Source organism: Amycolatopsis jiangsuensis, assembly GCF_014204865.1.
In the GTDB taxonomy this organism is placed as follows: Bacteria; Actinomycetota; Actinomycetes; order Mycobacteriales; family Pseudonocardiaceae; genus Amycolatopsis; species Amycolatopsis jiangsuensis.
Genome location: NZ_JACHMG010000001.1, coordinates 344046 through 401716, shown reverse-complemented (window position 1 = coordinate 401716; position 57671 = coordinate 344046). Strand labels below are relative to the sequence as shown.

Annotated in this window: 46 protein-coding genes and 2 pseudogenes (2 of these 48 cut by a window edge); 21 read left to right on the top strand and 27 right to left on the bottom strand. The window is 71.7% G+C overall.

The window, feature by feature from the left end; translation table 11 throughout:
* Window positions 1-720, bottom strand: the 5' portion of a protein-coding gene (locus BJY18_RS01705; protein ID WP_184777058.1) for a discoidin domain-containing protein. Its footprint begins 2400 nt before the window's first position; only the first 720 of its 3120 coding nucleotides appear in the window; the start codon lies at window positions 718-720; the stop codon falls past the left edge of the window.
* 33 nt (window positions 721-753) lie between these two features.
* Window positions 754-2676, bottom strand: a complete 1923-nt coding sequence (locus tag BJY18_RS01700) for a hypothetical protein (RefSeq protein WP_184777057.1) — start codon at window positions 2674-2676, stop codon at window positions 754-756.
* Between the two features lie 291 nt (window positions 2677-2967).
* Between BJY18_RS01700 and BJY18_RS01695 the strand changes: the two genes are divergently transcribed.
* Window positions 2968-4116, top strand: a complete 1149-nt coding sequence (locus tag BJY18_RS01695) for a glycoside hydrolase family 88/105 protein (protein WP_184777055.1) — start codon at window positions 2968-2970, stop codon at window positions 4114-4116.
* On the opposite strand, the gene BJY18_RS01690 is transcribed toward BJY18_RS01695, so the two are convergent.
* The 7 genes from BJY18_RS01690 to BJY18_RS01660 all read right to left on the bottom strand — a co-directional run bounded on the left by BJY18_RS01690 (window position 4094) and on the right by BJY18_RS01660 (window position 13603).
* On the bottom strand, window positions 4094-5365 hold the full coding sequence (locus BJY18_RS01690) for a TRAP transporter large permease (RefSeq protein WP_184777053.1): 1272 nt from the start codon (window positions 5363-5365) through the stop codon (window positions 4094-4096). The genes BJY18_RS01695 and BJY18_RS01690 overlap by 23 nt on opposite strands.
* Window positions 5366-5368: 3 nt before the next feature.
* Complete coding sequence (locus tag BJY18_RS01685; RefSeq protein WP_184777052.1) at window positions 5369-5881, bottom strand: hypothetical protein; 513 nt, start codon at window positions 5879-5881, stop codon at window positions 5369-5371.
* The gene (locus BJY18_RS01680; RefSeq protein WP_184777049.1) at window positions 5878-8016 is read right to left on the bottom strand and encodes a hydantoinase/oxoprolinase family protein; all 2139 of its coding nucleotides are present in this window, start codon (window positions 8014-8016) and stop codon (window positions 5878-5880) included. The genes BJY18_RS01685 and BJY18_RS01680 overlap by 4 nt, the downstream gene beginning before the upstream one ends.
* Window positions 8017-8044: 28 nt before the next feature.
* Window positions 8045-9667, bottom strand: a complete 1623-nt coding sequence (locus tag BJY18_RS01675; protein ID WP_184777048.1) for an FAD-dependent oxidoreductase — start codon at window positions 9665-9667, stop codon at window positions 8045-8047.
* 8 nt (window positions 9668-9675) lie between these two features.
* Window positions 9676-10677: a LacI family DNA-binding transcriptional regulator gene (locus BJY18_RS01670; RefSeq protein WP_246458736.1), complete on the bottom strand. Its 1002-nt coding sequence runs from the start codon at window positions 10675-10677 to the stop codon at window positions 9676-9678.
* Window positions 10678-10780: 103 nt separating this feature from the next.
* Window positions 10781-12007, bottom strand: a complete 1227-nt coding sequence (locus tag BJY18_RS01665) for an FAD-dependent oxidoreductase (protein WP_246458734.1) — start codon at window positions 12005-12007, stop codon at window positions 10781-10783.
* 132 nt (window positions 12008-12139) lie between these two features.
* A complete protein-coding gene (locus BJY18_RS01660; RefSeq protein WP_184777046.1) occupies window positions 12140-13603 on the bottom strand; it encodes an alpha/beta hydrolase in 1464 nt (487 codons plus the stop codon).
* Between the two features lie 183 nt (window positions 13604-13786).
* On the opposite strand from BJY18_RS01660, the gene BJY18_RS01655 reads away from it, so the two are divergent.
* Complete coding sequence (locus BJY18_RS01655) at window positions 13787-14800, top strand: LLM class flavin-dependent oxidoreductase (RefSeq protein WP_312873700.1); 1014 nt, start codon at window positions 13787-13789, stop codon at window positions 14798-14800.
* Here BJY18_RS01655 and BJY18_RS01650 read toward each other — a convergent pair.
* Window positions 14749-15720 (bottom strand): LysR family transcriptional regulator, encoded by a 972-nt coding sequence (locus BJY18_RS01650; protein WP_184777044.1) that lies wholly within the window; start codon window positions 15718-15720, stop codon window positions 14749-14751. The two genes, BJY18_RS01655 and BJY18_RS01650, sit on opposite strands and share 52 nt — an antisense overlap.
* An 85-nt stretch (window positions 15721-15805) precedes the next feature.
* On the opposite strand from BJY18_RS01650, the gene BJY18_RS01645 reads away from it, so the two are divergent.
* Window positions 15806-17116 carry an aspartate aminotransferase family protein gene (locus tag BJY18_RS01645; RefSeq protein ID WP_184777043.1) on the top strand — a complete coding sequence of 437 codons (1311 nt, stop codon included), beginning with the start codon at window positions 15806-15808 and terminating at the stop codon, window positions 17114-17116.
* A 42-nt stretch (window positions 17117-17158) separates the two neighbouring features.
* Here BJY18_RS01645 and BJY18_RS01640 read toward each other — a convergent pair whose 3' ends face one another.
* Window positions 17159-18082, bottom strand: a complete 924-nt coding sequence (locus BJY18_RS01640) for a GH25 family lysozyme (protein WP_221457493.1) — start codon at window positions 18080-18082, stop codon at window positions 17159-17161.
* Window positions 18083-18309: 227 nt separating this feature from the next.
* Here BJY18_RS01640 and BJY18_RS01635 point away from each other — a divergent pair, with 227 nt between their 5' ends.
* Window positions 18310-19251 carry a DUF5829 family protein gene (locus BJY18_RS01635; protein WP_221457485.1) on the top strand — a complete coding sequence of 314 codons (942 nt, stop codon included), beginning with the start codon at window positions 18310-18312 and terminating at the stop codon, window positions 19249-19251.
* A gap of 264 nt (window positions 19252-19515) precedes the next feature.
* Here BJY18_RS01635 and BJY18_RS01630 read toward each other — a convergent pair whose 3' ends face one another.
* The 3 genes from BJY18_RS01630 to BJY18_RS01620 form a co-directional block, all read right to left on the bottom strand.
* Window positions 19516-20730, bottom strand: a complete 1215-nt coding sequence (locus tag BJY18_RS01630; protein WP_184777042.1) for a CaiB/BaiF CoA transferase family protein — start codon at window positions 20728-20730, stop codon at window positions 19516-19518.
* Window positions 20731-20827: 97 nt separating this feature from the next.
* Window positions 20828-22666, bottom strand: coding sequence for an FUSC family protein (locus tag BJY18_RS01625; RefSeq protein ID WP_184777041.1), 1839 nt, complete (start codon window positions 22664-22666; stop codon window positions 20828-20830).
* A 75-nt stretch (window positions 22667-22741) separates the two neighbouring features.
* Window positions 22742-23923, bottom strand: coding sequence for an FAD-dependent monooxygenase (locus tag BJY18_RS01620; RefSeq protein WP_184777040.1), 1182 nt, complete (start codon window positions 23921-23923; stop codon window positions 22742-22744).
* 140 nt (window positions 23924-24063) lie between these two features.
* Between BJY18_RS01620 and BJY18_RS01615 the strand changes: the two genes are divergently transcribed.
* The 3 genes from BJY18_RS01615 (at window position 24064) to BJY18_RS01605 (ending at window position 26758) form a co-directional block, all read left to right on the top strand.
* Entirely contained in the window at window positions 24064-24543 is a 480-nt protein-coding gene (locus BJY18_RS01615) for a MarR family winged helix-turn-helix transcriptional regulator (protein WP_184777039.1), read from the top strand.
* 173 nt (window positions 24544-24716) lie between these two features.
* Entirely contained in the window at window positions 24717-25775 is a 1059-nt protein-coding gene (locus BJY18_RS01610; RefSeq protein WP_184777038.1) for a peptidase dimerization domain-containing protein, read from the top strand.
* 17 nt (window positions 25776-25792) lie between these two features.
* Entirely contained in the window at window positions 25793-26758 is a 966-nt protein-coding gene (locus tag BJY18_RS01605; RefSeq protein ID WP_184777036.1) for a pirin family protein, read from the top strand.
* Here BJY18_RS01605 and BJY18_RS01600 read toward each other — a convergent pair.
* Window positions 26755-27741 carry a phosphatase PAP2 family protein gene (locus BJY18_RS01600; protein ID WP_246458732.1) on the bottom strand — a complete coding sequence of 329 codons (987 nt, stop codon included), beginning with the start codon at window positions 27739-27741 and terminating at the stop codon, window positions 26755-26757. The genes BJY18_RS01605 and BJY18_RS01600 overlap by 4 nt on opposite strands.
* Before the next feature lie 110 nt (window positions 27742-27851).
* Here BJY18_RS01600 and BJY18_RS01595 point away from each other — a divergent pair, with 110 nt between their 5' ends.
* The 3 genes from BJY18_RS01595 (at window position 27852) to BJY18_RS01585 (ending at window position 30453) form a co-directional block, all read left to right on the top strand.
* Entirely contained in the window at window positions 27852-28538 is a 687-nt protein-coding gene (locus tag BJY18_RS01595) for a response regulator (protein ID WP_184777033.1), read from the top strand.
* Between the two features lie 68 nt (window positions 28539-28606).
* Window positions 28607-29962, top strand: coding sequence for an ATP-binding protein (locus BJY18_RS01590; RefSeq protein WP_184784348.1), 1356 nt, complete (start codon window positions 28607-28609; stop codon window positions 29960-29962).
* On the top strand, window positions 29959-30453 hold the full coding sequence (locus BJY18_RS01585; protein WP_184777031.1) for a GerMN domain-containing protein: 495 nt from the start codon (window positions 29959-29961) through the stop codon (window positions 30451-30453). The genes BJY18_RS01590 and BJY18_RS01585 overlap by 4 nt, the downstream gene beginning before the upstream one ends.
* Window positions 30454-30551: 98 nt before the next feature.
* Here BJY18_RS01585 and BJY18_RS01580 read toward each other — a convergent pair whose 3' ends face one another.
* The gene (locus tag BJY18_RS01580) at window positions 30552-31058 is read right to left on the bottom strand and encodes a mycothiol transferase (RefSeq protein WP_184777030.1); all 507 of its coding nucleotides are present in this window, start codon (window positions 31056-31058) and stop codon (window positions 30552-30554) included.
* 184 nt (window positions 31059-31242) lie between these two features.
* Here BJY18_RS01580 and BJY18_RS01575 point away from each other — a divergent pair, with 184 nt between their 5' ends.
* Complete coding sequence (locus BJY18_RS01575; RefSeq protein ID WP_184777028.1) at window positions 31243-31392, top strand: hypothetical protein; 150 nt, start codon at window positions 31243-31245, stop codon at window positions 31390-31392.
* Window positions 31393-31397: 5 nt separating this feature from the next.
* On the opposite strand, the gene BJY18_RS01570 is transcribed toward BJY18_RS01575, so the two are convergent.
* A complete protein-coding gene (locus BJY18_RS01570) occupies window positions 31398-31856 on the bottom strand; it encodes a DUF6314 family protein (protein WP_312873699.1) in 459 nt (152 codons plus the stop codon).
* Window positions 31857-32835: 979 nt separating this feature from the next.
* Between BJY18_RS01570 and recQ the strand changes: the two genes are divergently transcribed.
* Complete coding sequence (gene recQ / locus BJY18_RS01565) at window positions 32836-34677, top strand: DNA helicase RecQ (protein ID WP_184777024.1); 1842 nt, start codon at window positions 32836-32838, stop codon at window positions 34675-34677.
* A gap of 839 nt (window positions 34678-35516) precedes the next feature.
* Here the strand turns inward: recQ and BJY18_RS01560 are convergent.
* A complete protein-coding gene (locus tag BJY18_RS01560) occupies window positions 35517-35723 on the bottom strand; it encodes an antitoxin (RefSeq protein WP_184777022.1) in 207 nt (68 codons plus the stop codon).
* Window positions 35724-35855: 132 nt separating this feature from the next.
* On the opposite strand from BJY18_RS01560, the gene add reads away from it, so the two are divergent.
* Window positions 35856-36839, top strand: a complete 984-nt coding sequence (add, locus tag BJY18_RS01555; RefSeq protein WP_184777020.1) for an adenosine deaminase — start codon at window positions 35856-35858, stop codon at window positions 36837-36839.
* Here add and BJY18_RS01550 read toward each other — a convergent pair.
* Both BJY18_RS01550 and BJY18_RS01545 read right to left on the bottom strand, forming a co-directional pair.
* Window positions 36817-38181 (bottom strand): vWA domain-containing protein, encoded by a 1365-nt coding sequence (locus BJY18_RS01550; protein ID WP_184777019.1) that lies wholly within the window; start codon window positions 38179-38181, stop codon window positions 36817-36819. The two genes, add and BJY18_RS01550, sit on opposite strands and share 23 nt — an antisense overlap.
* Window positions 38178-39059, bottom strand: coding sequence for an AAA family ATPase (locus BJY18_RS01545; RefSeq protein WP_184777017.1), 882 nt, complete (start codon window positions 39057-39059; stop codon window positions 38178-38180). Before BJY18_RS01545 ends, BJY18_RS01550 begins: the two co-directional genes overlap by 4 nt.
* Window positions 39060-39128: 69 nt before the next feature.
* Between BJY18_RS01545 and mgrA the strand changes: the two genes are divergently transcribed.
* Window positions 39129-40157 carry an L-glyceraldehyde 3-phosphate reductase gene (gene mgrA, locus BJY18_RS01540; protein WP_184777015.1) on the top strand — a complete coding sequence of 343 codons (1029 nt, stop codon included), beginning with the start codon at window positions 39129-39131 and terminating at the stop codon, window positions 40155-40157.
* Window positions 40158-40226: 69 nt separating this feature from the next.
* Here the strand turns inward: mgrA and BJY18_RS01535 are convergent, their stop codons facing one another.
* Window positions 40227-40751 (bottom strand): PadR family transcriptional regulator, encoded by a 525-nt coding sequence (locus BJY18_RS01535; RefSeq protein WP_184777013.1) that lies wholly within the window; start codon window positions 40749-40751, stop codon window positions 40227-40229.
* Between the two features lie 90 nt (window positions 40752-40841).
* On the opposite strand from BJY18_RS01535, the gene BJY18_RS01530 reads away from it, so the two are divergent.
* From BJY18_RS01530 to BJY18_RS01510, 5 genes are all read left to right on the top strand, one after another.
* Entirely contained in the window at window positions 40842-41402 is a 561-nt protein-coding gene (locus BJY18_RS01530) for a hypothetical protein (RefSeq protein WP_184777012.1), read from the top strand.
* A 3-nt stretch (window positions 41403-41405) separates the two neighbouring features.
* Window positions 41406-42710 carry a carotenoid oxygenase family protein gene (locus tag BJY18_RS01525; RefSeq protein WP_184777011.1) on the top strand — a complete coding sequence of 435 codons (1305 nt, stop codon included), beginning with the start codon at window positions 41406-41408 and terminating at the stop codon, window positions 42708-42710.
* Window positions 42711-42900: 190 nt separating this feature from the next.
* Entirely contained in the window at window positions 42901-44100 is a 1200-nt protein-coding gene (locus BJY18_RS01520; RefSeq protein ID WP_184784347.1) for an ROK family transcriptional regulator, read from the top strand.
* A gap of 111 nt (window positions 44101-44211) precedes the next feature.
* On the top strand, window positions 44212-44946 hold the full coding sequence (locus BJY18_RS01515; RefSeq protein WP_184777010.1) for an HAD family hydrolase: 735 nt from the start codon (window positions 44212-44214) through the stop codon (window positions 44944-44946).
* Window positions 44943-47321: a glycoside hydrolase family 65 protein gene (locus tag BJY18_RS01510; protein WP_184777009.1), complete on the top strand. Its 2379-nt coding sequence runs from the start codon at window positions 44943-44945 to the stop codon at window positions 47319-47321. The genes BJY18_RS01515 and BJY18_RS01510 overlap by 4 nt, the downstream gene beginning before the upstream one ends.
* 417 nt (window positions 47322-47738) lie before the next feature.
* Here the strand turns inward: BJY18_RS01510 and BJY18_RS01505 are convergent, their stop codons facing one another.
* From BJY18_RS01505 to BJY18_RS01485, 5 genes are all read right to left on the bottom strand, one after another.
* Window positions 47739-47990, bottom strand: a complete 252-nt coding sequence (locus BJY18_RS01505) for a hypothetical protein (RefSeq protein WP_184777008.1) — start codon at window positions 47988-47990, stop codon at window positions 47739-47741.
* Between the two features lie 40 nt (window positions 47991-48030).
* Window positions 48031-48996, bottom strand: coding sequence for a Ppx/GppA phosphatase family protein (locus tag BJY18_RS01500; RefSeq protein WP_184777007.1), 966 nt, complete (start codon window positions 48994-48996; stop codon window positions 48031-48033).
* A gap of 126 nt (window positions 48997-49122) precedes the next feature.
* The gene (locus tag BJY18_RS01495) at window positions 49123-50163 is read right to left on the bottom strand and encodes an LLM class F420-dependent oxidoreductase (RefSeq protein ID WP_184777006.1); all 1041 of its coding nucleotides are present in this window, start codon (window positions 50161-50163) and stop codon (window positions 49123-49125) included.
* A gap of 94 nt (window positions 50164-50257) precedes the next feature.
* Window positions 50258-51475 (bottom strand): fumarylacetoacetase, encoded by a 1218-nt coding sequence (gene fahA, locus BJY18_RS01490; protein ID WP_184777005.1) that lies wholly within the window; start codon window positions 51473-51475, stop codon window positions 50258-50260.
* The gene (locus BJY18_RS01485) at window positions 51472-54801 is read right to left on the bottom strand and encodes a DUF885 domain-containing protein (protein ID WP_184777004.1); all 3330 of its coding nucleotides are present in this window, start codon (window positions 54799-54801) and stop codon (window positions 51472-51474) included. Before BJY18_RS01485 ends, fahA begins: the two co-directional genes overlap by 4 nt.
* A 500-nt stretch (window positions 54802-55301) precedes the next feature.
* On the opposite strand from BJY18_RS01485, the pseudogene BJY18_RS38225 reads away from it, so the two are divergent.
* Window positions 55302-55521 (top strand): annotated as a pseudogene (locus tag BJY18_RS38225) (Lrp/AsnC family transcriptional regulator); the annotation flags it as partial.
* A 338-nt stretch (window positions 55522-55859) separates the two neighbouring features.
* Window positions 55860-56762 (top strand): annotated as a pseudogene (locus tag BJY18_RS36575) (AsnC family protein); the annotation flags it as partial.
* Here BJY18_RS36575 and BJY18_RS01475 read toward each other — a convergent pair.
* On the bottom strand, window positions 56759-57671 hold the 3' portion of the coding sequence (locus BJY18_RS01475; RefSeq protein WP_184777003.1) for an RluA family pseudouridine synthase. It continues 17 nt past the right edge of the window; the window shows 913 of its 930 coding nt (coding positions 18-930); its start codon lies beyond the right edge, outside the window; it ends in the stop codon at window positions 56759-56761. The pseudogene BJY18_RS36575 and the gene BJY18_RS01475 sit on opposite strands and share 4 nt — an antisense overlap.

Below are 57671 nucleotides of genomic sequence, written 5' to 3'. Positions count from 1 at the left end.
GCCGAACCACCCGCGCCACCCGGCGGCGCGCGGGTCCGCCGGCGCCCAGGCCATGCCCGGGGCCAGCGCTTGGGCGTAGACGCCCATCTCCTCCAGCTTCGTGTCCCCGACGTACCCACCGGCAAGCCCGTGCGGTGTCCAGTCGCCGGACATCGGGTCGTTCCCGAAGCCCAGTCCGGTGGTGTAGGCCGCCTGTCCGGTCGCGATCTCGTCCAGGTTCGCCCGGGTGGCCGCGTCCAGGTCCGCCCACAGCAGCCGGCCGGCGAGCTGGAAGTACGACTGGAACGTGGTGTCGAAGAACAGCCTGCGGCCCCATTCACTCCCGCCGGTCACCAGGTTCGACGCGGCGAAGTGCCGGATCGTGTCGACGGTGTGCCGGTGCAGCACGTCACGCCCGACCCCGGCGACCGTCGCGTCGTAACCGTCCCGGGTGAGCAGGACGGCGTTGCCGAGGACGACGGCGAACGTGAAGTCCTGGGCCGGGTAGATTCCGGCGGCCCGGTCGAACTGCTGCTCGGCCCAGCGCGTGTGCTGCAGCAGGACACGCTGATAGGTGGCCGCCACCTCGTCCGGACCCCGGCCGCCCCATTTCCTTCCACCGCCGGGTACCGCGCCCGGTTGCGCGGCCGCAGCCGGCGTCACGAGGTTCGCCGCGGCGAGCGCCAGCCCGCCCGCGCCGAAGGCTTGCAGGACTATCCGGCGCGAGGGCTCGGAACTCATGGACTCCACCTCGGTGACGACGTTTCTCGAAGCTCAGGGCAGGGTGATCGTCGTGGTCAGCGCGCCGCCGTGTGGTACGCGCAGGACGTGCAGCCGTCGGCCGCCTTCACGCAGGATGGTCACCGTGGTGGCCACCATCTCCGCCGGCAACGAGGTGCCCCAGTCGATCCGGATCGTGGCAGCGCCCCGCCGGAGGACGAGCCCGCTCGTGGTCGCCTTCGAGGTCTTCCCGAATTCGGCCGGAGAGCCGTCGGCGAAGGTCACGGTGTCCGTCGGTTTGAGCACGAGCGGGATCTGCTCGGTCAGCGGACCGCTGCCCTTGACCGCACGGGTCACGACGTTCTTCGTGAGGGTGAGCGTGGTGTGGATCCGGCTGTCCAGGTCGTAGTCCACGGTGACCGGCGCCGAACCCGGGACGACCCGGTCGCCGTTCCAGTCCCGGTCACCGACGAGGTAGGTGGCGGTGAGCAGGCCACGCGCGTCCGGGCTGCCGTTGGGAAGCACACTCGCCCAGCACGAAGCGTCGTCCTGCTGGCTCTGCACGATCGTGCCCGCCTCCGGGTGCCACAGCAGTCCACCCGAGCCGCGGACGTACTGGGAAGGCCGCGTACCGAAGAACGCGGCCAGGTACAGCGCGGGCCGCCGGACGTACACATAGGTCTGATCAGTCGCGGTGTCCCTGCGCTGCACCGCGAAATCCTTGCTGCTCAGGTACGGCAGTGCTGCGATCGCGGCCCGCTTGTCCGCAGCCGTGGGGAGTGCCTCACCGTAGGGCGCGTGCGCGAGTATCCGCGGTGAAGTGTCCTGTTTGGCCAGTGGCGGCACGGGCCCCGGATCGGCCCGCCAGGCTTCGCGGGTGGCCGCCCGGTCCTCGGCCGAGGTGAAGAACGGCGCCAGCGCCGGCACCTCCGGCACGAACAACGACGCGAGGTTGGTGCGATCCGGATCGGGGACGACGTCGTCGTAACCGGGCACCGTGGTGCGGGCGGACATGCCGACGTAGGTCAGCGAGCCGGTGCCGTCCGGCTCGCGCACCACGTTGTAGCCGAACCACTCCGCGAACTTGCGCGCCATCGCCAGCACGGTGCGGTCTCCGGTGAGCGCGTGGATCTCCGCGATCTCCGGCAGCAGCACTTCGAAGTTGTAGTTGATGTCCATCCCGGTCGGCTCGTAGAAGAACCCGGCAGGGCTCTGCCCGTGCGCGGCGAGGTAGCCGATCCGGTCGGTGAGGCGGGACCGCAGTGCCGCGTCCGGGTTGAGCTGCAGGGCCAGGGTCGCCCCGGAGAGGCCCGCGGAGTTCTGGTTCGCGTAGTGCACCGGGGACTGCCAGATCGGATTGGCCGGATCCAGGAACCAGGTCATGGCGCTGTGCAGCGCGGTGCCGATCTGCCCCCTGCGGTCCGGCAGCGCGTTCGCCTGCCGCAGGTTCGCCAGGGTCTTGGCGAGATAGCCGATGCCGAACCCGGTGGCCGCCTTGGACTTCTCGGCCACGTCGTACTCGGGCCAGGACCCGTCGGGGTGCTGCAGGCCCAGGTAGTGCGCGACCGCCGCGTCGAGCCGGTTGCGCAGGGGCACGCTACCGGAGTACGGATTCCAGCTGCGCGCGTTCGCGAGGTACCAGCTGAAGGTGAACACGTGCTCCTGCACCCGTGCGTTCGTCGGCACAGAGGGTGTGCGCCACCATCCACCGCCGAGGAACCCCTGCGTGGCCGGATCGTCGACGACGACGTCGTTGACCATTGCCGGCAGGATCTTCAGGTACGGCGCGAACCGCTGTTCCACCGCGGTGAACTCGGTACGCACCGGCGCGCCGTCCGGCAGCGGAGGCAACGGCGGAAACGGCCCGGAAGACAGCCGGACATCCGCGGCCGCGACACCCGGAATGGCCGCACTCAGCCCGGCTGCCGCACCCATTCCGGCCGTTCCGAACAGCATCGCACGCCTCGACAGAACCATTGTCCACCCCTTCGTCACCGATCGCGGCCGACGGTAGGCGCGCATACCGTGCCGGACAAGGGGCTGATACGTATCAGTCCCTTCCGCCAAGGAGAAATGTCCTGCGGTGCGGGCCTCACGGGCAGCACCGCAGAGGTGAATCGGGCAGTCCGGTTTTCTGTCCGGCAGCATTCCCCGAAGGGCGGTTGACCATTCCGCACGACCACGCCGAAGATTCCGGAGTAAATCGGGTGCCAGTCCCCGCCGCCACCGGGCGCCCGCCCACTTCGGTCGGAACAGGAGCTGGTCAAGATGAGAATTCGGACTGTTCCGCGCATCCTGTGCGCGGTCCTCGTCATGCTCGGGCTGATGAGCCCGGCGGTGCCCGCGCTCGCGGCAGAGCGCACCGATCTGTCCCGCGCGGTCGCCGATTCGACAATGGCCGCGCATCCCGCGGAGAAACTCGGCCTCGGTTATCCCGACGCACTGGTCCTGCTCGGCATGTACCGGCTCTACCAGCGCACCGGCGAGCACCGCTATTTGGACTACCTCAAGGCCTGGGGCACCGCGAAGGTGCACACCGACGGCAGCACCGGCGAGGCCTACGACTCGCTGGACAGCATGCTCGTCGGGAACGTCTTCCTCGTGCTGGGGAAGGAAACCGGAGACGAGCGCTACCACCTGGCGGCGCAGCGGATCCACGACCGCCTCGAGAGCTACCCGAAGACCACCGACGGCGGCTTCATCCACAACACCTCGCTCACCGGCCAGCTGTGGGCCGACGGCGTCTTCATGCTCACGCCCTTCCTGGCGAGCTACGCGTCGGCGACCGGCGACCCCGCGTCCGCTACCGAGGCGGCGAAGCAGCTGAACATCTACTTCGGACACCTGCGGAACCCGAATGGCCTGCTCTACCATGCCTACGACGAAAAGCGTGCGCAGAAGTGGGCCGACCCGAAGACCGGGAACTCGCCGGAGGTCTGGTGTCGCGCGGTCGGCTGGTTCGGCGCGGCCACTGTGGACGTACTCGACGCGCTGCCGCAGACCTCGCCGGACCGCGGAAAGCTGATCGACATCGTCCGCTCTCTTTCCGCCGGCTACCGGAAGTGGCAGGACCCGGCGACCGGGCGGTGGTTCCAGCTGCCGACCCGCCCGGACCTGGAAGGCAACTGGACCGAGACCTCGTGTTCGAGCCTGTTCACCTACACCGTCTCGCGGGCGATCCAGCGCGGTTACGTCGGCTCGGACTACCAGCCGATGGTCGACGACGGCTACGCCGGCGTACGCGACCGCGTGTCGGTCGCCGACGACGGCAGCACGCGGATCACCACGATCGGCGTCGGCACCAACGTCGGCGACGCGCCGTTCTACCTCGCCCGTCCCCGCGCCACCAACGATTTCCACGGCATCGGCGCCTTCCTCTACCTCAGCGAACAGGTCACAGGTACGACACCGCGGTGAGCACCATGCCGCCCAGGGCGACCACCCAGGTGTAGGGCAGGGTGGAGACCATCGCCCGCTCCGGGCGTACGCCGGCGTACTGGGCCGCCCACACCGTCTGGGTGCTCGTCGGGTCGGACACGCTGAAGACCTGGTTGTACGAGGCCATCAGCCCGACCACGGCGGGCAGCGGGTAGATCCCGCCGGTCACCAGTACGCCGGCCACCCCGGCGCCGAGGCCGAACACGTTGAGCGGACCGCGGAACAAGCACAGCGGGACGAGCACCACGAAGACCACGACGAACCACAGCCCGCCGGACGGGCTGATCGCCGACACGATCGGCGTCAGCGCGTTCTTCGCCCCGGGCAGCTTCACCGCGGCCAGCAGCATCCCGATCGCCACGAACAGCGCGATCGGCGGTGCCGCCACCTGGAACGCCTTGTACAGCGACCGCAGCGCGCGGCCGTTGAGCTCGCCCCATTTCGTCGTGGTCACCAGCGCGTAGACCACACCGGCCAGCAGGGACGGCACGATCGGCACCGCGAGGCCCAGCGCCAGCACGATCGGCACCAGCGGGGTGATCAGCGCATACCACGGCGCGTCGCCGCGGCGCACGCGTGCCTTGGGGCGCTCCAGCTTCACCGCCCAGGCGTGCCGCGCACCGCGTCGTGTCCGGACGAGCACGTAGGCGATACCGACCACCAGCGCCATCGGGAAGAGCTTGATCATGATCGCCTTGACGTCCGCGACCGGCGCGCCGAGCGCGTCGGAGAGGAACTGCCACACCGGCAGTTCCAGCGGCGAGCCGGCGGAGATGCCCATCAGCACGGTGCCGCCTGCGGCGACCGGGCGGACGCCGACCGCGATCATCGCCGGGATGCCGACCACCCCGGCGAGCATCGCCGCCGGTGCCGAGCCGGTGATGCTGCCGCACAGGATCGACACCGCGAACACGCCGAGGGCCACAATGGACGGACGCTCCCCGCCGAACTCGACGATCTTGCGCACCAGTGTGCCGGCGATGCCGGTCTCGTCCATCAGCGTGCCCAGCCAGGAGCCGAGCAGCACGGCGAGCATGGTGGAGGCCAGCGCCGCGGAACCGGTCTGCAGCACGCCGGTCAGGATGCTGTCGTCGGTGCCGTCGAGCGGCGCCCCGGCCAGCAGGGCGATGCCGATCGCGAGGAACACCAGCGCGAACGCCGTCGGCAGCACCCGGGTGAGCATGAGCACCACGCCCACCGCCATCAGGACCAGAATCGCGATACCCATTGCTCAGTTTCCTCCCGCGAGCGCGGTGGTGATCAGCAGCGGGCTCACGGCGAGGCCGCTGCGGCGGTGGGCGAATCGATGCGCGGCGATCTCTTCGGCACCGGCCACGTGCCCCCGGACACGCACCGGGCCGAACCGCAGCGCGGTGTGGCCGAGCCGGCGGTTGAGCTCGCGCACGTCGAGCAGATGGTGCGCCAGCTCGTGCGCGACGGCGGCGGTCCGCAGCGCCTCCCGGGTCACCGGCCAGCCCTTCGCACGGGCCAGTTCTTCCACCCGGCGCAGGGAATCGGAGTAGACGGTGACGGTCCCCCGGTGATGCTCGGCGAGCAGCAGCTCCCGGGACCCGGCACCACCCTCGCGGTCCACGACCCGGATTTCCCCGTCGTCCTCGATGCCGGCCAGCTCGTCGCCGTAGGCCAGCGCCTTCCCCGCCCACTCGCGGAGCTGGGATTCGGGCCGGTTCTCGTGGGTGGGTGTCGTGCGCAGCAGCCGGACGGCGAGGTCCACATCGGTCATTTCCGGTCCTCCAGGAGCACGACCACCGGTTCGGCGTTCGCCCGCGTCTTCAGTTCCGCTCCGGCCAGCGCGATCAGCTGGTCGCGATCGAGCACCCCGGACAGGTCCGCGATCTTCGGCCCGACCAGCAACCACACGGCGGGGGCACGCGATCCACCGTCGCCGTACCGGGTGTACCGGTCGACGAGATCGGCGACGCGCGCTTGAGCCGAACCGGCGTCGACGCGCTCCACCACAGTTCCCTTACTGTGCAAGCGGACCACACCCTCACCGTCGACCACCCGCACCTGCTCGACCGGTTTGGTGAACCACCCGAACAGACCCGGCCGGGTGCCGCGCGCGGCGAAAACCCGGTGATGCTCGGTCGAGGCGAGCTCACGCACCTCGGACTGAGCGACGCCGATACTCCGCGCCACCGCGGCGCGGATTCCCTCGTCGTCCACAGTGGATGACCGGTCCTTCGTGCGCAGTTCCGTGGCTCCGGTCGCCACCGCGCGGATCAGGTTGCGCTGCGGGTCGACGGTGACTTCCACCTCGACTCCGGCCGGGTCGGCACCTTGGCCGACCACCGCCGTCTCGGCCTCGGTGCGGACCGCGAGGACGTCCGCGTCCGACGGGCTCGGCACGATTCGCTCCACCGACTCCCGCACCAGCGCCAGCGCCGCACCGAGCGGGCTGATCACCTCGGCATGCGCCGCGATCCGCCATTCGTACCCGGATTCCTTGCCCAGGAACGGAGTCACCGAAGCCGCCCCACCCCCGCCACCGACCAGCGCGGGATGATCGAGCCGGTATTCGCGGACCAGTTCGTCGACGACCTCACCGACCGGCTTCACCGCCCGGCCCAGCACCGTCCGCGCGGCGTCGGCGACCGACGTGCCCAGTGCCGAGGCCAGCGGTTCCAGCGCCAGCCGCGCGGACTCGGTTTCCGCACGGGCGTACGCCCCGGCAGGAACGACGCCGAGCGCGTTGGCGGCGCAGGTCAGGGTGAGCGCGTATCGACGACCGTCCACAGTGTCCAATGCCACGTAGTCGGCCGGATCATCCGGTTGCGGCGAGACTGTGACCAGCTTCGCCCCGGCCAACGCGGACGCCGGAGCGAAACACGCATAAGGCAGCCCCGCGATGTGCGCGCTCCGCGGTCCGACCGCCGTCACCTCGCTGCCGGAGAAGCGCACCAGTGAGCCACCACCGATACCGACAGTGCGGACGTCCAGCGCAGGAAGGTAGGTCTCGTGCCCGCCGAGCTGCGCGTGGCGCACCTGGACCCGGCCGCGGCGGACCACGCTGATGTCCGTGGAGGTACCGCCCGTTTCGAGAAAAAGCCCCTCGCTGAGCTTCTCGCCCATCAAGGCGCCCGCCACGCCGGCGGCCGGTCCGGACAACGCGGTCAACAGTGGACGGTGGCGCATCTCCGGCAGCGACATGACACCGCCGTCACCGCGCACCACCATCAGCGGCGCGGTGATCCCCGCGCGCCGGACGCTGGCCTCGACCAGATCGGCGGTCGAGACCATACGCGGCATGATGCCGGCGTTCAGCACCGCTGTGCGGGTCCGCTTGGTCAGCCCGTACAGGCTGGTGATCTCGTGAGTGGCCGTGGCCAGCACACTGCGCGACCTGGCGGCGGAAACCACGGCCAGCTCCCCTTCGGGATCGTCCACACTGAACGGTTCGACCGCGACGACCACGCCGGCCCCCTGCCGGACCAGGGTTTCCACCGCCGATGCGGCCTCGGCGGGCGCACGCACCGACGCGAACCGCACCGGCAGCTTCCGCCCCGGAGCCAGCTCCATCTTCCCGAGCGAGGCCAGCCGCCGGGTCGCGAACGCGTCGAAGCCGGTCCCCACCCCGGCGAGACCGACCGTCGCCACGTCCCCTTCCAGCAGTGCGTTGGTCGCCTGCGTGGTGCCGTGCGCGAGAAACGACACGTCCTGCGCACCGATCCCGGCCTCGGCCTGCAGTTTCTCCAGTGCTTCGAGAATGCCGTGCGCCACCCCGTCCTCGTGGTCGTGGCTGGTCGGCACCTTCGCCTGCCCGAGCAGTTCGAACGACTGCGCGTCGACCGCGACCGCGTCGGTGAACGTGCCCCCGACGTCGATGCCGATGCGCACCGGACTCCGGCGGAACCCCATTGTCCGCACCTCCTGGTGTGAGAACGAGTCAGTAGCCGCGGACCTCGGGCCAGCGCCGTTCGACGCCGGCGCGGTCGAGGACCCGCGCGAAATCGGTGAACCGTGCCGGATCTTCGCGCACCGCCTGCGGTTCGGTCCCTTCGCGAAGCGCGAACCCGGCCAGGTGCCCGGCGACCTCGCCCACGTTCCACTCCACCGGATGCAGCCGGTGGCAGCCGTTGGTGATGTGCGTGGTACCGAGGTTCTTCCCGGCCGGCAGCAGGTTCCGCATCCGCCGCGGCACCAGCGCGCCGAGCGGCAGCTCGAACGGCACGCTCGGCACGTCGACATAGCTGTCGCCCGCGGTCGAGGGGTGCAGGTCGATCCGGTAGCTGCCGACGCCCACGGAGTCCTCGCGGCGTTTGCGGCCGGACGGCCCGAGCAGCTCCAGCGACACGTCCTGCTCGACGATCGTGGTGACCGCCCGGATCCGCCGGGCTTCGCGGACGTAGGCGGACTTGGCCAGCCCGTCGGCGGTGCCGACCACGTCCGGTCGCAGTTTCAGGCCGGGGAAGCCGGTCCCGCCGTCGAGCCGCGGCGCCTCGGTCTGCAGCCAGTACAGCACCGACAGCGACAGCTGTTTGGCTTCTCGGTGCGCCAGCGCAACGTCGTCGGCAGTGCTCACGCCGTCGATCTCGACCGCCGGGCGCAGCCAGTAGTCGTTGAGTGGCCAGTTGACGAGCGTGAGGTCGGAATCGAAGGCACCGGACCGGTGCAGCTTGCGGGCGAGGATCCGGCGGAAACCCCACAGCTCCTTGTCCCCGGCGTCGGCGCTCTGGTCCGCGCTGACCGCGAGCGGATCGTGGTCCGGGTTCGGCTCGAAAGTCCGTGGGACCGGTTCCAGCGACCGCGGGTCCGGCGCCAGGAATCCGAGCAGCGGGCCGGGCCAGAACTCCGGCGTGTAGTCCCGCCAGAACCCGTACATCGACGGCCGGTCGATCGTGTGGTCCTCCCCCGCGTGGTGGGAAAGCGCGAAGCAGTAGGTGATTCCCTGCAGGTTCCCGGAATCCGCCCGCTCGGGGGCGTGCGGTTCGCCGTGTTCGGACTGGGCTTCGGCGCCGATCGCGAACTCGGTCCCGGTGAGCGGCAGCAGGTCGCCGTCCTCGGTCGCGTCGAGGAAATACCGCGCACGCACGGTGATCCGGTCGCCGCCGGGGCCCTCCAGCGTGACTGCGTCGACCTGGTCCCCCGTGATGTCCGCCGAAACCGGACGGTGTCGCAGGAGGACGGTGACGCGGCCGGCCGCGACGTGCGGCGCCAGCATCGCCTCCAGCACGGCGAGTGCGACCCGGGGCTCGTGACACAGCTTGCTGACCCGGCCCGCACCCGGATTGAGCTCGGGCAGCGCGGCCGCCTCCGCGCGCAGCGGGTAGTGCTGCCGGTAGTAGTCGCGCACGCCGGCGCGGAAGCGGCGGTAGCTCGCCGTCGCGCCGAACCGTTCGATCCACGGGTTCTCGTCCGGTGGCACCGCCTGCGCGGTGAACTGGCCGCCGAGCCAGTCGGTCTCTTCGGTCAGCACGACGTGATGTCCCGCCGAGGCGGCGGCCAGCGCGGCGGCGACGCCGCCGGTCCCGCCGCCCGCGACGAGGATCTCGGTGCCGAGTTCGGGCATGGTCGGTCCTATCCGGATCGTGGTGGGCCGACCTGCGAGCCGGCCACCGGTGGGCACCGCAGCAGCTGCTGCGGCGTGCTCGGGGTGCCGGTCACGAGGTCGACCAGCAGCCGTACCGCGCGCCGGCCCATGTCCCGCATGGGCACTTCGAAACCGCTGACGCCGGGCGGGCCACCGAGCACGGCGAGCGAGAGGTCGTCCGGAGTGGACAGTCCGGCCGCGTCGAGCGCGGCGCGCACACTGCGGTAGGCCGCCCCGGTGTCCGTCCCTTCCACCACGACCGCCGTGACTCCTTCGGCCAGCCAGCCGCGCACCGTGGCGACCGGCAGCTCCGCCCCTTCCAGCCGCACGACCTCGGTGCGCGGTGCGGTCCGCAGCACCCCGAGGTGCCGGTCCTCGGAGGACGGTGCTACGTCCGGCTCCCGGACGTAGCGGATCCTGCGGTGGCCGAGTGCGAGCAGCCGCTGCAGCACCTCGGCGGACGCGCTCACGTAGTCCGCCCCGACGAACGGGATCCGGCCGGCGAGCTCGGGCCGGCGTCCGATGTAGACGAGCGGGAAACCGGCGTCCACGAGTCGTGAGACCGGCCCTTCGGGCACGTGCCTGCCGAAGAACAGGCAGCCGTCGGCCATCCGGGTCCGGCGGATCGCCGCCTCCTGCGCGGCCTGCGGCCCGCCGGTGCCGGTGAACAGGATCAGGTCCTGGTGCAGTGCCGTGGCCTCCTCCTCCACACCGGACAGGATCGGGTGGTAGGCGTCCGCCTCGTCGGTCGGGAAAGCGGCGCGGAAGGTGTAGAGGCCCAGCAGGTTCGACCGTGAACGGGCGAGCCGGGTGGCCACCGGATGCGGGACGTAGCCGAGGTCCTCGGCCACCTCCAGCACCCGCCGCCGGGTGGACTCGGCCATCCGCACCGCCCGGTTCCCTGCCAGCACCACGGACACCGTGGCCTGCGACACCCCGGCGATCCGGGCGATGTCGGCCTGCCTCGGCATCCGGCTGCGTGCGGTCATCTCGGCTCCTGCTGCGCTAATGCGGTTCAGCAGAGCATCTGCGTCCCACCGGAGACCGTCAAGGAGGGTGGCCGCTTTCTGTCCGATCCGGCTGAGCGCGGGACTAATACGTATTAGCTGCTTGACAGCCGGTCTCCGGCTCGACGGGGCCAGGATCGGGACCTCGTCGAGCAGGAACCTGGCTTTCCGGTCCGGAGCGGGACAGCGCGGCGAACGCTTCGATCATGAGCTCGGCGGTGTCCTCGCCGTCGGCACCGGACGCGAGCTCCGAGAACTCTGCGGTCCGGGCGGCGACCTGCTCACTGCGCTGGAACATCGCTTCCTCGTAGCCGGCGAGAGCCGCTTCGACGTCGTCCGGGTGCTCGGCGAGTGCCTTGCCGAGTTCGGCGCCGTCCAGCATGGCCAGGTTTGCGCCTTCGCCGTTCGGGGCGGCGAGGTGGGCGGCATCGCCGAGCGCGGTCACGCCCGGGACCCGCCCCCACCGGGTCCCGTCCGGCAGCGCGTAGTGCGGGCGCAGGACCGGCGCGGTGTCGCCGTCGGTGATCAACGCGGTGAGTTCCGGTGCCCAGCCTTCGAACTCCGCGGCGATGGCCGTGGCCGCCGCAACCCGGTCGGTGAAATCGATGGCCGCGAACCAGTCCAGGGGCCGGGTGAGGGTCACGTAGGTGTGCAGGGTGTCGCCGCGCTCCCGGTGCGCCATGATGTCCCCGCCCTGCGCGGGCACGCCCATCGATCCGCCGCCGACCGCCTTCGCGGCGGCGGGGTGGCGGGAGTCCGCGTCGTAGAGGTAGGTCTCGACGAACGCAGTGCCGACGTACTCGGGGACGGCGTCGCTGAGCAGCGGCCGGATCTTCGACCACGCACCGTCCGCGCCGATCAGCAGGCCCGTGGTGACGGTGCCGCCATCGGCGAAGACCACTTGGTGCCGGCCCTCGCCCAGGGCGCGCACCTCGGTGACCTTGCAGCCCCACCGGACGGTGCCCTCCGGAAGCGAGTCGAGCAGCAGCTGCCGCAGCTCGCCGCGCTGCACCTCGGGGCGGCCACCGGTGCCGTCGTCGGGCTGGTCGTACAGCACCGTCCCGTCCCTGCGGAGGATCCGCATCTGCTGGCGGCCCTCCAGGACGAGCCCGCGGAACTCGTCCATCAGACCCGCCGCCGCGACCGCGAGCTGCCCGTTGTAGTCGTGGATGTCCAGCATCCCGCCCTGTGTCCGCGCCAGCGGGGACGGCTCCGCCTCGTAGACCGCGGCCGGGATGCCGTTCAGCCGCAGGACGCGGGCGAGGGTGAGTCCGCCGAGACCGGCGCCGATGATCGTGACAGGGGTGTGCATGAGGCTCCTTCGAGGTCGGGCCGCCCGCTCTTGCTGCGGCACGTCGACCCTGCCCCGGAGTCCTGGCACGGAACGCACACGGCACTGGCATGAGGCTGGTACACCCGTGCCAGTGCCGTGTGCGGAGGAGCCCTACTCGCCCGGCGCGGGCGGCGCGGCGCACTTCACGTCGGCCGCGGGCAGCTGTCCGGTGAGCAGGTACTGGGTCACCGGCTTGTCGACACAGTCGTTCTGGTCGAAGAGGAACTGCCCGTGGTTGCCGCCGTCGGACAGGACCATCCGGGAGCCCTCGAAGGCCCGCTGCATGCGCTGGGCACCCGGGAACGGGGTCGCCGAATCGTCCTTGGCCTGCACCAGCAGCACCGGCGGAACGTCTCCCGAGCCGATCTCCAACGGCGGCGCGGTCGGTGCCTTCCAGAACGCGCAGGGCGCCGAGTACCAGGTGTTCAGCCAGGCGAACAGGGGCGATTCGGTGGCCGCCCGAGTGGTGTCCGCGTGCCATTTCCGCCAGTCGGCGGGCCATTCGTCGTCGGCGCAGTTGTAGGCGAGCTGCGGCCCGTTCACCGCGGAAAGCGCCAGCTGGCCGGCCGCCGAGGTGAGGGCACTGGTCTCGCCGGCCCGGTAGTCGGTCACCGCCCTGGCCAGGGTCGGCCAGGACGCGTCGATGTACATCGTGGACGCCAGCATGTTGTCCAGTTCCGCGCTGCCCACCTTGTTCTCGAGCGGTTCCGCGCCGAGCTTGCCGCGAAGGTCGTTCCAGGTGCCGGCGACCGCGTCACCGGTCGTGCCCAGGTGGTAGGTCGCGTCCTGCTTCGCGGCCCACTCGAAGAACTGCCCTGCCCGGTGCTGCAGGGCCGGATCCTGCTCGAACCCGGACTCGTAGCCGCTCGCGGTGGGGTCAACGACGCTGTCCAGCACCATTTTCCCACTGGTGGCGGGAAACATCGTCGCGTAGGTCGCGCCGAGTTCCGTCCCGTAGGAGTAGCCGAGGTAGTCGAGCTTGTCCTTGCCCAGCGCGGTCCGGATCCGGTCCATGTCCCGCGCGGTGTTCTGCGTGGTGATGTGCGGCAGGAGGTCGCCGGAGTGCTGCGCGCACGCGTCGGCGATGCTCCGGGCGATCCCGACCCGCTGCTGCTCCTGGTCCGCGTCCGCCGGCTCGTTGGGCGGCATCGGCGTGGGCACGAGCCCCGAGGTGTCCCCGCAGTCCACCGGTGAACTGGCGCCGACCCCTCGCGGATCGAAGCTGACCACGAGGTACTTGTCCCGCAGTTCCGGCGACATCGAGGCCACCACCTGCTGCGGCGTGCCGATACCGGACTCCCCCGGACCACCGGGGTTGACCACCAGCACGTCCGGCGCGTCGAGTGAGCCCGCCGCGGCGAGCGTGAGCGTGATCTGCTTGCCCGCGGCGTCGGTGTAGTCGAGGGGCACGGCGAGCTGGGCGCAGCCGGTCCCGCGTGGCGCGCCGAGTTCGGGTGCGCATTCGGCGAACGTGATCCCGGAATCCGCCGCGGCCGCGGCGGGCACCGTGGTCAGGCCCAGCACCGTGACGGCCACCCCGGCCACCCCGGCCAGGCGTGCTGCCCGGACTGTCATCGATCGTTCCCTCCGCGAAGCAGACTGTGCACTTAGGACAGTTCATGGATAGCAGCCCGCGCCGGGGCGAGCCACTCGGCGGGGGCGAACCGGCACCGATCCGGCCCGGAGACACCCGGCCGGGCAACCCGCGGCGGTCCCGGACGTCTAGCGGCCACGGCCCGGGTGGGAAAGGATGGCCCGGTGGCGCAAGCGCAGGAGTCCGACGTGCGGATCTCCGTGCTGGACACGTCGCCGGTCGTCGCGGGGTCGACGGCACGGGAGGCACTGCAGCACACGCTGGACCTCGCCGTGCTGGCCGACGACCTGGGCTACCACCGGTACTGGACGGCGGAGCACCACGGCATGGCCGGGGTGGCGAGCGCGGCCCCCGCCGTCGTCGCGGGGCGCCTCGCGGCCGCGACGCACCGGTTGCGGGTCGGCTCGGGTGGCGTACTGCTGCCGCACCACGCGCCGATCGTGGTGGCCGAGCAGTTCGGCACCCTCACCGCGTTCCACCCCGGGCGGATCGATCTCGGCGTCGGCCGCGCCCCCGGCGGATCCTCGCGCGCCGCGGACGCGGTACGCCCCGAAAGCGAGCGGACCGCCACGGATTTCCCCGGCCGGCTCGAGGAACTGCTCGGCTACCTGGACGGAACCCAGCCGGTACGAGCGATTCCGGCGGACGGGAACACCCCCGCGGTGTGGCTGCTCGGCTCCACCACGACCAGCGCACAGTTGGCCGCGGCACGGGGACTGCCCTACGCGTTCGCCCGCCACCTCAACCCCGGCGACGCGGCGGCGGCGCTCCACCGCTACCGCACGGAGTTCCGGCCCGGCCGCATCCCGGCCCCGGCGAGTCTGGTCAGCGTGGCCGTGATCGCGGCCGAGACCGACGAACACGCCGAATGGCTGGCCGGCCCCACCCGGTTGAAGATTCTGCAACGGCTGCGCGGTGGCAGCATCCGACTGCCGCCACCCGGCGAAGCCGCGAAGTATCCCTGGACCGACGAGGAGCGCGCGGAAATCGCCGTCCGCTCCCGTGGTCTCGTGGTGGGATCCCCGGCGACAGTGCGGGAGCAGCTGCAGGCCGTGCTCGACGAAACGGGCACCGGCGAGCTGATGATCACCACCCGGGTGTTCGACCACGCCGACCGCCGCGCGTCCTACGAACTCGTCTCCTCCGTCGCGAAAGGACTGACCGCCCGGCCGGGATGAGTCGGGTCCCGGTCCGGTGTGGACAGTTCCGGGATCTCGGGATGGTCGCGCAGGGCGGCGACGACCGCGTTCACCGCCGCGCGTTTCGTGCCGCCGCGACGGACCACGATGGTGATGTTGCGATACACCGGAGTGCTCAGCTCCCGCGTCACCACCGCGTGGTCCGGGCCCACCGCCAGTGCGGGCAGCAACGCGATCGAGGCGCCCGATTCCACGTGCCGCAGCTGCATCAGGCAGTTGCCGAACCGGCAGGCGATCCGCGGTTCGAATCCCGCCTCCCGGCACAGCCGTTCGGTCAGCTGCGCCATGTACGACTGCGGCCGGTCGCCCGCCCAGGTCTCGTCCACGCAGGTCGCGAGGCTGACCGCCGGACGGCGCGCGAGCCGGTGGCCCGGCGGCAGCACCAGCACGACCGGATCCGTGCCCAGCGGGATGATCTCCAGGTCCGCACCCCAGGAAAGCCCGGTGTAGTCGGTGGTGGTGACGATGACGTCCACCTCGCCCGCCCGCAACGCCGCCGCACTCTCGTGCGGTTCCGATTCGATCAGCTCGACGTGCAGGTGCGGATGCGTGGTGGCAAGCCGCGTCGCGGCCGGTACCGCGAGGGTGAAGACCGCGCTCTGGAACACCCCGAGCCGCACGGTGCCGATCGGTTCGTCGTTCAGCGCCCGCAGCTCGTCCTCGGCCTCGGCCATCTGGTCGAGGATTTCCCGGCCGCGCCGGGCCAGCAGCAGCCCGGCCGGGGTCAGCCGCACCCGGCGGCCGCTGCGTTCCAGGAGCCGGGAGCGGGTTTCCGTCTCGAGCACGGCGAGCTGCTGCGACACCGTCGACGCGCTCAGGTGCAGGCTCTCGGCGACCGCGCGGACGGTCCCGAGCGTTTCCAGCCTGCTGAGCAGCTGCAACCGCCAGGAACTGAGCATGACGGCGATTGTACGGTTCTGACGAACAGATCGGTCAGGACTGTGCGATGGACGCGTGCAGCGTGCGGTCCTTACCGTCGAAGCCATGGACTTCGCCGCAGCCGAGCACGAACAGCACCTGATCCGCTACTCCGGCCACGCCGGGTTCAGCCCCGAGGTCATCACCCGCGCCGAGGGCACCTCGGTCTTCACCGAGAGCGGCCGGGAGCTGCTCGACTTCACCTCCGGTCAGATGAGCGCCATCCTCGGCCACGGACATCCGGCGATCGTGGCGACCGTGCGCGAGCAGGCCGCGCACCTGGACCACCTGCACAGCAGCATGCTCAGCCGTCCCGTGGTGGACCTGGCCACCCGGCTCGCCGGCACGCTGCCCGCGTCGCTGTCGAAGGCACTGCTGCTGAGCACCGGGGCGGAGTCGAACGAGGCCGCGGTGCGGATGGCGAAGCTCGTCACCGGCAAGTACGAGATCGTGTCGTTCGCCCGGTCCTGGCACGGCATGACGCTGGCCGCCGCGAACGCCACCTACAGTGCCGGGCGGCGCGGCTACGGGCCGTCCGCGCCGGGCAACTTCGCGCTGCCGGTACCGCAGAGCTTCCACCCGGACCTCGTCGACGCGAACGGCGAGCTCGACTGGCGCCGTCAGCTCGATCTCGGCTTCGATTTGATCGACGCGCAGTCGGCCGGCAGCCTCGCCGCGTGCCTGGTGGAGCCGATCCTCAGCTCCGGCGGCGTCATCGAACTGCCCGCGGGCTACCTGGCCGCGCTCGCGCAGAAGTGCCACGAACGGGACATGCTGCTGATCGTCGACGAAGCGCAGACCGGCCTGTGCCGCACCGGCGACTGGTACGCCTTCGAACACGAGGGCGTCGTGCCGGACATCCTCACGCTGTCCAAGACCCTCGGCGCCGGTCTGCCGCTGGCCGCGGTGCTGACCAGTCCGGAGATCGAGGCGCAGGCGCACGAGCGCGGTTTCCTGTTCTTCACCACGCACGTGAACGACCCGCTGCCGGCTGCGGTCGGCAACACCGTGCTCGACGTGCTGATCGGCGAGCGGATGGACGTGCGTGCCCGCGAGCGGGGCCGGTACCTGCGCGGCGAGCTGGACAAGATCGCCGCGCACCAGGAGCTGGTCGGCGACGTCCGCGGCCGTGGACTGTTGCTGGGCATGGAACTCGTCGGCGACGACGTGCTCGGCACGGGCGGCGCGGACCGGCTCGGCGCCGCGGTCACCCAGCGCTGTTACGAACTGGGGCTGCACATGAACATCGTGCAGCTGCCCGGAATGGGCGGCACCTTCCGGATCGCCCCGCCACTGACCGCGACCGAAGAGGAACTGTCCCGCGGCGCGGCAATCCTGGACGAGGCCATCACCGACGCCGCGAGTCGCCTCTCGTGAGTGCTGAGGCCGGTTCTCACCGGCCTCAGCACTCACGGGGTGTCAGCCGTCGGCCAGTGCCTTCAGCCGGTCGGTGCCGGCGCTGAAGTAGTCCTGGTCGAGCGGCGTCGAGGTGTACTGCCAGAAGGTGTAGAAGCCCCAGTTGTAGGGCAGGGTGCCCGCCGAAGAGGCGTAGCGCGCGACCCAGAGCGGGTTCGTGGCGCTGAAGTCACCCTTGTTGCCGGTGCATTCGGTCCACCAGCTCGTCGCGGTGTAGATCACCGGCCAGCGGGTCGTCTTCTTGTGGTACTCGTCGCTGAACGCCTTGATCCACGAGACCATCGCCGCCTGGCTCAGGCCGTAGCAGTCCGAACTGGACCCCCACTCGATGTCCAGCGTGCCCGGCAGCGTCTTGCCGTCCTTGGACCAGCCACCGCCGTGCGCGGCGAAGTAGTCGGCCTGCGCGGCGCCGCCGGACAGGTCGGGGCGCGCGTAGTGGTAGGCCCCGCGGATCATGCCGACGTCGTAGGAACCGGTGTACTGCTGGCTGAAGTCGGGATTCTGGTAGCCGGTGCCCTCGGTCGCCTTGACGTAGGCGAACTTCTTGCCCTGTTTCCAGTATCCCGGCCAGTCGACGGCACCCTGGTAGCTGCTCACGTCGATGCCCGGCGTGGTGGCCTCGGCCGAAGCCGGCGCCGGGGCCGCGGCGCCGGCCGCACCGTCGTGGGCCCGGATGGAGGCGCCCATCTGGTGGTTGTCCGGGCTGTCGCCGGGTGCGGTGCTCCCCGGGTCGGTGGCCTCGGCGCTGGAGGTTCCGATGCCGGGAGTCCCGGTGCCGGCGGCCGAAGTGCCGGCCGTCGCGGTACCGGCAGTCGCGGTACCGGCAGTCGCAGTGCCGGCAGTCGCCGCGGTCGCCACGAGCAGGGTGGCGGACGCGGCGAGCACGGCGCCGGCCAGGCGCCTTCTCCCCCAGTGTGCTGCTGACATGACAGGTCCTTTCTGGTGCCCTCGCGAAGCGCGTCACCCGGACAGGTGACGCGCGGCCCCGATTCTGTTACATCAGCCAGGACACTGTCACTGCTCCAGGTGAACCAATTTCCCGTGTCTGCCTTATCCAGTGGGCGATTCGCGTAATTCGGCGTCCGGCGCGGCCGAACGGGTCGGATTTCGGCGAACCGGCATCTCCGGAAGCCCGTGCGGCCTAGCTTCCCCGCATGTCGATCCAGCGAAGAACCACGAAGTTCGTCCGGGCCCTGACCACCGCCTGCGCCGGCACCCTCGCCGCGGTCGTGGTGGCCACGCTCGCCGGGGCGGGCACCGCACACGCCACCGGGGCACCACCACTGCTGTCCTTCAACCACGCCTACGGGGTGTTCGACCGGGAAACCGCCGACGCCATCGAACACTCCGGCTATCTCCGCACGTTCGCCAACCTGCAGATCCGCACCACGACCGGCTCCGGCGACGAGACCTGGACCGGCCGTTACCTGATGGGCCGGGAAACCTACCTCGAACTGTTCGGCACCGGCGACGTGCCGGGCAAGGACGGGGAACTCGGCGCCGGCGGCATGGGGGTGTCCACCGAGAACGAGGGCGAGCTGCCGACGGTGGTGCAGCGCCTGCGCGAACTGGGGGTCGCGAACCCGGTGCAGCTGCAGCAGACCCGCGACTTCGGCGACGGCGTGCCGGTGCCGTGGTTCGACGCGGTCTTCACCACCGGGGAGTACGACACGTTCGGCGCCTGGGGCATGGAATACCTCCCCGGCTACTTCGCCGATCCGCGCAGCGACACCGAACCGCCGAGCCACCCCGGGGACGTCGGCCGCGAGCGGTACCTGCCCGACGGCTACCGCGACCACCTGATGCGCGACGTGACCGGGGTCCGGCTCGCGATGACCCAGCGGGACCTCGACAGCACCACTCCCCTGTTGCGGGCCGGCGGGATGACCGTGACCGACGTGCCGGGTGGCGTGCTCGCGACCGGCAGCGGCACCGCCATCCGGCTCGAGGCCGTGCCGGTGGACAGGACCGGCATGCGCCAGGCCGACTTCGCGCTGAACCACCCGGTGCACTACCGGCACGTGGAGCGGATCGGTCATTCGACGCTGGTGGTCGGCCCGGGCGCGCAAGCCCGGTGGACCTTCGACGCACGCTGACCCGGGCCCGGCCCACCCTCCGCCTAGGGTGGGCCGGGGGTCTCTCCGGGGCACACTGCCGAGCACCGGCCATCCGACGGTCCCCGCCCGGCCCACCGGACACAACGGCCCGGCGGCACAAGTGCGCGCAAGGCCAGCAGAACAGAGACTCGTATCCCGAACCGGACAAGCCCGGCCGACAACCAGGACCGGAACCGGCCAGAAACCGACCACTGTGGACACAGCCGCACCGGTACCGAAATCACCGGAACGGCGGTACCGGCCTCAGGCCCCGGCCTGCTCGGCGATCCCGCGGCGGAGGAGGTCGTCGGCGTCCGTCCCGGACTCCGCCAGCAGTGCGCGGGTGTGCTCCCCCACCGCCGGGACGTCCCCCATGCGCGCTTCGACATCCGCGAAGGTCACCGGCGGCAGGAGGGCGTCCACCCGGGCGTGCTCGGTGGCGATGGTGCGCCACCGGTCACGGGCACGCAGCTGCGGATGGGACACCACGTCCGCGACGCTTTTCACCTGTGCCGCGGGTATCCCCGCGGCGGACAACCGCGCGTCGAGTTCGGCGTTGGTCCACCGGGAGGTGCGTGCGGCGACCGCGGCGTCGCACTCCGCCCGGTGGCGTACGCGCTCGACGTTGGTGGCGAAGCGCGGATCTTCGGCGAGCTCCGGGCTTTCCAGTACCGAGGTGACGAGCGTGCGCCAGCCGCGATCGTTCTGCACGCCGATGAGCAGCTGCCCGTCCCTTGTCGGATAGGCGTCGTACGGCGCGATCGAGCTGTGGCTCAGGCCCATCCGCGCAGGCTGCTCTCCGGTGTACATCCCGGTGTAGAGCCCGTATCCCATCCACTCCACCGTCGCCTCGAACATCGAGACCTCGACTTCGGCACCCACGCCGGTCCGCCACCGGCGCAGCAGCGCGGCGAGCACGGCCTGCACGCAGTACATGCCGGCGGCGATGTCGGAGGTGGGAATGCCGGTCTTCACCGGTGTTTCCGGCGTGCCGGTGATCGCGATCAGGCCGGCCTCGGCCTGCACCAGCATGTCGTAGGCCTTGCGCTGCTCCATCGGCCCGCCGGAGCCGTAGCCGGACAGATCGACCACGACCAGTTCGGGACGCTGCGCCCGCAGGTCCGCCGCGCCGAGCCCGAGCCGTGCGGCCGCGCCCGGCGCGAGGTTCTGCACGACCACGTCCGCCCGGGTGGCCAGCCGTCGTACGACGTCCCGGCCCTCGCCGGTTTTCAGGTCCACCGCGAGGGATTCCTTGCCGCGGTTGAGCCAGGTGAAGTGCGCGCCGGTGCCGTGCACGACGTGGTCGTAGTCCCGGGCGAAATCGCCGCCGCCGACGCGCTCGACCTTGATCACCCGGGCGCCGAGATCGGCGAGGTGCCGCGTCGCCAGCGGCGCGGCGACCGCCTGTTCGACAGCGACGACGGTGATTCCGTCGAGCGGCCGCCCGGCATCCGGGGAGAGGGGAAGATCGGGACTCATGCCACCACTATGCCCCGGGCCCGCCACCGCAGCCGTGCGGAGCGGACGGCTGCGGTGGCGCGGGCAACGGAACGCCGGTGCGCCACCGGTTTCCGGCTCAAGCCGCCGCGAACGCCCCGGCACCACCGCGCACCCGGCGCAGATCGGCCAGTACGAGATCGGCGAGCAGCCGCTCCTCCTCGTCGGCGGACGGCGGCGGTTCGGGCAGGTCCCCGCCACCGGACAGCGCCCGTGCCGCGCGGTCCGCGAACTCCGCCATCGCCGGGGACTCCGCACCGCGCTGCACGAGCGCGCCCGCGGACGCCGTCAGGCCCCGCAACCCTTCGCCCAGCTCGTCGAGCGCGCTCCGCTGTTCCACACCGGGCTCCCGGCTGCCCGCTTCCGGGTTCAGCAGGTCCTGCACTGTCCGAGCCGCGGCGCGGAACCGCATCCCCACCTCGCGCCGGCCGGCCCCGCCGCGCAGCCGGGACCCGACGGTGCCGAGCAGCTCGCCGGTCGCCTCGACCGCGGTCGACACCCGTTGTGCCACCGATGGTTTCGGCGCCCCGGGCACCGCGGCGAAGCCGAAGAGCAGGCCGATCACCACTGCCAGCAGGACCAGCAGCAGGTACTCCAGGAGCGTGGACACCGCGTCGAGATGCCGGGTGCTCGCGTTCACCCCGACCGCCATCAGCACGATGCACGCGTTGAACACCATCGGTTTCGTCTGCAGGAACGGGAAACCGACGAGCAGCGCGACGATCCCCAGCGGCAGCAGCGCGGACTGCGGGAGCAGCCACAGCGCGAGCGCCAGCACCACCGCGCCGGCCGCCGCACCTGCCCCGCGCTGCCAGGCCTTGGTCAGCGTGTCCCGCCACTCCGGCTGCATGATCGCGAACGTCGTCATGAGGAACGAAACCGTCAGCGGGTCGCCCGGCCGGAACGCGGCGACCACCACCGCGACCAGGATCCCGAGAGCGCACCGCACCGCGTGCCGCAGCTGGGCCGACCGCCAGGACAACGCGCCGCCGGCTTCCTGCCGCAGTACCTCCCGCACGACGTGCCTCGGGAATTCCACTGTGGACTCGTCACGTCCGGTCGCGGCGTCGCGGAGGTCGGTCAGCGCGGCCCACACCTCGTCGAGCAACGCCGCGGTGTCTCCGGGCAGCAGCACGTCCGGATCGACGCGGTCGATCTGGGGCGGCTCTGCCGGTACCTGCTTCACGCGCACCGTTTCGGCGAGTGCGGCCAGCCTCTCGTCCACCACGTCGAGCACCCGCGTGACCGCCTCGGCCTGCTCGGGTTCGAAGGCGCGGAGCCGGTCCCGCAGCACGGCGACCGTGCCGTGGGTCCTGGCGGTCGCCGCGAGCACCCGCGCCTGCCACGCGCGCGGCCGGTCGGCCAGCCACAGCCGCACCGCCTGTTCCGCGCTTTCGCGGGCCGGTCCGGCCATTGCGTCGGCGAGCGCGGCACGGGTCGGTTTGCCCGGATCCGCGATTCCCATCAGCAGCCGCAGCACGATCACGACCCCGACGGCCACCGCGGGCGCGCCGATGATCTGCGCCGGCGTGGCCGATCCACTGAGCTGGAACCCGTAGCCGAACACCGAGGCCATGCCCAGACCGAGGCCCACGGTCACGAACCGCGGGCCGAGCGCCGGCAGCAACGCCGCCACGAACACCGCGACCACCAGCAGCGCGATCGCGGCAACCGGCGAAGCCTCGCCCAGCAGCCGCGGTCCGGCGCCACCCACCACGACCGCGGGAGCGAACGCGGCCAGCAGCCGGAGATCCGACCGCAGCGGCCCGCCGGAGGCGGGGAGGAAGCAGAACATCGCGGTGAGCCCGGCCAGCACCGCCGTACCGCCGAGGCCGAGTGCCGCACCGAGGCCGGCCGTACCGCCGACCACGACCAGGATCACGGCCAGCATCCCGCCGCCGCGTGCCAGAGCGTTCATGCCCACCTTTTCTCGTCCGGGTCCTCCGCGGGGGAAGCCTGGCACGGTTTCCCCCGCGGCACCTGCCGGGGTGCCTCAGACGCCGGCCGGCTCCGGAGGCAGGACCAGCATGGAATTCGCCGCTTCGGCAGTACCGCCGGGCAAGCCCGCCCGGCTTCGCAAAGCCGCGTTGCGGGTCTCGAGTTCCTCGGCCGTGCGCGGCGCGACGAACCTGCCGCCGTCGGTGGCGAGCGCCTGGTTGCTCGCGACGAACTCGCGGGAACCGCTCTCGTAGGCGGCGAACGCGGCCGGGTGATCCAGCTCCGACAGCCCACGTGCCAGCAGGTAGGCGCCCACGATCGCGATACTGGAACCCTGGCCGGAGAAGAACGATGGCGCGTACGCGGCGTCGCCGACCAGCGCGACCCGGCCCTTCGACCACACCGGCAGGTGAATCTGGCTGACCACGTCGAAGAACAGGTCGTCCGCCGCGCGCATCGTCTCGACCATCCGCGGCACTTCCCAGCCGTCTCCGGCGAACGTGGCGGCGACCAGCTCGCGCTGCGCCGCGGGATCGGTGAAGGCGTGGAACGGCGCTTCGGCGCGGCTGAAGTTCAGGAACCCGTGTACCTCGTCGGTTCCGCCCATCGCGTAGATCATCGCGCCGCGGCCGGGCACGTTCCAGCTGAGTGCCTCCTGCGAGACACCGAGGTGGTTCGGCATCGTGAAGCCCGCGAAGCAGTAGCCCAGGTAACGGTGGAACTGCTCCTCCGGCCCGAACGTCAGCGCGCGGGTGCCCGAGTGCAGGCCGTCCGCGCCGATCACGAGATCGAACGTGCGCTGCGTTCCACTGCGGAAGGTCACATCGACGCCGCCGGCGCGGTCGTCCAGCGCGGTGATCGAGTCGGAGAACCGGAACTCGACGCGGTCACGGACGGCGCCGTAGAGCACGCTGGTCAAATCACCGCGGCGGATCTCCACGTCGCGGCCGGTCACCCCGCCGGTCAGCCGCTCGGGCTCGATGGTGGCGATCGACGCTCCGGCGCCGTCGAAGAACGTGAGCCGGCCGGAGCCCACGTGCGCGTCCCGGATCTGCGGCAGCAGGCCCATCCGCTGGATCACTTCGATCGCCGTGCCGCGCACGTCGATCGGATACCCGCCGCCCCGCACCGTGCGTGCCTTCTCCACCACGGTCACGTCGAAGCCGTAGCGATCCAGCCAGTACGCCAGCGTCGGCCCGGCGATGCTCGCCCCCGAGATCAGCACGGACTTGGTCATCAGCACACCCTTCCGATCCCTCGGCCGGCAGCGAATGCCTACCTTAGGTATCCTTTTCTCGGGCGACCGCCACCTCGTCCGGCGATCGCGATGACCCGACTATATACCTAAGTTAGGTAAGTATTCAAGGAGGTGCCCCGATGGAGCCCGATCGCGCACTGCTGATGGAGCTGCTGCCGCGGTTGAACCAGCTCAGCCGCTCGTTCAACCGCGGCAGGCTCTTCGAGCGCGCGATCGAGGCGAGCGGGATCGGCCTCGACCACCCGTCCGTGCAGATCCTGACCACCCTCCAGCTGGCGGGCGAACCGCTGCGGATCGGCGAGATCGCGTCCCGCCTGCAGGTGGTCGGCCCGCACGTGACCCGTCAGGTGCAGGTGCTGGAGAAACGCGGGCTGGTGGAACGCGTCACCGACCCGGCCGACCAGCGGGCGCGGCTGATCGCCCCCACCGCGCCGGGACGGGCCGCGGCGGAGAAGTACTTCGGTGCCGTGCTGGGTTGGTTCACCGACGCACTGGCGGACTGGTCCCCCGAGGATCGCTCCGCGCTCGGCCGGCTGCTCGGCCGCTTCGCCGACGACCTGTCGGCCCGGCTGTCCAGACTGGACACCGAAGCTCCGTGAGCCGGCGCACCGGGCGCAACACGGTGGGCTCGCACGTTGCCGTTCACGCCGATCAGCCTCGCGAAACAACTCGGCAGCACCCGGTGGCTTCCCGCAGTCCTCTCCCCCCGGCTCGGCCGAATTGCCCACCACCGGGCCGGATCAAATCCGATCCGGCTGGGTACCTGTGCGGCATGGAGGCCGACGAGGACCGGCACGACCGGGTCGACCAGGAGATCGGGCAGCTGGCGGACCGGCTCTGGGAACTGGCCCGCGACCGGTCCGTGAGCTCCGGCGAAGCGGACCTGACCGCCGCCGGGTTCACCGTGCGGCCGGGTTTCCCGGCCAGCTGTGGCGAAGGACGGCCGGCGGTGGTCTTCCTGCTGCCGGGCGACACGCGGCCGGACCTGGGGCACAACGTGGCTGCCGCGGCCGTGCTCGGCGCCGCGCTCGCCACCGCGCGGGTCACCGCCGGGGAGCCGCGCGCGGTTCTGGTCGCCGACGCGAACTCGGTTCCCGGCGACGCGGACGCGGTGCTGACCTTCCGTCCCGGCGTGCACACCTGGTCCTGGACGCCGCTCGCCGCCCGCGCCGAGCTACGGGTGACCGTGCACGCGCGGTCCGGCCCCGCGCCCGGCGAGAGCTCCGACGCGCTGGCCGGAGTGGTCCAGACCTTGACGGCGGTCTCCGCGCTGCGGTCCCGGCCGGGCACCGCGGTGCGGGCCATCGTGACCCGCGGCGGCGAATCCACCGACGTGGTGCCCGAGGTCGCGGAGGCCCGGTTCGGCCTCCGCGCCCCGGCCGCCGCGGACCTCGACCGGCTGGTCGCCGACGTGACCGCCTGTGCCGAGGGCGCGGCGCTGGCCACCGGCACGAAAGCAGTGGTCGGCCGGATCGGCCCGGACCACGCGCCGTTGCGGGACAATCCTGTGCTGACCGCCCGGTTCACCAGTCACCTGGCGGCGTGCGGCATGCACGCCGGCCCACCCGAGCCGGGCGCGGTCCCGGAGTGGTCGGAGGTGGGCGACGTGAGCGTCCGCGTCCCCACGCTGCACCCGTCGGTCGCGATCCTCGACCCGGCCCATGCGGTGGGCACCCCGGAGTTCGCCGCCGCGGCCGTGTCCGCGCGCGCCCGTTCGGTGCTGCTCGCGACCGGTGCCGCACTGGCCCGCACCGCGGTCGACCTGCTCGCGCACCCGGCGCTGGTGAGCCAGGCGTGGGACGGATTCACCGCACGGGCACGGGAGGAATGAGCGGCTATCGTGGCGAGATGAGCAACGTCGAGGCCGAGCCGGCTGAACTCACCTGCGGCGGGCCCCCGGGCGGGCCGGTCGAGGTCCTCGAAGCGCGTTCGGTGCCACTCGGCGGACCGCGGGCGATGCCGGTGCGCCGGACGCTGCCGCAGCGCAAGCGGTCCCTCATCGGCGCCTGGTGCTTCGCCGACCACTACGGCCCGGTCGATCCCGCGGTGAGCGGTGGCATGTCGGTCGGCCCGCACCCGCACACCGGGCTGCAGACGGTCAGCTGGCTGTTCGCCGGGGAGATCGAGCACCGCGACAGCCTCGGCACGCACGCGATGGTCCGTCCCGGTGAGCTCAACCTCATGACCGGTGGGCGCGGCATCTGCCATGAAGAGGTTTCGACCCCGGAAACCACCGCGCTGCACGGGGTTCAGCTCTGGGTCGCGTTGCCGGAGGAGCACCGCCACACCGGGCGCGGCTTCCAGCACCACGCACCCCCGGTCACCGCTCTGCCCGGCGCCACCGCCCGCGTCTTCCTGGGCACGCTGGCGGGCGAGACCTCACCGGTGCGCACGTACTCTCCCCTGCTCGGCGCGGAACTGGTCCTCGCCCCGGGCGCGGACCTGACCCTGGAAACGGAAGCCGGGTTCGAGCACGGCCTGCTGGTGGACTCCGGCGAGGTCACCTTCGCCGGCACCCCGCTCGGAAGCACCCAGCTCGGCTACCTCGGCACCGGCCACGCCACTCTCGCCGTGCGCAACCGCGCCGCGGTGCCGGCCCGTGTCCTGCTGCTCGGCGGGCCGCCGTTCGGCGAGGAAATCCTGATGTGGTGGAACTTCGTGGCCCGCAGCCACGAGGAGATCGTGGCCTTCCGCGAAGCGTGGGAAGCCGGCGCGGAGCAGTTCGGCGCGGTCGAACCGCACCCGGGCGGACCGGCGCGGCTGCCCGCCCCGGCGCTCCCGGCAGTGCGCATCAGGCCGCGCCCAAACCACTAGCGCGGCGGCCGGTTCGGCCGCTGGGTCCGTTGATCGACCACCGGTCCCGCGACCCGGGTCCGCACGCCGGACGGGTCGAAGTTCACCGGGCGCAGCGGGCCGGCGGCCAGCAACACCACCGCCGCCACGCCGAGTGCGGCCAGCGTCAGCGCGGCGACGAACCGGGCCGCGCCCGAGGTCGCCGAGGACAGCACCACGAAGCCGCCGAGCACCACGGCGGACGGCCCGGCCAGCGCGATCGCGGTCGTCACCGGCGGGATCCGCCTGCCGTCCGGGCGGCGGGCCGAGACGACCGCCGCGCCGGTGCACACCACCGCGGCCACCAGCAGTGCGCCGCCCACAGTGTCGGACAGGCGATGCCAGCCGAGCGCGACGGTCGCCGCGGCCACCCAGGCGACGCAAGGCACCCCCGCGGCGAGCACCCAGGTGCGCAACCTCGCGGGCAGCACCACGGCCAGCGCGAACAGCACTGCCGCCGCCGCGCTCACGTGCCCACTCGGGAAGCTGTTGTGGCCCGGGGCGCCGGATCCGTCGGTCACGTCCGGGCGCACGAGGACGTAGAGCTTGAGCAGCTGCGCCGCGGCCAGCGGCGCGAGAAGAAGCACCAGCGCGGTCACCCCCAGCGCGAACCTCCTGCGCACCAGCGCCAGCAGCAGCACCACGAGCCCGGTGCCGCCCAGCACCACCACCAGGTCGACCTGCCGCAGCGGCTGCGCCCAGTCCACAGTGGAGCGTCCGGCTGACTGTGCACTGTGGACGACGCCGTCCTCGGCCTGCTGTCCACTGGCTGTCCGCACGAAAAGCACGTAGGCCAGGGCGAACGCGGCCGCGAACCCCGCCGCGGCCGCAGCGAGCACCGCGCTACGCCACGTCCGCGGCGGCGCCAGTGCGTGCCGTGGCACACCGCCGGACGCGGGCGAAGCGGGCACGGGCACCGTCGCGGTGGTCCGGCCGGAGGTCATCCCGGGACTGATCACTGCCATGCCTTCGAGCATGGCCGCCGGATTTCGGCATCCGGTCCGGGCTGTGTCATGGTTGTGCAACAAGATCGCCCCGGTTCGCCGCGGCGCCCGGTTTTCCGAATAATGGCCGGGTGGCAGTGGTGCTGGTGGTGGAGGACGACGCGGCCGTGCGCGAGGGCCTGGAGCTGGCCCTGCGCAGGCAGCAGCACACCGTGCGCACCGCGGCGTCCGGGGAGGACGGGATGGCGCTGCTGCGTGAGCAGGCGCCGGAGATCGTGGTGCTGGATCTGATGCTGCCCGGCATGGACGGGTTCGAGACGTGCCGCCGGATGCGGGCGCTGGGCCAGGTGCCGATCATCATGCTCACCGCACGCAGCGACGATTTCGACGTGGTCGCCGGCCTCGAGGCGGGCGCGGACGACTACGTGGTGAAGCCGGTCGAGCCGCGGGTGCTGGATGCCCGGATCCGCGCGGTGCTGCGCCGGGCGGCCGGTGACCGCGACGCCCGCCCCGGCAGCACCGAACGGCACGGCGACCTGGAGATCGACCGGGCGGGCATGCGGGTGTGCAAGCACGGCGAGCCGGTCGCGCTGACCCCGACCGAGCTGAAGCTGCTGCTGGTGCTTTCGGGATCGCCGGGTCAGGTGCACAGCCGCCGCCAGCTGCTCACCGCGGTCTGGGGACACGACTACCTCGGCGACTCCCGGCTGGTCGACGCGTGCGTGCAGCGGCTGCGGGCGAAGATCGAGGACGTGCCCGCGCGGCCCGGCCACGTGCAGACGGTGCGCGGGTTCGGCTACCGGTTCGGCCGCTCGTGAGCGAGCGGCGTGGCGCCGGGCTGTGGCGGGCCGGGCTGCGTCCGCGGCTGGTCCTGTGGTTCGCGGCGATGACACTGGTCGGCGCGGCGGCCGCGGCGGGGGCGAGTTACGCCTCGGCCCGGACCACGATTCTGGCCGGTGTGCAGGACCCGGCCATGCTGCGGCTGCGCGACCAGGTCAGCGCCTACCTGCCGCAGATGACCCTGCCACCGGACCAGCAGCAGTTGGACAACCTGGTGGACAACCTCAAGGGCAGCACGGTGGCGGTGTACCGCGGGCTGCGCTCGCGGTCCGGCCTCGACCCGGCGGAGCTGCCCCCGGACCTGCGCACCCAGGTCGCCGCGAGCGAGAACATCCAGTTCCAGCGGGTGGTCACGGCCGGTACGCCGCAGCTGCTGATCGGGATGCCGGTGCTGCGGATCACCGGCACCGGCAGGCAGCACACCGGGGTCGAGGTCTACGAACGGGTGTCGCTGGCCGGGCCGCAGGCGTCGATCGAACAGCTGGCGGTGCGGGCCTGGCAGACGGCCGCGCTGGCGTTGCCGATCGCGGTCGCGCTCGCGCTGGTGGCCGCCAGCCAGGTGCTGCGCCCGGTGCGGGCGCTGAACACCGCCGCCCGCAAGCTCGGTCACGGCCAGCTCGACGTGCGGCTGCCGGCGAAGGGCTCGGACGAACTGGCCCAGCTGGTGACCACGTTCAACAGCACCGCCGCGGAGCTGGAACGCACCGTCGGCACGCTGCGGGCGATGGAAGCGGACGCGCGCCGGTTCGTGGCCGACGTCTCGCACGAGCTGCGCACACCGCTGGCCGCGATGAACGCGGTCACCGACGTGCTCGACGAGGACGCCGACCAGCTGCCCGCGGACACCGCGGTCGCCGCACGGCTGGTGTCCGCGGAGACGCGCCGGCTCACCCGGCTCGTGCAGGACCTCGTCGAGATCTCCCGGTTCGACGCCGGCCGCGCCGAGCTGCGGACGGAGGAGGCGGACGTGGCACAGGCGATGCGCGACAGCCTGGCCGCACGGGGCTGGTCGGACGCCGACGGCATCGAGACCGACCTGCCCGAAGGCGTCCTGACCGCCTTCGATCCACGCCGGCTGGACCTCGTCGTGGCCAATCTCGTGGGCAACGCGCTCCGGCACGGCGCCCCACCGGTCGACCTCCGGCTGACCGCCGACGAGGCGACGGTGCTGCTGACGGTCACCGACCACGGCCCGGGTGTCCCGGAAGACGTACTGCCGCACGTGTTCGACCGGTTCACCAAGGCGGACACGGCTCGGGCGCGGTCGGAGGGCAGCGGCCTCGGCCTGGCCATCGCACGCGAGAACGCCCGGCTGCACGGCGGGGAGCTCGAAGCGGCGAACACCGGCACCGGCGCGAGGTTCACGCTCCGGATGCCCCGCACCCCACGGGAGGCCCCATGAAGCGACTCCTGCTCAGTGCGCTCGCCCTGTCCGGCGTGCTCGTCGCGGGCTGCGGGGTGCAGCCGACCGGCGTCGTCCCGGCGGGCCCGGCGCCGGCCGGCTTCGGCAGCGGACGCGACAGCACCCAGCTGACGCTGTACTTCCTCTACGACGGCCGGCTCACGCCGGTCGCCCGGAACCAGGCCGACGAGGTCTCGCCCGACGCCGCGCTGAAAGCGCTGTTCCGCGGCCCGAGCGCGGCGGAATCCGCGAAGGGCTTCTTTTCCCTGCTGCCGTCCGGCAGCCCGGCGGTCTCGGTGGACACCGCCACCAGCCCGGTCACGGTGACCGTGCCGTATTCGGCGGAAACCCTCTATCCCAACGGGATGAACCAGATCGTCTGCACCACGATGGCCGCGCTCTCCGTGTCCGGGCTGGCATCCGGCGCGTACGGCATTTCCGTGCACGCCACGGACGTGCAGCTCGACAACCTCACCTGCGGCACGTTCTGAGCGTTCGGGCCCGGGGCCCGTTCAGTCCACAGTGGACAGTACTGTTGCGCCACTGCCGGTGGCGGGTCGGCGGACTGTGCGGCCGCCGCTGGACGCGGTCAGCCGCCCAGCAGCCCGCGCAGGTAGGCGGCCTGCCCGGCGTGCTGAAGATCGTCGGAGAGCACGCTGACCAGCCGCACCCCGAGCGTCACGGGTGGATCCCAGTTCTCGTCGATCACCCGCCCGAGGTCGGATCCGGAAAGCCCGGAAACCCAGTCGACGGTCTGCTCGTGCACCGCGTCGTGGTAGCCGATCAGGAGGTCGGGGTCGGTGATCCGCACCGCGGCGACGTCCTCGCTGCGGTGCCCGTATCCGATGTCCCCGGCCGGGAAGGGCAGGCCGAAGCGGCCGTGCCAGTCCTGGCCGGTCCAGACCTGCTCGAGGCCCGCCACCCCCGCGACGTGGTCGTCCTGCACCCGGGTGAGGTGCCAGACCAGCCAGGAGATCGAGTTGGCCTTTGGCCCGGGCCGGGCGACGAGCAGGTCGGCGGAGAGCCCGCCGACCGCGTCGTGCACGACCTCCCGGATCCGGCCGAAGCCGTCCACGAGCAGTTCGGCCACGTTCATCCGTGTTCCTCCTGAGGATCGTCCTCCGTCGATCATGGCCTACCCGCTGCCGCGCGCGGCAAACCGGTTCCCGCACTGCCCGCCTTCCGTTCCGGGCCGTGCCGTGCCGTGCCGCGGATCCTGCGGTCCGGCCGCGGGATCGGGTACCGTCGGCAGCGCACGCCCGGCGAAGGGAGCGACCCTCGTGGCGACCGGCACACCCCGCCTGCTGCCCGGATTCGGCACCCTCGCGGGCATCCCGATCCCGGGCTGGGCGGGCACGCTGCTCGCGGTGGTGTGCGCGGTGTCGGCGATCGTGGTGCTACTGCTGATCATCCGCAACCGGCGTCGCTGAGCGCTTCACCCGCTACTGGCGTCGCCGGGCGCGGCGTCCTCCCGGGTGAAGTGGCTGGTGATCACGTGGTCCTTGGCCGGTCCGCGCACCGTCCACTCCTGCCGCCAGCTCCGCCGGTCGAGCACGAGGTAGCCGCCGCGGTAGAAGTCCGCGCGGCAGGGATGCCCGGCCACCCACTCCCCGGTCGTCAGGTCGAGGTCGTGGAAGAACCCGCCGTGGTCGAAGTGCACCGCGGCCAGCCCGGCCCCGGTGATCCGGTAGTGCAGCGTGCGGCTGAACGGCCCGGTGTGCGTCCCGAGGTCCAGCTGCCCGGCCTCGTGGTAGACGAGCACCTCGTCCTCGAGCGTGAACGTCGCCTGTCCGCTCGCGCGCCCCAGGCCGGTCCCGTCGACCCCCGCGATGTCCCGCGCCAACCTCCACGTCCCGGCGAAGTACCCGGCGAGATCACTGAGGGGGAAGGCCACACCCCCATTGTGCGCCATCACCGGGCAAGGCAGGCAAGTCGGTGCGGACAGGCTCACAGCATCCCGCGGAAGTACGGACACCGACCGCGGACGGCTGCCGCTGGGACAGGCAGTCCACCGAGACTTGGTCCTCACCGCGCATTTCCACCCCCGGCACAGCCCGTCGAGAACCCGAACTCCCCCGGGCGCCCCTACCCACCGGCGCAGCCAGTCAGCAACCCCCGATCCCACCGCGAACCACCACCCACCGATGCAGCCCGTCAACAACCCCACGGCGATCCGCGAACAACCACCCACCGACACGCCCCGTCAACGACCCCCACCCGACCGCAAACCACTCACCGGCGCACAACCCCATTGCGCACCACAACCCACCAATGCAGCCCATCAACAATCCCACGGCCATCCGCGAACAACCACCCACCGACACGCCCCGTCAACGACCCCCACCCGACCGCAAACCACTCACCGGCGCACAACCCCATTGCGCACCACAACCCACCAATGCAGCCCATCAACAATCCCACGGCCATCCGCGAACAACCACCCACCGACACGCCCCGTCAACGCCCCCCCCGGCACAACCTCAACCCACTGCAAACCACCACCCACCGGCACAACCCGTCCCCCCGCCCCGGACACCACCCGCCGACAAACTCACGGCGATCCGCGAAGACGGCTGCCCGTCACGGGCTTCACCCCCGCCGCGAACCTGACTTCACCCGTCCTCGCCGCACCCCACCCGATCCACCCGATCACGCGCCGGCCCCCTTGCACCGCGACCCGGAGTGAACGGGACCTTCACTCCACCGGTCACCCCTTCGCCACCGCCGCCAGGGCGCCGGCAGGCCGCAGCGTGGTCACGCTCGGCGACCACGGCGGGGTTCGTCGCGGTTCGGGTGCGGTGTGACCGGGACGTTCGCGGCGACCTGGGCGGGGCGGGCCGCACCTGTCGGTCCTCCGGCCTAGAATCGGCCGGGTGGCGCACCCCGACCAGGCCGCACCGGCCACCCGTTCCCCCGCCCTCGAGACCCTGCAGCGCGTCTTCGGGTACGAGACGTTCCGCGGCGAGCAGGAGGAGATCGTCGAGCACGTCGTCTCCGGCGGCGACGCGCTCGTGCTCATGCCCACCGGCGGCGGAAAGTCGCTGTGCTACCAAATTCCCTCGCTCGTGCGCCCCGGGACCGGCGTGGTCGTGTCCCCGCTGATCGCGCTCATGCAGGACCAGGTCGACGCGCTGCGCAACCTCGGGGTGCGCGCCGGATTCCTCAACTCCACCCAGGATTTCGCACAGCGGCAGGAGGTGGAGGAGGCGTTCGTCGCCGGCGAGCTGGACCTGCTCTACCTCGCGCCGGAGCGGCTGTCGGTCGAGGCCACCGTGCGGCTGCTCGACCGCGGGAAGGTCGCGCTGTTCGCGATCGACGAGGCGCACTGCGTTTCCCAGTGGGGCCACGATTTCCGGCCCGACTACCTCATGCTCTCAGCACTGCACGAGCGCTGGCCCGACGTACCGCGGATCGCGCTCACCGCCACCGCCACCGAGGCCACGCACCAGGAGATCTCGACCCGGCTGGACCTCGGCGGCGCGCGGCATTTCGTCGCGAGCTTCGACCGGCCGAACATCCAGTACCGGATCGTGCCGAAGAACTCGCCGCAGAAGCAGCTGCTGGACCTGCTGCGCACCGAGCACCAGGGCGACGCGGGGATCGTGTACTGCCTGTCCCGAGCTTCGGTCGAGAAGACCGCGGATTTCCTGGTGCAGAACGGAATCACCGCAGTGCCCTACCACGCCGGGCTGGACAAGGCGACGCGCGCGGCCAACCAGTCGCGGTTCCTGCGCGAGGACGGGCTCGTCGTGGTCGCCACGATCGCGTTCGGCATGGGCATCGACAAACCCGACGTCCGGTTCGTCGCGCACCTCGACCTGCCCAAGTCCGTGGAGGGCTACTACCAGGAGACCGGCCGCGCGGGCCGCGACGGGTTGCCGTCCACCGCGTGGCTCGCCTACGGGCTGCAGGACGTGGTGCAGCAGCGCAAGATGATCGACAATTCCGAGGGCGGCGAGGCGCACCGGCGTCAGCAGGCCGCGCACCTCAACGCGATGCTGGCGCTGTGCGAGACGGTCTCCTGCCGCCGGGCGCGGATCCTCGCCTACTTCGGTCAGTCCGCGCAACCGTGCGGCAACTGCGACACCTGCCTGACCCCGCCGGAAAGCTGGGACGGCACCGTGCCCGCGCAAAAGCTGCTGTCCACTGTGGTCCGTCTCCGCAACGAGCGGCGGCAGCAGTTCGGCGCCGGTCAGATCATCGACATCCTGCTCGGCAAGACCACCCCCAAGGTCACCCAGTTCCGGCACGATTCACTCAAGGTGTTCGGAGTCGGCACCGAGCTGCGCGAGCCCGAGTGGCGCGCGGTGGTGCGCCAGCTGCTGGCCCAGAACCTGCTGGCGGTGGAAGGCGACTACGGCTCGCTGGTGCTGACGGACGGCTCCACGAGTGTGCTGAACGGTTCCCAGCAGGTGATGCTTCGCCGCGAACCCGAACGCGCCGCACGCGCCCCGAAAACCTCGCGCCGCGGCTCCCCCACCGCCGAACTCCCACCCGAGGCGGCCCCCCTGTTCGAACGCCTGCGCACCTGGCGAGCAGCCACGGCGAAGGAACAAGGCGTCCCCGCCTACGTCATCTTCCACGACGCCACGCTGCGCCAAATAGCCACCGAACGTCCGGCATCCCTGTCCGAACTGGGCACAGTGAACGGCGTCGGCGAAAACAAGCTGGCCAAGTACGGAGAAGGAGTACTCGCCACACTGACCACGGAGTGACGGCACCCCTCCCCGCCGAACGGTGCGAGCACCACCTGACCAGCGCGCTGTCTGCCGCCAGCCCGGCTCGACCCGGCTGCCAGAGTTGCCTACGCCCGCGACTCAGCCGCCACGGTCACCGCTGCCCTTCGGCTCAAACACCACGGTCACCGCGGCTACCCGGCTCGACCACTACGGTCACCGCCGCCACCGGACAGAACCACCACGGTTACTGCCGCTGCCCGACAGAACCACCACGGTCACCGCCACCACGGCTCGAAGGAGCGACCGCGCGCTTGGCGGCGGCGAGCGGATGGCAGCCCCGCACGACCGTTACGGCCTCGCACACTCGGTCCAGACTCACACGATCGTTGCGGGCCGGCACGATCGTTCCGGCCCCGCACAGTCGTCGGAGCAACGCACGATCGTTACGACCCCGCACAGTCGTCGGGGCCACGCACGATCGTTACGACCCGGCACGGTCTTTGCAGCTTCGTACGATCATTGCGGCCCGGCACAGCCGTCGCGGCCACGCACGATCGTTGCGGCCGCTCACGCTCGTTACAACCACACACAGTCGCCGCGGCCACGCACAGCCGCCGCGGCCACGCACGATCGTCGCGGCCCGGCTCCGGCTGGCCGACTCGAACGGACGGCCGCTCTTCCGCCACAGCTGCCCACCTCAGTCACCCGCCGGGATAGCCGCGTTCACCAGCCGCCGCATCGGACTCGACCTCAGCCTCGCAACGGCCACCACCACAGTCCCTGAAAACTCCGCGCGAAACCGAACCCCCGAAAGAGCCTTCACGAACGCCGGCAGCCCCCGCGCCACACGGCGCATCTGCTGGTGAGAAGCGGGGTCACTGCCCAGGGCGGGGGCGGGTCGCGTCCGAGACCTTGCGTACTGCTCCGGACAGCTGGGTGTGGTAGCGGCCCTTCGTTTTGCCGTCCACGAAGCTGGCGGCCTTGCCCACTGCCTGGTTGACCTTCTCCGGGTTGCGGCGCACGTAGGAACTCACCGCGCTCGCGGCGCCGGCCAGCACGGTCAGTCGTTTCATCATCGCCATGGCGGTCCTCCTGGAATCGCGGGCCTCTCCCGGTTCAACGTGGGTCCCCGGCACACAGTTCCCGAAACCCCCGGCGGCGGACCGGTGCGAAATACCGCGACGCGGGCCGCCGCCGGGCGGCATGATGCACCCGTGCGCGACCTGACCGCCCTGCCCAAGGCCCATCTGCACGTCCACCTCGAGAGTACGATGCGTCCCACCACCCGCCGTGAGCTGGCCGACGCGCACGGGATACGGCTGCCCGTCACCCAGCCGGGGTTCGACGGGTTCCGGGCGTTCGCCGAGCACAACCGGCTCACCCGCGCGTGCCTGGGGCGGCCCGAGGACTTTGTCCGGCTCGCGCGCGAATTCTGTGCCGACGAGGCCGCGCAAGGCACCCGCTACGCGGAGGTCACCTTCACCGCCGCCTCGCACGGAGAACGGCTGGGAGACCCGGAAATGCCGCTTGCCTCCGTCCTCAAAGGACTAGACGAGGGCGGTCAGCGGCACGGACTCGCGTGGCGGCTCATCCTGGACCATTCGCGGCGCCGGTCGGTCGAGCGGGCGTGGCGGACGGCCGAACTCGCTGCCGCGCACCCGCAGGTCGTGGCGATCGGGATGGCCGGCGAGGAACGGCACTCCCTCGCGCCGTTCGCCGAAGTCCTCGCCCACGCCCGGGAAACCGGCCTCCACCTGGTGCATCACGCGGGCGAGGACGCCGGGCCGGACAGCATCCGCGAGGCCCTCGGGCTCGGGCACGCCGAACGGCTCGGGCACGGCATCCGCGTGCTGGACGACCCCGCGCTGACCGTCGAGGTCGCCCGGCGCGGGATCGCGCTGGAGGTGTGCCCGTCGTCGAACGTCTCGCTCGGGCTCGTGCCCTCACTGCCGCAGCACCCGCTCCCCCGGCTCGTCGGCGCCGGGCTGACCGTCACGCTCAACACCGATGTCCCGGACGTCACCGGCACCACACTCACCGGCGAATTCCGCCGCGCCAGGGAGGTTTTCGGCTTCGACGACGTCACCCTGGCCCGGATGGCCTCCGCCGCGGTCAGCGCCTCCTTCGCACCGGAGGCAGTGAAAACCGCACTGCACAAGGGAATCGACGAATGGCTCACACCGGCAGCAGGCGGGTGACGAGGGTGCCCAGCTGCTGCGCAGTGCGGCATTCGTGCATCGGCACCAGCTCGGCGTAGGCGGCAGCCGCGGAATCGCCGGTGGACCACAGCGAGCGCCGTTCCGGGTTGAGCCAGTGGACGTGCCGGGCTCGGTCGCGGATCGCGCGGACGGCGTCGAGATTCGGATCTCCCCCGTTGGTCCGCGCGTCACCGAGGATGAGCACCGAGGTGCGCGGCCCGACCGCGTCGAGCCAGCCTTCGGTGAACTGGCGCAGTGCACCGCCGTAATCGCTGTGCCCGTCCCAGCGGATCACCGCCGCCTCGCTGAGCATCCGCGCGCCGAGCTGCGCCGGGTCGGCCGCACCGGCGTCGATGAGGTGCGTGACCTCGTCGGTGCTGTCCACGAAGGCGAACACCCGGACCTTGGCGAACTGGTCGCGCAACGCCTGCACCAGCAGCATCGTGAAGTTCGCGAATCCGGCCACCGAGCCGGAAAGATCGCACAGCAGCACGATTTCCGGCCTGCCGGGCCGTCGGTGTCGGTACGCCGGGCGCAGCGGCACCCCACCGGTGGACAGCGAACGCCGCAGCGTGCGCCGGAGATCGATCTGCCCGCGTGTCGTGCGTTTGCGGCGAGCGGCGAGCCGCGTGGCCAGCTTGCGGGACAACGGCTGGATGGTGCGGCGCAGTTCGGCGAGCTGGGCCCGGCTGGCCATCAGGAAGTCCACGCGGTCGGCGGCGGGGGCGACCGCGTGCTGGGTGATCCGCTCGCGTCCCCGCACCTCCGAGGCCCGCCGGCGCGCCTCCGTCCGCACCCGGCCGCGGAAGTCCTCGACCCGGCGGCGTACTTCGTCGCGGGCGAGCCGGTCGGTGAAGTCGCCGTCGCCGAAACCGCCCGCGCGCATCGCCTCGAGCACGCGCACGATCAACGTCTGCGGCTGCAACCGGTCCAGCGTCTGGTGTGCGGAGAATCCCCCGCCCGCCCCGTTCGGCGACCCGTACTGGCCGAGCAGGTCCACGGCGAGCCCGGCCAGCTGCGCGAGGGCACGCTCGTCGCCTTCGGCCAGCGCGGCCGCGAGCGCTTCCCGCAGCTCGTCGCGGTCTCGCGGCGGATCGTCGCGGGCCAGCTCCGGTGCGCCGACCCCGGCTGGGAAGTAGAGGTCGAACACGGCGTCGAACACCGACCGCTGCCCGCCCCTGCGCACGAGCGCGGCCGCGAGCCCTTCGCGCACCAGCTCGCGGTCCTCGAAGCCGAGCACCGCCAAGGCGGCCGCGGCGTCCGCGGTCTCACTCGGCCCGGCCGGGATCCCGTGGCCGCGCAGGGCGCGCACGAACTCCGTGAGCCGGCCGGTGAAGGTCACGAAGCGTCCAGCACCCGGTCGAGATCCAGGCCGGCACTGGCCTTCGCGATGTCGTCCTGGTGTTTCAGCACGACGCCGAGACTGTCGCGCACCACCTGCTCGCCGAGCGAGCCCGCACCGAGTTCGAGCAGCGTGCGCGCCCAGTCGACGGTCTCCGCGACGGACGGCAGCTTGCGCAGGTCCATCGCGCGCAGCGCGGCCACGATCCGGACCACCGAATCGGCCAGCGCGTCCTCGATCCCGGGCACCTTGAGCGCGACGATGGCACGCTCCAGCTCCTCGTCCGGGAAATCGATGTGCAGGAACAGGCACCGCCGCCTCAGCGCCTCGGACAGCTCACGGGTGGCGTTCGAGGTGAGCACCACGAACGGAGTCCGCTCCGCGGTGATCGTGCCCAGCTCGGGCACCGTGACCTGGAAGTCGCCGAGCACCTCCAGCAGCAGGCCCTCGACCTCCACGTCGGCCTTGTCGGTCTCGTCCACCAGCAGCACGGTCGGCTCGGTGCCGGAGATGGCGGTCAGCAGCGGGCGGCGCAGCAGGAACTCCTCGCCGAAGATGTCGGTACGCGCCTCGTCCCACGTCTCGTCCCGCCCGGCGGTGATCCGCAGCAGCTGCTTGGCGTGGTTCCACTCGTAGAGTGCGCGTGCCTCGTCGATGCCCTCGTAGCACTGCAGCCGCACCAGCCGCGACCCGCTGACCTGGGCGACCGCCTTGGCCAGCTCGGTCTTGCCCACTCCGGCCGGTCCCTCGACCAGCAGCGGTTTGCCCAGCCGATCGGCCAGGAACACGGTGGTCGCCACCGCCTTCGACGCGAGGTAGCCGGCCTCGGCCAGCTTCGCCGACACGTCCCGCACGGACGTGAAGAACCCGGTGCCCATCCGACCTCCCTAAGCACACGCTTACCAGCACTGTACTGGTCCGGCCGCGGCCGCGGATAGCATCCTCGCGTGACCTACGTTGCGGCGAACACCCGATACGACTCCATGCCCTACCGCCGGTGCGGACGCAGCGGGCTGCTGCTGCCCGCGATCTCGCTCGGCCTGTGGCACAACTTCGGGCACGACCGCCCGCTGACCGTGCAGCGCGAGATCGCGCGGCGCGCCTTCGACCTCGGCATCACACACTTCGACCTGGCGAACAACTACGGCCCGCCCTACGGTTCGGCCGAGGAGAACTTCGGCCGGCTGCTCGCCACGGATTTCCGGCCGCACCGCGACGAGCTGGTGATCTCCACCAAGGCCGGCTACGACATGTGGCCCGGCCCGTACGGCAACTGGGGTTCGCGCAAGTACCTGCTGGCCAGCCTCGACCAGTCGCTGGGCCGGATGGGGCTGGACTACGTCGACATCTTCTACTCGCACCGGGTCGACCCGGAGACGCCGCTGGAGGAAACCGTCGGCGCGCTCGACCGCGCGGTCCGCTCCGGCAAGGCGCTGTACGTGGGCATCTCCTCCTACAACTCCGAGCGCACCGCGGAGGCCGCCCGGCTGCTGCGCGAACTGGGCACCCCGCTGCTGATCCACCAGCCGTCGTACTCGATGTTCAACCGGTGGACCGAATCCGACGGACTCCTGGACACCCTGGCCGGCGTGGGTGCGGGCTGCATCGCCTTCTCCCCGCTCGCGCAGGGCCTGCTGACCGACCGGTACCTCGGCGGCGTCCCGGCGGATTCCCGCGCCGCGCAAGGAAAATCGCTCAAGCCGGAGACGATCACTGAGGAGAAGCTCGGCAAGATCCGGGCCCTGCACGAGATCGCCCGCCGCCGTGGGCAGAGCCTGGCCCAGCTCGCACTCGCCTGGGCGCTGCGGGATCCGCGGATGACTTCGCTGGTGATCGGCGCCAGCAGCGTCCGGCAGCTGGACGACAACGTGGCGGCACTGGACAACCTCGAGTTCACCGCGGACGAGCTCGCCGAGATCGACCAGTACGCCACGGAATCCGGCATCAACATCTGGAAGCGCTCCACCGACGCCTGACCCACGCTTGACCCACTGTGCAGGCTCCCTTCCGGTCACCCGAGTCCGTGAAGGGGGCCTGCCCGGCTGTCAGCCCCGGGCAGTGCGGATCCGCTCGACCGCCCAGTCCGCCCATTCACGCTCCATGGCGGCGTGGCGCTTGCCCCATTCCAGGACCAGCCTGCCGAACACGGCCGAATCGCTGTCGTCCCAGTCGACGGACTCGTCGATCGAGGCCAGGTGCCCGGCCAGTTCGTCGGCACTCTCCGCGTATCTGCGCACGTACTCCCGGGCCTGCACCGGGGCGACCTCGCCCAGGAAGTAGATCCGCAGCAGGGTTTCGCTGCGCGGCGACGGCGGCGCCCAGGGTTCGAGCAGCCACGCCCGCAGCTCGGCGCGCCCTTCACCGGTGATCGCGTACTCCTTGCGCCCGCGCGGGCCCTCCGAGACCACCTCGATCAGCCCGGATTTCTCCAACTTGCCCAGCTCGCCGTAAAGCTGGCTCTGCGTGGCCGACCAGACGTTCGCCATCGCCGTCTCGAAGCGTTTCAGCAGGTCGTAGCCGCTGCCGGGGGCTTCGGCCAGCAACCCGAGCACGGCATGTCGCAAGGTCATGCCGGCAGCCTACCTTCCACTATTGACATGTGCACTCCGGACGTTCTAGTTTCGACATGTCACTATAGGAGTGTCAGCGAGGGGTCGGCGATGAACTACCTGAAGAGCTTTCTCCCGTGGATCGTGTTCGCGATCGTGTCCACGCAGGCGGACTGGCGCTGGTCCGGGCTCGTCGGCCTGGTGCTGGCCGGCGGGCTGCTCGCGGTGGCCCGCAGGGAAGGGCGGGGCTGGGACTGCCTCGTGATCGAGCTCTCCGCGCTGGGCTTCTTCACGGTGCTCACCGTTTTTTCGCTCAGCAACCCGGATTCGCCGCTGCGGGAGTACGTGGGTGCGAGCTCCGACGTCTGGCTGGCGATCACCGCATGGGGCTCGATCGCGCTGCGCCGCCCGTTCACCCTCGGGATCGCGAAAACCACGACGCCCCAGCACCTCTGGCAGCGGCCCGCGTTCCGGCGCACCAACCTCGTCATCACCGCGGTCTGGGCATCGAGCCTGACCGTGGCCGGCGTCGCGGGTTCGCTGCTGCTGGGTTACGCCCCGCACGCCACCATCGCGCTGATCGCACTGAAAATCCTCGCCTTCGTGGTCCCCGTCGTCTTCACCATCCGCTATGTCACCCATGTCCGGGCCCGTGCCCAGAAAGCCGCGTGAACCGTGACCACCACCGACTTCCACCTCTCCGGCAACTACGCCCCGGTGCACGACGAGCTCACCGCCTACGACCTGCCGGTCACCGGCACGCTGCCGCCGGAACTCACCGGCTGGTACCTGCGCAACGGGCCGAACCCCCGCCAGGACAGCGCGCACTGGTTCACCGGCGACGGCATGGTGCACGGCGTGCGGCTCGAGCACGGCCGCGCCGCCTGGTACCGCAACCGCTGGGTGCGCACGGACAGCTTCGCCGATCCCGAGATGAAGGTGTACCAACCGGACGGAACGCGGAACCTGCGGGCCAGCAACGCCAACACCCACGTCGTCAACCACGCCGGGCGCACCCTCGCGCTCGTGGAATCGTCGCTGCCGTACGAAATCACCCGGGAGCTCGACACCGTGGGCGGCTACGACTTCGGCGGCGCGCTCGCCGATTCGATGACCGCGCATCCGAAGATCTGCCCGGAAACCGGCGAGCTGCACTTCTTCGGCTACGGCAGCATCACCGCCCCGCACGTGAGCTACTACCGCGCCGACGCGAACGGGAAACTCGTGGTGCGCCAGCCGATCGACGTGCCAGGGCTGACGATGATGCACGACTTCGCGCTCACCCGGTCGCATGTGGTCTTCTTCGACCTGCCCGTGGTGTTCGACCGCGGAATGGCCGACGGCGGGATGCCCTACCGCTGGAGCGACACCTACGGTGCCCGGCTCGGCGTCCTGCGCCGTGACGACCCGGCAGGCGGCGTTCGCTGGGTGAACGTGAACCCGTGCTACGTCTTCCACACGCTCAACGCGTACGACACCAGCGACGGCCGGATCGTGGCGCACGTGGTCCGCTACGACTACGTCTTCCGGCCCGGGCACCGCGAACCGGACGGGCAGCTCTGGCGCTGGACGATCGACCCGGCCGCGGGCACCGTGACCGAGGACCGGCTCGACGAGCGCGACGGCGAGTTCCCGCGGATCGACGACCGGCTCGCCGGCCTCGACGCCCGGTTCGGCCACCTCACCGCGGCCGGCACGGACGGCCGGCGCTCGCTGCGCCGGTACGACCTGCACACCGGCACGGCGAGCGAGCACCTGTTCGCGCCCGGTCAGGTGCCGGGTGAAGCGGTGTTCGTGCCGGCCGACAGCACCCCGGGTGGTGCCGGCTGGCTGCTGAGCTACGTCTACGACGCCGCCGAGGACCGCAGCGACCTGGTGGTGCTCGACGCCCAGGACGTCGCCGCGGACCCGGTCGCCACCGTGCACCTGCCAGCCCGGGTTCCTGCCGGGTTCCACGGCAACTGGCTTCCCGAGGACTGAGCCTCCCGCGCGCCGTCGGCCCGTCCCGCCGCGAAGCCCGTATCGTCGGCGGGACCATCCGGGCACCGTCGCCGCCACTACCGGGCGGGGGAAACGGAGGTTTCCTGCCGAAGGGGCGGCGCAGCCGGATACCGTGGCGAGGACGGACATCGGCAGCGGGAAGTCGGTTAGCGGGAAGGAAGCGCAGCAGGTGGCAGGCGCGGGGACTCCGCCGGTCGGCACGCCGGCCGGGATGCGCAGGATCAACCAGCGGGCCGTGCTCGAGCTGCTGCGCCGTGCCGGGCCGGCGACCCGCCCGCAGGTGGCCAAGGAGACCGGGCTGTCGAAGCCGACGGTGAGCCAGGCGCTGCTCGCGCTGGAGTCGGCGGGCCTCGCCCGGCCGACCGGGCACACCTCGACCGGCACCGGCCGGTCGGCGGTGCTCTACGAGGCGGACCCCACCGCGGGGTACGTACTGGGCCTCGACATCGGACGCGAGCGCCTGCGGGCGGCCGTGGCCGACCTCGGCCGGACCACGGTGGCGCGCCGCGACGTGCGCAACACCGCCCGTTCCGCCACCGCGCTGGTCGCCTCGGTCGGCCGGCTGGCCACCGAACTGGTCGCCGAGGCCGGGCTGGCCCAGAGTGACATCGTCGTCCGCGTGCTCGGCTCCCCCGGGGTGGCCGATCCGGCGAAACGCTGCTTCCGGCACGCGCCGAACCTGCCCGGCTGGGGCCGTGCCGGGCTGCTCGACGACCTGGAGCAGGCGCTCGGGCCGGATCTGCTGGTGGAGAACGACGCGAACCTCACCGCGGTCGGTGAATGGGAGAGCGGCGCGGCCCGCGGCGCCTCCGTGGTCGGCTGCGTGACCATCGGCACCGGCGTCGGCATGGGCCTGATGGTCGACGGCCGGGTGTTCCGCGGCGCGACCGGCGCGGCCGGCGAGATCGGGTACCTGCCCTACGGGCGTACCCGGGCCACCGACGAGCCCGCGGAGCCCCCGGCCCGCGGTCACCTCGAGGAGGCCACCGCGGCCCAGTCGGTGGTCCGCGGCGCCCGGGAACTGGGCCTGGGCACGGCGAAATCGGCCCGCGAGGTCTTCCGGCTCGCCCGCGAGGGCGACGAGGTGGCCCAGCGCGTGGTGGCCGCGGAGGCCGACCGGCTCGCCTACACGGTGGCCTCGGTGGCCGCCGTCGTCGACCCGGACCTGATCGTGCTCGGCGGCGGCGTCGGCACCGCGGCCGACCTGCTGCTGGACCAGATCGACCGGGCACTGCGCTCCTTCACCCCGCTGGTACCCACCGTGGTCCCGGGTGAACTGGGCGACGACGGCGTGCTGACCGGCGCGATCAGCGTCGGCCTGCGCGCGGCCGAGCGGCTGGTGTTCGAGCGGCGGGTCGGCGCGGCCTGAAAGCCGTCAAGAGGGCCTGGCCGGACTCGAGTTTCCGCAAGGAGACGTGCCACCGCCCGGGTGACCGCGTCGCAGCCGCGGAAGGGGCCGGTGGACCGGTAGGTTGCACGCATGATCGGACTGCCCGACACCATCACCGCCTGTCTGTTCGACCTGGACGGCGTGCTGACCGGGACGGCCGTGCTCCACCGCGAGGCGTGGAAGCGGACGTTCGACGAGTTCCTGCGCAAGCGGGACGGTGAGGCCTTCCAGGAGTTCACCGACCACGACTACGCGGCCCATGTGGACGGCCGGCCGCGCGCGGACGGCGTCCGCGAGTTCCTGCGCTCGCGGAGCATCGAGCTGCCCGAGGGCACCCCGGACGACGGCGTGGACGAACCGACCGTCAACGGCATCGGCAACCGCAAGAACGAACTGGTCCTCAAGATCATCGACGAGAAGGGCGTGAACCCGTACCCGGGCTCGGTGCGCTACCTCGAGCAGGCGCAGCGGGCCGGGCTGAAGATCGCGGTGGTCACCTCCTCGGCCAACGGCGCGAAGGTGCTCGACGCCGCCGACCTTTCCCGGTTCGTACAGGCCCGCGTCGACGGCCTGGTGATCCGCCGCGACGGCCTGCGCGGCAAGCCGGCCCCCGATTCGTTCCTCGAGGGCGCGAAGGAGCTCGGCGTACGACCCGAGCAGGCCGCGGTGTTCGAGGACGCGCAATCCGGCGTGCAGGCGGGCAAGGCCGGCGGTTTCGGCTACGTCGTGGGCGTCAACCGCGCGGACCAGGCCGGCGAACTGCGTGCGCACGGCGCGGACGTCGTGGTCGACGACCTCGCCGAACTGCTGGAGGGAACAGAGTGACGGAAACGGAATTCGGCTACGAGTGCGCACCGTGGGAGCTGCGGTGGCGCGGTCTGGACGTGGACGCGCTGCAGCGCACCGAATCGGCGTTCGCGCTGTCCAACGGGCACATCGGCATGCGCGGCACGCTGGAGGAGGGTGAGCCGTGCGGGCTGCCGGGCACCTACCTCAACGGGTTCTACGAACAGCACGAGCTGCCCTACGCCGAAGGCGGCTACGGCTATCCCGAAGAGGGCCAGACCGTCGTCAACGTGACCGACGGCAAGATCCTCCGGCTGCTCGTCGAGGACGAGCCGCTGGACATGCGCTACGGGGTGGCGACCGCGCACGACCGGGTGCTCGACTTCCGCTCCGGCACACTGCGCCGGGTCACCGAATGGTCCTCCCCCACCGGACGGCGGGTACGGGTCACCACCGAACGGCTGGTGTCGTTCACCCAGCGTGCGGTGGCGGCCATCCGGTACGACGTCGAGCCACTGGACGAGGACCTGCAGCTGGTGGTGCAGTCGGACCTGCTGGCGAACGAGCCGATCACGTCCGACACCCGGGACCCGCGGGTGGCCGCCGCGCTGGACGCGCCGCTGGTGGCGCAGTTCTGCCAGGCCATGGAGCACCACGCCGTGCTGGTGCACGAGACCCGGGCGTCCGGACTGCGTGTGGCCGCGGCGATGGACCACACGATCGAGGTGGACAACGGGCTGCGCACCCACATCCAGGCCGAGGGCGACCTCGCCCGGCTCACCGCCGCGGTGGACGTGCGCAAGGGCGGACGGCTGCGGATCACCAAGTTCCTCGCCTACGGCTGGTCCGCGCAGCGGTCCGTGCCGGCGCTGCGCGCGCAGGTGGAGGCCGCGCTGGCCGGCGGACGGCAGACCACGTGGGAAGGTCTGATCGCCGAGCAGCGGGAGTTCCTCGACCATTTCTGGGCCACGTCGGACATCGAGATCGACGGCGATCCGGAACTGCAGCAGGCCGTGCGGTTCGCGCTGTTCCACCTGCTGCAGGCCGGTGCCCGCGGCGAGACGCGGGCGATCGCCGGCAAGGGCCTCACCGGACCGGGCTACGACGGGCACGCGTTCTGGGACACCGAAACGTTCGTACTGCCGGTGCTGACCTACACCATGCCGGACGCGGCCCGTGACGCCCTCCGCTGGCGGCATTCCACTTTGGACAAGGCGAGGGCGCGGGCGGAGCAGCTGGGGCTGCGCGGCGCGGCGTTCCCGTGGCGGTCCATCAACGGGGCGGAATGCTCGGCGTACTGGCCCGCGGGGACCGCGGCGTTCCACGTCAGCGCGGACATCGCCGACGCGGTGCTGCGGTACGTCAACGCCACCGGCGACACCGACTTCGAACGCGCCTGTGGGACCGAACTGCTGGTCGAGACGGCCCGGTTGTGGGCCTCCCTCGGGCATTTCGACCACCACGGGCACTTCCGGATCGACGGCGTGACCGGCCCGGACGAGTACTCCGCGGTGGCAGACAACAACGTCTACACCAACCTGATGGCCCGGCGGAACCTGTCCGCCGCGGCCGAAGCGTGCGAACGGCACGCGGACATCGCCGCGCAGTTCGAGGTGGACACAGCGGAACTCGACTCGTGGCGCGCGGCCGCGGATGCGATGGCGTTGCCCTACGACCAGGAACTCGGCGTGCATCCGCAGTCGGAGGGTTTCCTGCAGCACGACGAGTGGGATTTCGCCGGCACCGCCGAGGAGTTCTACCCGCTGCTGCTGAACTACCCGTACTTCGACCTGTACCGCAAGCAGGTGGTGAAGCAGGCGGATCTCGTGCTGGCTCTGCACCTGTGCGGGGATTCCTTCAGCCCGGAGGAGAAGGCCCGCGATTTCGCCTACTACGAGGCGCGGACGGTGCGGGATTCGTCGCTGTCGGCGGGCACCCAGGCGGTGATCGCGGCCGAGGTCGGGCACGTGCAGCTGGCCTACGACTACCTGGCCGAGGCGGCGCTCACGGACCTGCACGACGTGCACAACAACGTGCGCAACGGCCTGCACATGGCGTCACTGGCGGGCGCGTGGCAGGGCGCGGTGGCCGGTTTCGGCGGCCTGCGCGACTACGGCGGTCAGCTGTCGTTCGCGCCGCGCCTGCCGGAAGAACTCGGCCGCCTGACTTTCCGCCTGACCTTCCGCGGCACCCGCTTCCAGGTCTCGATCGCCCCGGCCGAGGCGACCTACCAGGTCCTCGAAGGCCCCGCCCTGGACCTGATCCACCACGGCGAACGCTTCACGGTGACGACCGAACCCAGCACGCTGCCCGTCCCCACCCCGGCCGCGGGCCCACCCCCCAGCCAACCCCCGGGCCGCGGCCCCGCACGGCGAGATGCCTCGAAGGTCCGCCAGTTCATGAAGGGCACCTGAGGCACCGGGGCGCCACGGATCCCGGCGGGTGGCTACTCCGCTGCCCGGCATCCGGTGGGGCCTCGGTCCAGTGGGTAGTCGAGGTGCCGCTGGGCCAGGGCTTCGCTGGACCGACGGCGTCAGCTGGGCCGAGGACTCAGCTGCACTATCAGGTCCGGCTGACCGTGGTTTCCCACTACACCGAGATTTCACCCGCACAACGGGCTCCACTCGGACCACAGGCTCCGGCCGGATTGCGCGCTTGAGCCACACCACAGGCGCCGGCTGGGCCCCGCTTCAGCCGCATCACGGGCTCCGGAGGGGTTGCGCGCTTCAGCTGAGCCGCGGACTCCGGTCGAGCCGGACCGGACCGCCTCCGGCCCGGCGAGGCGTCTTGGCATGACTGGTCCGCTTCCGCCGGCAGCCGATCGTCGGCGGTCAGCTCGCCGGCGGCGTTTCGTCCGGCTTCGGGTGGCCGTGGTGCTCCACGGTGCCCGGTGGGGGCTCGACCTCCTCGGTGCGGGCCGGGGTCAGGTCGGGGCCGGGGGCGGTGGGGACCTCGCCGGTCAGGTCGTCCGTGGCGGGCAGGCCGGGGGTCTCGGGGCGCCGGCGGGGCCGCGTAAGGGGGTCGAGCCGGTCCTCGTCCTCGTCGTGCGGGTCACGGGGGAACAGGTCGCTGCGTGAAGTCATGGTCTCGGCTCCCCTCGTCCTTCCCGTCCGTGCCCAGGGATCACGCGGCCGGACGGGACTGCCGTTTTCCCGTGGTGCCATCGGTCAGGCGGTCCAGCAGGGTCAGCAGCAGGCCATCGCGCGTGGACCACGGGCAGATCGCCACGGTACCGCCCGAAACGGTCAGCAGGGCCTCGGCCACCACCGCACCGCCGAGGGCCTGCTGCGCCCGCTGGCGGGAAATGCCGGGCAGCTTCGCCCGGCGCGACGACGGCATGGCGGCCAGCCGCGGAATCCACGCCCGCAGATCGTCCAGGTGCAGCTCACGCTCCTTGCCCGGGCGGTCGCCGGCCAGGCGGGCCAGCTGCCGCAGCACCTTCGAGCAGCCCACGACACGGTGTTCGACCAGTTCGGCGGTAGCGTCGCTCAGCGCGTCGGTCACCTCGGCCAGGACGTGCTCACGCAGCGCACGGACCTGCTTGCCGCGCACCGGCGGCTCGGCCGGGAACCAGTCCCGGGTCACCGAACGAGCGCCGAGCGGCAGGGAGCGGGCGAACGTCGCCTGTTCGCCGGCGCCCGAGGAGAGTTCGACCGTGCCACCGCCGATGTCCAACGCCAGCAGCGGACCGGCCGCGGCGCCGTACCAGCGGCGCGCGCCGACGTAGGTCAGCTCCGCTTCCCTCCGGCCGGACAGGAACCGCAGCTCCACACCGGTGTCGCGCGCGACGCGGCGGACGACCTCCGCGGCGTTGGCCGCATCCCGGATCGAGGACGTGGCCAGCGGGAACACTTCCCGGACGCCGTGCTCCCGGGCGACCGCCATACCTTCGGCGACCGCGGCCGAGATCGCGCCGATGCCCCGAGCGCACAGCTGCCCCTCGTCGTTCAGCGAACGGTCGAGCCGCAACCGCGTCTGATGCGTCAACGCGGGATCCAGGGGCGACCCGCCGGGTTCGAGCACGACAAGCCTCGCGCTGAACGAACCGACGTCCAGCACGCCCACAGCGGGTCCCACGACTCTGCCCACGGTCCGGCCAACCTCACTTCCGCCCACGCCCCCGGATTCCCCGGTGAACCGTTCCTACACCCACCGGCACACCCGGTGCGGCGGGTTCACGGCTTTCGAACGGCGGCACAGGTCCAGCCGGTAAGGCTATCCGATCAGCTCCCGCAGCTGCGAAACCGCCGCGACACGGGCCTCCCGCCCGGGCAGCAGCGGGTTCACCACCAGGGTGCTCACCCCCGCCTCGGCGAACGCCGCCACCCGCTCCTTCACGTAGCTCGCGGGACCGACCAGCGAGATCGCCCGCAGCAGCTCCTCCGGTACGGCCGCGGCCGCCTCCTCCTTCTTGCCGTCGAGGTAGAGGTCCTGGATCCGCTTCGCTTCATCCTCGTAGCCGTAACGGGTCGCGAGCGTGTTGTAGAAGTTCTTGCCCCGTGCACCCATCCCGCCGACGTACAGCGCGACCATCGGCCGCAGGTGGTCGAGCAGGTGATCCACGTCCTCGCCGATGGCCAGCGCGGGACCGGCGAACACCTCCAGCTCGCCCAGCGCCGGATCCCGTTTGGCCTTGCCCTCGGCGAGCGCGGCACCCCAGACGTCCGCGGCCCGTTCGGGATGGAAGAAGATCGGCTCCCAGCCTTCGGCCAGCTCGGCGGTGAGCGCGACGTTCTTCGGCCCGAGCGCGGCCAGCAGGATCGGGATCCGCTCGCGCACCGGGTGGTTGATCAGCTTGAGCGGTTTGCCCAGCCCGGTACCCTGCTCGGCGGGCAGCGGGATGGTGTAGTGGCGGCCCTGGTGCTCCACCCGCTCGCGGCGCCACACCTGGCGGCAGATGTCCACGATCTCCCGGGTGCGGGCCAGCGGCGCGTCGTACTTCACGCCGTGGAACCCTTCGATCACCTGCGGCCCGGACGCGCCGAGGCCGAGCGTGAACCGGCCGCCGGACACGAAGTCCAGCCCGGCCGCGGTCATCGCGGTCAGGCTCGGCGTGCGGGTGTAGATCTGGAAGATGCCCGAGGCGAGCTGGACCCGCTCGGTCTTCGCCGCCAGGTACCCGAGCTGGCTGACCGCGTCGAAGCTGTAGGCCTCGGGCACGAACACGATGTCGAGCCCGGCCTTTTCGAGCTCGACCACGTCCGCGACGCTCTCCTCGAACCCGCCTGAGTAGTTGATGCCCGTGCCGATCCTCATCGATCCCTCATTCCGTGCCGGTCCGCCGGTCGTCCACAGTGACTAAGCGCGCGCTTATTATGGCCCGATCCGGGCCCGCGCGCTGCGGTGCACGTCACAGGGCCCCACCACCCACCGCGGGCAGGACCTCTCCGCGGACCTCCCCGAAGCCGATCCGCGCACCGTCCGGTCCGGGTGCGGTCGCGCCGAGCACGACCTCGTCGCCGTCCTCGAGGAACGTCCGGCTCGCACCGCCGCCGATCGCGAACGGTTCCCGCCCGCCCCAGCTCAGCTCCAGCAGCGAACCCCGCTGGTCCTTCTCCGGCCCGGTGACGGTGCCGGACGCGTACAGGTCACCGGTGCGCAGACTCGCGCCGTTGACCGTGAGGTGTGCCATCTGCTGGGCGGCGGTCCAGTAGTGCGTGGCGAACGGCGGGCTCGCCACCAGGTGCCCGTTGAGCCGGATCTCCAGCGACAGATCGAGCCCCCACGGTTCGGCCACCCGCAAGTACTCGAACGGCTCCGGCACCTGCGGCGGCGGCGCCACCCGCGCGTGCTCCAGCGCGGCGAGCGGCACGACCCACGGAGAAACGGACGTCGCGAACGACTTGCTCAGGAACGGACCGAGCGGCTGCGCCTCCCAGCCCTGCAGGTCCCGCGCCGACCAGTCGTTGACCAGGCACACGCCGAACACGTGCCGGCCGAACTCGCCGGCCGGCACCGGACGGCCGTGCTCGGACGGCACGCCGACCACGAACCCGACCTCCGCCTCGATGTCGAGCAGCTTCGACGGCCCGAACGAAGGAACCTCGGCCGCACGGGGTTTGCGCTGCCCGGACGGGCGCACCACCGGCGTACCGGACACGACGACGGTGCCCGCCCGGCCGTGGTAGCCGATCGGCAGGTGTTTCCAGTTCGGCGGCAGCTCGCCGGCGCCGAAGATCCGGCCGGCGTTGATCGCGTGCTGCTCGCTGGAGTAGAAGTCGACGTAGTCGGCGACCTCGAACGGCAGATGACTCGTGATCCCGACCCTTGGCACGAGGTGTGGCCGCACGCGGTCCGCGTGCCGCGGCTCGGTGAGCCATTCCCGCACCTGCTCGCGCACCTGCGCCCAGACCGACGGCCCCGCGGCCAGCAGCGGGTTGAGGACCCCGGCGGTGAGCAGCCCGGCGAAGGGCGCACCGGTCGCCCCGGCCGCGGCGGACAGGTCGAGGACCTGCTCCCCCACGGCGACCCCGACCCGGCGCCGCGGGTCGTCCCCGGTGGAGAACACCCCGTACGGGAGGTTGCCGAGGCCGAAAGGAGTGTCCCCGGCCAGTTCGAGCCAGCTCATCCGGCACTCGCTTCCTGGCGCGCGGCAACCCATTTCCCGACGAGAGTGTCCACAGCAGACAGCGGAAGCGCGCCGTGGCTGAGCACCACGTCGTGGAACTCGCGCAGGTCGAACCGGTCCCCGAGCGCACGCTCCGCCTCGCCGCGGACCCGCTCGATCTCCAGGCGCCCCACCATGTATCCGAGTGCCTGCCCGGGATTCGCCGCGTAACGGTCGATTTCCGCTTCGATCTCCAGCCGCACCATCGGCGTGTGCTCGACGAGGTAGTCCACCGCCTGCTGCCGGCTCCAGCCCAGCGCGTGCATTCCGGTGTCCACCACCAGCCGCCCGGCACGCATCGACTCCTGCATCAGCATGCCCAGCCGGGCGACGTCACCGGAGTACAGACCCATCTCGTCGGCCAGCCGCTCGGCGTAGAGACCCCAGCCTTCGGCGTAGGCGTTGAACAGCACGATCCGGCGCAGCAACGGCAGATCGGTCAGCTGCTGGGCGAACGAGATTTGGAAATGGTGCCCAGGAACGGCTTCGTGGAACGCGATCGCCTCACTCGCCTGCCGCGGCCGCGAACTCGCTTCATGGGTGTTGGCGTAGTACGTGCCCGGGCGTGACCCGTCCAGCGTGGACGGCAGATAGTACGCGATGGTGCCGCTCGCGGCATCCGATTCGGGCACCGGCGCCACCACGCACCGGGCCGCCGGAGTCCGCAGAAACCACTGCGGCGCCATAGCTTCCGCCCGGTCCACCGCCGCACGGGCGGCTTGGATCAGCTCCTCGCCGTCGCGCCAGCGCAGCGCCGGATCGGTGCGCAGACGGTCGAAGATCTCCGGCAACTCACGGGTGCCGAAGACCCGCTCACCGAGCGAGCGGTATTCCCCGGACTGGGCTTCGATCATCGCGAGCCCGGTGTCGTGCAGGTCCTGGGCGGTGCGGTCGGTGGTGGTCTCGGCGCGGATCAGGCCCTGGTACTTCTCCGCCCCGCCGGGCAGCAGGCCGATGCCGGGCTCGGTGTCCGGTTTCGCGACCGGCAGCACCTCCTCGGCGAGGAAGTCGCGGTAACGCCGGTAGGCCGGCCGCACGACCTCGGCGAGCAGCCGGTCGCGTTCCGCGGCGAAGCCCGCCACGTCGACCTCCGGCGTGATCCGCAGCGGATCCTCCCGCTCAGCGCCGAGATACCGCTCGACGTAGCGAATCCCGATCCGGACCAGGAACTCCGGCGGCACGAAGCCGTCGGCCGCCGCGGCCCGCTGGCTCTCGATCACCGCGTCCAGGTAGCCGCCGGCCGCGGCCAGCCGGCTCAGGTAACCGCGGGCCTTCTGCTCGTCGTCGGGCACCAGCTGGGGAAGGGTGAACAGCAGGAGCAGCGCGGGCGAGCTGAATCCGTCGCTCACCGCGAATCCGGCGAGCCTCGAATCGAGCGTGTCGAGCACGCCGCGGGAGTAGGCGAGGATGACCTCCCGCGTGAGGACCTCCTCGCCGTCCAGCCCGGCAGGATCGATCGCCTCGGCACGGCGCGCCAGTGCGCCGTAGGCGGCGCGGTACCGCTCGGCCGCGGCGAGACTCGGATCCGGCAGCTCACTGTGCTCACCGGGCAGTCCCCAGACCGTGCGCTCGAGCGGGTTGCGCTCGAAGTCGAGCTCCAGCAGCTCGTCGGCCAGTCCGTTGACCGTGTCACCGTGGCCGGCGACCCACTCCGCGACGACCGTGTCCAGCACCGACAACGGCAGCGAACCGGCGGACAGCACGGTGTCGTGGAAACCACGGATGTCGAACCGGCTGCCGAGCCGGCCCTCCGCGGCCGCCCGGATGCGCTGGATCTCCAGCCGCCCCACCAGATAGGCGAGCGCCTGCCCCGGGTAGCCGAGGTAGCGGTCCACCTCGGCTTCGATCTCCACGCGGGCCATCGGCGTGTGCTCGACGAGGTAGTCCACCGCCTGCTGCCGGCTCCAGCCCAGTGAGTGCATTCCCGTGTCCACCACCAGCCGCCCGGCCCGCATCGACTCCAGGGTGAGCATGCCCAGCCGGGACACGTCGCCGGAGTACAGGCCCATCTCGTCGGCCAGCCGCTCGGCGTAGAGACCCCAACCCTCGGCGTAGGCGGTGAAATCGTTGATCCGGCGCAGCAACGGGAGCTCGGTGAGGTCCAGTGCGGCGCTCAGCTGGAAGTGGTGGCCGGGGATCGCCTCGTGGAACGCGGTCGCCTCGGCGGTGTGCCGGAACCGCTCGGTGGCCTGGTGGGTGTTGGCGAAGTAGGTGCCCGGCCGCGATCCGTCCGTGGCGGGCCGGAGGTAGTAGGCGGGCGGCGCCCCCGGTGCGGCGTCTTCGGGCACGGCTTCGACGGTCCACGGGTGCCGCGGGATCTGCCCGAACCAGTTCGGCGCCTCCTCCTCTGCCCGGGTGATCGCGGCACGCGCGGTCTCCAGCAGCTCCTCGGCACTCGTCCAGCGCAGCTTCGGATCAGTACGCAGCCGCTCGAAGATCTCCGGCAGCTCACGCGTGCCGAACACCCGCTCGCCGAGCGCACGGTACTGCTCGGCCTGGCCCTCGATCACCGCCAGACCGGTGTCGTGCAGTTCCTGCGGGGTGCGGGCGCTGGTGGTGTGCACGCGCACCAGCCGGGCGTAGATCTCGTCGCCGCCGGGCAGCCAGGACACCCCCGCGCGCTCGTCCGGCCGGCCGTGCGGCAGAACCTCGGCTTCCAGGGCATCGCGGTACTCTCCGAAACCCGGGCGGACCACCTCGCGCAGCAGCTCCTCCCGCCGGCGGGCGAACTCCTCGTCCGGCGCGGGCTGGCGCCGCAGCGGATCGCTGTCCGGATCGGCGAGATAGCGGTCGAGGTGCGCGATCGCGCCCCTGACCAGCCGCTCGATCGGCAGCAGACCGGCTTCGATCCCCTCGCGGTGGCGCTGCGCGAACGCCCGCAGGTACTCGGGAATCGCCGCCAGCCTGCCCAGGTGCGCCTCGGCGGACGCGCCCGCGGTCACCGAGATCATCGGCAGCATGGTGAGCAGTCCACCGGCCGGCGCGATGAAGAGGTCGCTCACGGTGAACTCGGCGACCCGGCTGTCGATCCTGTCCAGCCATTCGCCGACCGAGCTGAGCAGCACCTCCCGGGTGACCCGGTCGGCCGCGCCGAGCCCCGCCGGATCGACCGCGCACACCCGCTCGTGCATCCCGGTCAGCCACTCGCGCTGCGCGGCCTCGCCCGCGGCACTCGGATCGCCGAGCCCCGGCGCATCCGGACGCACACCGGAAACCGCGGCGAAGAGCGGCTCGAAGTCGAACATTCCGCCGACGAACTCGTCGGCGAGGGCGGAGACGTCGGTCATGGGCTGCGGGCTCCTGCGTGGTTGCGATGACTCGACCGGCGCGGTGGCCCGATCGGCACCGCGGACCACCGGACGGTGGCCCGGCTGCGGTGCCCTGCCGACCCTAATGCAGGAGCGCCACGGGACGCCCGTATCCGGTGCGAGGTGGCCGTTCACATCAAGCGAACAGCGTCTTCCGGGGATGACTTCGGGGAGATCCCGGCGGGGTTCCGGGGAGTCTGGTAAGTCTTGAGGGCTCCAGAGACTGGGGGCTCCAGAGACTGGGGGGCTCCCGGGGGCTCGGGGGCTTGGCTGACTCCCGGGGAATCTCCGGCAGTTCCGAGGGCCTCGGGGAGTCTTGAGATATCTGGGCATGCGGCGGAACGCGTGGAGTGACTTCAGCAGCGTGGGCAGCTCCGGCAACGTGGGTGGCCCGGCAGCGTGGACGCCCACTGGGGAGCGGCTCGCCGGGGGTGCGGTCCGTCCGGGTGCCCGGGGTGGCGGACGGTAGCGTTGCCCGGGTGGCCGTGTCCGATCCTGCCGATGTCCGCCTGCTCGCCGCGCTGGCCGAGCTGGGCAAGACGGCCGTGCACGAGCTGGCCGCGAAGGTCGGGATGGACCCGCGCGAGGTGGCCTACCGGCTGGTCTCGCTGTCCGGGAGCGGGCTGCCGCTGCTCGTCGGAGTGGAGAGCGACCCGAACGGGCTGCGCGCGGCGATAGCGGGAGCGTCGGCGTCGTGGCACCAGCCGCCGTCCGGGGCGATGCCGGGGCCCGCGGGCAGAGCCGGGCCCGGGACGGCGCGTGCTCACGGTCCGGGCGCGCCGTGGGGGCAGGCCGGTGCGCCGGGGCAAGTTGCGCCGGGACAGGCAGTGTCCGGACAGGCAGCACCGGGGCAAGCGGTGCCGGGGCAGGCAGCACCAGGCCAAGCGATGCCGGGGCAGGCGCCGGACTCGGGTGCGATGGCCGGGCCAAGCGGGCCACACGGTGCCATGCCAGGGCGGGCCGGCGCAGCTTCGGCGATAGGACAAACCGGGGCGGCGGGACCACTGCCGGGATCGGCGCCGTCGAGCCGGGCGGGGCAGGCATCGGGCGGGAACTCCGTGACCGGTGGACCGGTCGGGCCTACGCAGGAAGTTTCGTCGGGTCCGTACGGGACACCGACGGGACCAGAACCGCGCGGCACACCGTCAGGCCTGTACGGGACACCATCGGGCCCGTACGCAGCACCGCCAGGCCCGTACGGGACACCATCCGGCCCGTACGCAGCACCGCCAGGCCCGTACGGGACGACGCCGGGACCGCACGGCGCTCCATCGAGTTCCTACGCGACACCACCCGGCCCTCACGGCACACAGTCAGGGCCCTACGCGACACCACACGACACATCCTCCGGCCCGTACGCAGCGTCGTCAGCGTCGTCAGCGGCGTACGGCGTTCAGGGTGGCTCCGGGCCCTACGGTGCGCCTGCCGCACCGGATTCGGTGGCCGGGATCTGGGGTGTGCCGCAGACCGCGTCGTGGGCGCGTGGGGACGAGCCGCGGCCCGCGGTGGCTGCCGGTGGGCGGCGCGGGCGGATCGGGGAGGCGCTGGAAACCCAGGGGCTGGAGGGCGAACAGCTCACCGTGCAGCTCCTGGAAGTGCAGGACCCGGCCGATTTTCTCTTCGGTGCGGCGGGATACCGGCTCGAGGAGGGCGAGCGCTCCGTCGTGGTGCACACCGAGATCACCAACCGGGGCACGGTTCCGTTCGCGTCGCTGCCGGACAACTACCTCGAGCTGGTCACCGACGACGGCGGGACGGTCGGCAAGGCACCGGTCTCCCTCACCTCCCGGCCACCGCACCGGATCGGCGTCCGGCCCGGCGAGACACTGGGCGGGCACACCGTGTACGTGCTCCCGGAGGCCACCCACGTGGTGGCGGTGCGCTGGAGTCCCCGGCCGGAACCCGACGACCGCACGCTCACCTGGTCGGTGCTCGGCTAAGCGTTCTCGTCGCGAAGGATCCGCAGGGCGTTCGCGAGGTCGTCCGGGTACTCCGCTTCGAACTCGACCCAGCGGCCGTCCGCGGGATGGGCGAAGCCGAGCGTCCGCGCGTGCAGCCACTGCCGCGAAAGGCCCAGTTTGCGCGCCAGCACCGGGTCCGCACCGTAAGTCAGATCCCCGGCACACGGATGCCGCAGCGCGGAGAAGTGCACGCGGATCTGGTGCGTACGCCCGGTTTCCAGCTTCACGTGCGCCAGTGACGCCGCGCGGAACGCTTCGACCACTTCATAGTGCGTGACGCTCGGCCGGCCCCCGGCCACGACGGCGAACTTGTAGTCGTGCCGCGGATGCCGGTCGATCGGCGCGTCGATGGTGCCGCGGGTCGGATCCGGGTGCCCCTGCACGATGGCGTGGTAGCCCTTGTCCACGGTGCGTTCCTTGAACGCCCGCTTCAGCACCGTGTACGCGTGCTCGCTCTTCGCCACCACCATCACGCCCGTGGTGCCCGCGTCGAGCCGGTGGACGACGCCCTGGCGTTCGGCGGCACCGGACGTGGCGATGCGCAGGCCGGCCGCGGCGAGTCCGCCGACGACGGTCGGGCCCGTCCAGCCGGGGCTCGGGTGCACCGCGACGCCGACCGGCTTGGCCAGCACGACGATGTCGTCGTCGTCGTGCAGGATCGCCATGCCCTCGACCGGTTCCGCGACGATCCCGGCCGGGCGGGCCGGCTCGGGCAGGGTCACCTCGAGCAGCCCGCCGGCCGCCAGCCGGTCGGATTTCCCGGCGGGGCGGCCGTCCAGCAGCACTTCGCCGGCCGCGGCGAGATCCGCCACCGCCGTGCGCGACAGGCCGAGCAGCTTGGCCAGCCCCGCGTCCACGCGCATCCCGTCGAGCCCGTCCGGCACGGGC

Excerpts from the sequence above, each read along its gene's own strand:
- BJY18_RS01700 (WP_184777057.1), bottom strand. The coding sequence starts at position 2,676 with ATGGTTCTGTCGAGGCGTGCGATGCTGTTCGGAACGGCCGGAATGGGT.
- BJY18_RS01695 (WP_184777055.1), top strand. The coding sequence starts at position 2,968 with ATGAGAATTCGGACTGTTCCGCGCATCCTGTGCGCGGTCCTCGTCATG.
- BJY18_RS01690 (WP_184777053.1), bottom strand. The coding sequence starts at position 5,365 with ATGGGTATCGCGATTCTGGTCCTGATGGCGGTGGGCGTGGTGCTCATG.
- BJY18_RS01685 (WP_184777052.1), bottom strand. The coding sequence starts at position 5,881 with ATGACCGATGTGGACCTCGCCGTCCGGCTGCTGCGCACGACACCCACC.
- BJY18_RS01680 (WP_184777049.1), bottom strand. The coding sequence starts at position 8,016 with ATGGGGTTCCGCCGGAGTCCGGTGCGCATCGGCATCGACGTCGGGGGC.
- BJY18_RS01675 (WP_184777048.1), bottom strand. The coding sequence starts at position 9,667 with ATGCCCGAACTCGGCACCGAGATCCTCGTCGCGGGCGGCGGGACCGGC.
- BJY18_RS01670 (WP_246458736.1), bottom strand. The coding sequence starts at position 10,677 with ATGACCGCACGCAGCCGGATGCCGAGGCAGGCCGACATCGCCCGGATC.
- BJY18_RS01665 (WP_246458734.1), bottom strand. The coding sequence starts at position 12,007 with ATGCACACCCCTGTCACGATCATCGGCGCCGGTCTCGGCGGACTCACC.
- BJY18_RS01660 (WP_184777046.1), bottom strand. The coding sequence starts at position 13,603 with ATGACAGTCCGGGCAGCACGCCTGGCCGGGGTGGCCGGGGTGGCCGTC.
- BJY18_RS01650 (WP_184777044.1), bottom strand. The coding sequence starts at position 15,720 with ATGCTCAGTTCCTGGCGGTTGCAGCTGCTCAGCAGGCTGGAAACGCTC.
- BJY18_RS01645 (WP_184777043.1), top strand. The coding sequence starts at position 15,806 with ATGGACTTCGCCGCAGCCGAGCACGAACAGCACCTGATCCGCTACTCC.
- BJY18_RS01640 (WP_221457493.1), bottom strand. The coding sequence starts at position 18,082 with ATGTCAGCAGCACACTGGGGGAGAAGGCGCCTGGCCGGCGCCGTGCTC.
- BJY18_RS01635 (WP_221457485.1), top strand. The coding sequence starts at position 18,310 with ATGTCGATCCAGCGAAGAACCACGAAGTTCGTCCGGGCCCTGACCACC.
- BJY18_RS01630 (WP_184777042.1), bottom strand. The coding sequence starts at position 20,730 with ATGAGTCCCGATCTTCCCCTCTCCCCGGATGCCGGGCGGCCGCTCGAC.
- BJY18_RS01625 (WP_184777041.1), bottom strand. The coding sequence starts at position 22,666 with ATGAACGCTCTGGCACGCGGCGGCGGGATGCTGGCCGTGATCCTGGTC.
- BJY18_RS01620 (WP_184777040.1), bottom strand. The coding sequence starts at position 23,923 with ATGACCAAGTCCGTGCTGATCTCGGGGGCGAGCATCGCCGGGCCGACG.
- BJY18_RS01615 (WP_184777039.1), top strand. The coding sequence starts at position 24,064 with ATGGAGCCCGATCGCGCACTGCTGATGGAGCTGCTGCCGCGGTTGAAC.
- BJY18_RS01610 (WP_184777038.1), top strand. The coding sequence starts at position 24,717 with ATGGAGGCCGACGAGGACCGGCACGACCGGGTCGACCAGGAGATCGGG.
- BJY18_RS01605 (WP_184777036.1), top strand. The coding sequence starts at position 25,793 with ATGAGCAACGTCGAGGCCGAGCCGGCTGAACTCACCTGCGGCGGGCCC.
- BJY18_RS01600 (WP_246458732.1), bottom strand. The coding sequence starts at position 27,741 with ATGGCAGTGATCAGTCCCGGGATGACCTCCGGCCGGACCACCGCGACG.
- BJY18_RS01590 (WP_184784348.1), top strand. The coding sequence starts at position 28,607 with ATGACACTGGTCGGCGCGGCGGCCGCGGCGGGGGCGAGTTACGCCTCG.
- BJY18_RS01585 (WP_184777031.1), top strand. The coding sequence starts at position 29,959 with ATGAAGCGACTCCTGCTCAGTGCGCTCGCCCTGTCCGGCGTGCTCGTC.
- BJY18_RS01580 (WP_184777030.1), bottom strand. The coding sequence starts at position 31,058 with ATGAACGTGGCCGAACTGCTCGTGGACGGCTTCGGCCGGATCCGGGAG.
- BJY18_RS01560 (WP_184777022.1), bottom strand. The coding sequence starts at position 35,723 with ATGGCGATGATGAAACGACTGACCGTGCTGGCCGGCGCCGCGAGCGCG.
- BJY18_RS01545 (WP_184777017.1), bottom strand. The coding sequence starts at position 39,059 with ATGGGCACCGGGTTCTTCACGTCCGTGCGGGACGTGTCGGCGAAGCTG.
- BJY18_RS01535 (WP_184777013.1), bottom strand. The coding sequence starts at position 40,751 with ATGACCTTGCGACATGCCGTGCTCGGGTTGCTGGCCGAAGCCCCCGGC.
- BJY18_RS01530 (WP_184777012.1), top strand. The coding sequence starts at position 40,842 with ATGAACTACCTGAAGAGCTTTCTCCCGTGGATCGTGTTCGCGATCGTG.
- BJY18_RS01515 (WP_184777010.1), top strand. The coding sequence starts at position 44,212 with ATGATCGGACTGCCCGACACCATCACCGCCTGTCTGTTCGACCTGGAC.
- BJY18_RS01505 (WP_184777008.1), bottom strand. The coding sequence starts at position 47,990 with ATGACTTCACGCAGCGACCTGTTCCCCCGTGACCCGCACGACGAGGAC.
- BJY18_RS01495 (WP_184777006.1), bottom strand. The coding sequence starts at position 50,163 with ATGAGGATCGGCACGGGCATCAACTACTCAGGCGGGTTCGAGGAGAGC.
- fahA (WP_184777005.1), bottom strand. The coding sequence starts at position 51,475 with ATGAGCTGGCTCGAACTGGCCGGGGACACTCCTTTCGGCCTCGGCAAC.
- BJY18_RS01485 (WP_184777004.1), bottom strand. The coding sequence starts at position 54,801 with ATGACCGACGTCTCCGCCCTCGCCGACGAGTTCGTCGGCGGAATGTTC.